The sequence below is a fragment of the Arthrobacter sp. NPDC056727 genome, assembly GCF_042790555.1.
GTDB lineage: Bacteria > Actinomycetota > Actinomycetes > Actinomycetales > Micrococcaceae > Arthrobacter.
The window spans coordinates 1-57671 of record NZ_JBHTZA010000029.1 but is presented as its reverse complement, the minus strand read 5'-3'; the positions used below and the strand labels follow the sequence as shown (position 1 = coordinate 57671).

The 57671-nt window shown below is 61.0% G+C and carries 46 protein-coding genes and 1 pseudogene (1 of these 47 running past the window's edge); 21 read left to right on the top strand and 26 right to left on the bottom strand.

Features of this window, described 5'->3' with window-relative positions; genetic code table 11:
• Positions 1-69 carry the 5' portion of a hypothetical protein gene (locus tag ACFRAH_RS21440; protein ID WP_377992923.1) on the bottom strand. It extends 1317 nt beyond the left edge of the window, so the window shows 69 of its 1386 coding nt (coding positions 1-69); the start codon lies at positions 67-69; the stop codon falls past the left edge of the window.
• 720 nt (positions 70-789) lie between these two features.
• On the bottom strand, positions 790-1074 hold the full coding sequence (locus ACFRAH_RS21435; protein WP_083706196.1) for a hypothetical protein: 285 nt from the start codon (positions 1072-1074) through the stop codon (positions 790-792).
• A gap of 196 nt (positions 1075-1270) precedes the next feature.
• On the opposite strand from ACFRAH_RS21435, the gene ACFRAH_RS21430 reads away from it, so the two are divergent.
• The 7 genes from ACFRAH_RS21430 to ACFRAH_RS21400 all read left to right on the top strand — a co-directional run bounded on the left by ACFRAH_RS21430 (position 1271) and on the right by ACFRAH_RS21400 (position 10050).
• Positions 1271-1558 (top strand): hypothetical protein, encoded by a 288-nt coding sequence (locus ACFRAH_RS21430; RefSeq protein ID WP_056345693.1) that lies wholly within the window; start codon positions 1271-1273, stop codon positions 1556-1558.
• A 12-nt stretch (positions 1559-1570) separates the two neighbouring features.
• Positions 1571-2968, top strand: a complete 1398-nt coding sequence (locus tag ACFRAH_RS21425; RefSeq protein ID WP_377992922.1) for a hypothetical protein — start codon at positions 1571-1573, stop codon at positions 2966-2968.
• Entirely contained in the window at positions 2961-4466 is a 1506-nt protein-coding gene (locus ACFRAH_RS21420) for an SCO6880 family protein (RefSeq protein WP_377992921.1), read from the top strand. Before ACFRAH_RS21425 ends, ACFRAH_RS21420 begins: the two co-directional genes overlap by 8 nt.
• Positions 4463-5917, top strand: coding sequence for an ATP-binding protein (locus tag ACFRAH_RS21415; protein WP_377992920.1), 1455 nt, complete (start codon positions 4463-4465; stop codon positions 5915-5917). Before ACFRAH_RS21420 ends, ACFRAH_RS21415 begins: the two co-directional genes overlap by 4 nt.
• A gap of 9 nt (positions 5918-5926) precedes the next feature.
• Positions 5927-7735: a type IV secretory system conjugative DNA transfer family protein gene (locus ACFRAH_RS21410; RefSeq protein ID WP_377992919.1), complete on the top strand. Its 1809-nt coding sequence runs from the start codon at positions 5927-5929 to the stop codon at positions 7733-7735.
• Between the two features lie 587 nt (positions 7736-8322).
• On the top strand, positions 8323-9480 hold the full coding sequence (locus ACFRAH_RS21405) for an ArdC-like ssDNA-binding domain-containing protein (RefSeq protein ID WP_377992918.1): 1158 nt from the start codon (positions 8323-8325) through the stop codon (positions 9478-9480).
• A 60-nt stretch (positions 9481-9540) separates the two neighbouring features.
• A complete protein-coding gene (locus tag ACFRAH_RS21400) occupies positions 9541-10050 on the top strand; it encodes a single-stranded DNA-binding protein (RefSeq protein WP_377992917.1) in 510 nt (169 codons plus the stop codon).
• A gap of 241 nt (positions 10051-10291) precedes the next feature.
• On the opposite strand, the gene ACFRAH_RS21395 is transcribed toward ACFRAH_RS21400, so the two are convergent.
• From ACFRAH_RS21395 to ACFRAH_RS21380, 4 genes are all read right to left on the bottom strand, one after another.
• Positions 10292-12088 (bottom strand): ATP-dependent endonuclease, encoded by a 1797-nt coding sequence (locus ACFRAH_RS21395; RefSeq protein ID WP_377992916.1) that lies wholly within the window; start codon positions 12086-12088, stop codon positions 10292-10294.
• Between the two features lie 3 nt (positions 12089-12091).
• Positions 12092-12433 (bottom strand): hypothetical protein, encoded by a 342-nt coding sequence (locus tag ACFRAH_RS21390; RefSeq protein ID WP_377992915.1) that lies wholly within the window; start codon positions 12431-12433, stop codon positions 12092-12094.
• An 807-nt stretch (positions 12434-13240) separates the two neighbouring features.
• Positions 13241-16804, bottom strand: a complete 3564-nt coding sequence (mobF, locus tag ACFRAH_RS21385; RefSeq protein ID WP_377992914.1) for a MobF family relaxase — start codon at positions 16802-16804, stop codon at positions 13241-13243.
• A gap of 930 nt (positions 16805-17734) precedes the next feature.
• Positions 17735-18154 carry a hypothetical protein gene (locus ACFRAH_RS21380; protein WP_377992913.1) on the bottom strand — a complete coding sequence of 140 codons (420 nt, stop codon included), beginning with the start codon at positions 18152-18154 and terminating at the stop codon, positions 17735-17737.
• 401 nt (positions 18155-18555) lie between these two features.
• Between ACFRAH_RS21380 and ACFRAH_RS21375 the strand changes: the two genes are divergently transcribed.
• Positions 18556-19122: a hypothetical protein gene (locus tag ACFRAH_RS21375; RefSeq protein ID WP_377992912.1), complete on the top strand. Its 567-nt coding sequence runs from the start codon at positions 18556-18558 to the stop codon at positions 19120-19122.
• A gap of 341 nt (positions 19123-19463) precedes the next feature.
• Here ACFRAH_RS21375 and ACFRAH_RS21370 read toward each other — a convergent pair whose 3' ends face one another.
• The 17 genes and pseudogenes from ACFRAH_RS21370 to ACFRAH_RS21290 all read right to left on the bottom strand — a co-directional run bounded on the left by ACFRAH_RS21370 (position 19464) and on the right by ACFRAH_RS21290 (position 39779).
• Positions 19464-20492 carry a DUF4192 domain-containing protein gene (locus ACFRAH_RS21370; protein WP_377992911.1) on the bottom strand — a complete coding sequence of 343 codons (1029 nt, stop codon included), beginning with the start codon at positions 20490-20492 and terminating at the stop codon, positions 19464-19466.
• Positions 20493-20776: 284 nt separating this feature from the next.
• On the bottom strand, positions 20777-21781 hold the full coding sequence (locus ACFRAH_RS21365; RefSeq protein WP_377992910.1) for a hypothetical protein: 1005 nt from the start codon (positions 21779-21781) through the stop codon (positions 20777-20779).
• Positions 21781-22263 carry a hypothetical protein gene (locus ACFRAH_RS21360; RefSeq protein WP_377992909.1) on the bottom strand — a complete coding sequence of 161 codons (483 nt, stop codon included), beginning with the start codon at positions 22261-22263 and terminating at the stop codon, positions 21781-21783. The genes ACFRAH_RS21365 and ACFRAH_RS21360 overlap by 1 nt, the downstream gene beginning before the upstream one ends.
• On the bottom strand, positions 22250-23143 hold the full coding sequence (locus ACFRAH_RS21355; RefSeq protein ID WP_377992908.1) for an oxygenase MpaB family protein: 894 nt from the start codon (positions 23141-23143) through the stop codon (positions 22250-22252). The genes ACFRAH_RS21360 and ACFRAH_RS21355 overlap by 14 nt, the downstream gene beginning before the upstream one ends.
• A gap of 102 nt (positions 23144-23245) precedes the next feature.
• The gene (locus ACFRAH_RS21350) at positions 23246-23779 is read right to left on the bottom strand and encodes an SRPBCC family protein (protein ID WP_377992907.1); all 534 of its coding nucleotides are present in this window, start codon (positions 23777-23779) and stop codon (positions 23246-23248) included.
• A 737-nt stretch (positions 23780-24516) separates the two neighbouring features.
• A pseudogene (locus ACFRAH_RS21345) lies at positions 24517-25418 on the bottom strand (IS982 family transposase).
• Between the two features lie 64 nt (positions 25419-25482).
• Positions 25483-27006 carry an FAD-binding and (Fe-S)-binding domain-containing protein gene (locus ACFRAH_RS21340; protein WP_377992927.1) on the bottom strand — a complete coding sequence of 508 codons (1524 nt, stop codon included), beginning with the start codon at positions 27004-27006 and terminating at the stop codon, positions 25483-25485.
• A 68-nt stretch (positions 27007-27074) separates the two neighbouring features.
• Positions 27075-27893: an FAD-binding oxidoreductase gene (locus tag ACFRAH_RS21335; RefSeq protein WP_377992906.1), complete on the bottom strand. Its 819-nt coding sequence runs from the start codon at positions 27891-27893 to the stop codon at positions 27075-27077.
• A 500-nt stretch (positions 27894-28393) separates the two neighbouring features.
• The gene (locus tag ACFRAH_RS21330; RefSeq protein WP_377992905.1) at positions 28394-29356 is read right to left on the bottom strand and encodes a PDR/VanB family oxidoreductase; all 963 of its coding nucleotides are present in this window, start codon (positions 29354-29356) and stop codon (positions 28394-28396) included.
• Positions 29346-30548 carry an aromatic ring-hydroxylating dioxygenase subunit alpha gene (locus tag ACFRAH_RS21325; RefSeq protein ID WP_377992904.1) on the bottom strand — a complete coding sequence of 401 codons (1203 nt, stop codon included), beginning with the start codon at positions 30546-30548 and terminating at the stop codon, positions 29346-29348. The genes ACFRAH_RS21330 and ACFRAH_RS21325 overlap by 11 nt, the downstream gene beginning before the upstream one ends.
• Before the next feature lie 118 nt (positions 30549-30666).
• Positions 30667-31413: a VOC family protein gene (locus ACFRAH_RS21320; RefSeq protein ID WP_377992903.1), complete on the bottom strand. Its 747-nt coding sequence runs from the start codon at positions 31411-31413 to the stop codon at positions 30667-30669.
• On the bottom strand, positions 31406-32560 hold the full coding sequence (locus tag ACFRAH_RS21315; RefSeq protein WP_377992902.1) for a PucR family transcriptional regulator: 1155 nt from the start codon (positions 32558-32560) through the stop codon (positions 31406-31408). The genes ACFRAH_RS21320 and ACFRAH_RS21315 overlap by 8 nt, the downstream gene beginning before the upstream one ends.
• Before the next feature lie 644 nt (positions 32561-33204).
• A complete protein-coding gene (locus ACFRAH_RS21310) occupies positions 33205-33942 on the bottom strand; it encodes an SDR family NAD(P)-dependent oxidoreductase (RefSeq protein WP_377992926.1) in 738 nt (245 codons plus the stop codon).
• A gap of 1048 nt (positions 33943-34990) precedes the next feature.
• Positions 34991-36493, bottom strand: a complete 1503-nt coding sequence (locus ACFRAH_RS21305) for an APC family permease (RefSeq protein WP_377992901.1) — start codon at positions 36491-36493, stop codon at positions 34991-34993.
• 41 nt (positions 36494-36534) lie between these two features.
• Complete coding sequence (locus tag ACFRAH_RS21300; RefSeq protein ID WP_377992900.1) at positions 36535-37863, bottom strand: flavin monoamine oxidase family protein; 1329 nt, start codon at positions 37861-37863, stop codon at positions 36535-36537.
• A gap of 16 nt (positions 37864-37879) precedes the next feature.
• Positions 37880-38227 (bottom strand): cupin domain-containing protein, encoded by a 348-nt coding sequence (locus tag ACFRAH_RS21295; protein ID WP_377992899.1) that lies wholly within the window; start codon positions 38225-38227, stop codon positions 37880-37882.
• Positions 38228-38315: 88 nt separating this feature from the next.
• Positions 38316-39779 (bottom strand): aldehyde dehydrogenase family protein, encoded by a 1464-nt coding sequence (locus ACFRAH_RS21290; protein WP_377992898.1) that lies wholly within the window; start codon positions 39777-39779, stop codon positions 38316-38318.
• Between the two features lie 361 nt (positions 39780-40140).
• Between ACFRAH_RS21290 and ACFRAH_RS21285 the strand changes: the two genes are divergently transcribed.
• The gene (locus ACFRAH_RS21285) at positions 40141-40440 is read left to right on the top strand and encodes a YciI family protein (protein WP_377992897.1); all 300 of its coding nucleotides are present in this window, start codon (positions 40141-40143) and stop codon (positions 40438-40440) included.
• Positions 40441-40568: 128 nt separating this feature from the next.
• Here the strand turns inward: ACFRAH_RS21285 and ACFRAH_RS21280 are convergent, their stop codons facing one another.
• Positions 40569-41438, bottom strand: coding sequence for a LysR family transcriptional regulator (locus ACFRAH_RS21280; RefSeq protein ID WP_377992896.1), 870 nt, complete (start codon positions 41436-41438; stop codon positions 40569-40571).
• Positions 41439-41546: 108 nt separating this feature from the next.
• On the opposite strand from ACFRAH_RS21280, the gene ACFRAH_RS21275 reads away from it, so the two are divergent.
• The 6 genes from ACFRAH_RS21275 to ACFRAH_RS21250 all read left to right on the top strand — a co-directional run bounded on the left by ACFRAH_RS21275 (position 41547) and on the right by ACFRAH_RS21250 (position 48924).
• Positions 41547-42485 carry a dihydrodipicolinate synthase family protein gene (locus ACFRAH_RS21275; protein WP_377992895.1) on the top strand — a complete coding sequence of 313 codons (939 nt, stop codon included), beginning with the start codon at positions 41547-41549 and terminating at the stop codon, positions 42483-42485.
• A complete protein-coding gene (locus ACFRAH_RS21270) occupies positions 42478-44265 on the top strand; it encodes an NAD(P)-binding protein (protein ID WP_377992894.1) in 1788 nt (595 codons plus the stop codon). The genes ACFRAH_RS21275 and ACFRAH_RS21270 overlap by 8 nt, the downstream gene beginning before the upstream one ends.
• Positions 44262-45029 (top strand): SDR family NAD(P)-dependent oxidoreductase, encoded by a 768-nt coding sequence (locus ACFRAH_RS21265; RefSeq protein WP_377992893.1) that lies wholly within the window; start codon positions 44262-44264, stop codon positions 45027-45029. Before ACFRAH_RS21270 ends, ACFRAH_RS21265 begins: the two co-directional genes overlap by 4 nt.
• Positions 45030-45268: 239 nt before the next feature.
• The gene (locus ACFRAH_RS21260; RefSeq protein ID WP_377992892.1) at positions 45269-46582 is read left to right on the top strand and encodes an MFS transporter; all 1314 of its coding nucleotides are present in this window, start codon (positions 45269-45271) and stop codon (positions 46580-46582) included.
• 195 nt (positions 46583-46777) lie between these two features.
• Entirely contained in the window at positions 46778-47023 is a 246-nt protein-coding gene (locus tag ACFRAH_RS21255; RefSeq protein WP_377992891.1) for a hypothetical protein, read from the top strand.
• Between the two features lie 260 nt (positions 47024-47283).
• Positions 47284-48924 (top strand): sigma-54-dependent Fis family transcriptional regulator, encoded by a 1641-nt coding sequence (locus ACFRAH_RS21250; protein WP_377992890.1) that lies wholly within the window; start codon positions 47284-47286, stop codon positions 48922-48924.
• Between the two features lie 889 nt (positions 48925-49813).
• Here ACFRAH_RS21250 and ACFRAH_RS21245 read toward each other — a convergent pair.
• Complete coding sequence (locus ACFRAH_RS21245; RefSeq protein ID WP_377992889.1) at positions 49814-50509, bottom strand: alpha/beta hydrolase; 696 nt, start codon at positions 50507-50509, stop codon at positions 49814-49816.
• A 400-nt stretch (positions 50510-50909) separates the two neighbouring features.
• The gene (locus ACFRAH_RS21240; protein WP_377992888.1) at positions 50910-51809 is read right to left on the bottom strand and encodes a helix-turn-helix transcriptional regulator; all 900 of its coding nucleotides are present in this window, start codon (positions 51807-51809) and stop codon (positions 50910-50912) included.
• A 242-nt stretch (positions 51810-52051) separates the two neighbouring features.
• Here ACFRAH_RS21240 and ACFRAH_RS21235 point away from each other — a divergent pair, with 242 nt between their 5' ends.
• The 6 genes from ACFRAH_RS21235 to ACFRAH_RS21210 all read left to right on the top strand — a co-directional run bounded on the left by ACFRAH_RS21235 (position 52052) and on the right by ACFRAH_RS21210 (position 57571).
• The gene (locus ACFRAH_RS21235) at positions 52052-52348 is read left to right on the top strand and encodes a hypothetical protein (RefSeq protein ID WP_377992887.1); all 297 of its coding nucleotides are present in this window, start codon (positions 52052-52054) and stop codon (positions 52346-52348) included.
• Between the two features lie 164 nt (positions 52349-52512).
• On the top strand, positions 52513-52692 hold the full coding sequence (locus ACFRAH_RS21230) for a hypothetical protein (protein ID WP_377992886.1): 180 nt from the start codon (positions 52513-52515) through the stop codon (positions 52690-52692).
• Positions 52693-52697: 5 nt separating this feature from the next.
• The gene (gene mgrA, locus ACFRAH_RS21225) at positions 52698-53744 is read left to right on the top strand and encodes an L-glyceraldehyde 3-phosphate reductase (RefSeq protein WP_377992885.1); all 1047 of its coding nucleotides are present in this window, start codon (positions 52698-52700) and stop codon (positions 53742-53744) included.
• 146 nt (positions 53745-53890) lie between these two features.
• A complete protein-coding gene (locus tag ACFRAH_RS21220) occupies positions 53891-54736 on the top strand; it encodes an aldo/keto reductase (protein WP_377992925.1) in 846 nt (281 codons plus the stop codon).
• A gap of 922 nt (positions 54737-55658) precedes the next feature.
• A complete protein-coding gene (locus tag ACFRAH_RS21215) occupies positions 55659-56531 on the top strand; it encodes an NAD-dependent epimerase/dehydratase family protein (RefSeq protein ID WP_377992884.1) in 873 nt (290 codons plus the stop codon).
• Positions 56532-56539: 8 nt separating this feature from the next.
• Positions 56540-57571, top strand: a complete 1032-nt coding sequence (locus tag ACFRAH_RS21210) for an aldo/keto reductase (RefSeq protein ID WP_377992883.1) — start codon at positions 56540-56542, stop codon at positions 57569-57571.
• The last annotated feature ends 100 nt before the right edge of the window (positions 57572-57671 follow it).

Below are 57671 nucleotides of genomic sequence, written 5' to 3'. Positions count from 1 at the left end.
AACACGATTCTCTGGAGTGGCGGCGCTCCACCAGTAACCTGCAGCTTCGGTCACATTTGCTTCGCTCATCCCCCGAGCGTATCGGGGTCGTGGCAAACGTCTGGACCGTAGGGCGTAACCGGGTGTCGTCGCTTCCTCGCTGCCATCGGGCCGGGCATTCAGCTACAAGTCATCTTGCTGTCAATGCAGGACCTGCCAGCTTAGTCGGCTGGGGTGGACTCGCCGTAGATCCGTCGCGCAGTTGCTTGCGTCGGTGCGGGAAGTCGCAGCGCTCGAGGCGCTGCGCGCAAACGCGAAGGCCGTTGAAAGCCGTTCCCTGTCCCGTGACTTCAGCGAAGACCTCTTGTCCGCTGTGATGCACTGCGGTAGGTGGCGAAGTTTTTATGGGAATCCTCGCCAGGATGCATTGGCAGTCCGCCAACCCCCTGCGGGCTACCCGTCTCGAAACGCTTGGGCTACGAGACGTCTCACTGGCGACTAGGTGCTGCCACGGCATAGGTCCGACTTCCGGGGAACCCTGCAAGTTCCATGGCGATCAGGAAATTCTCGCAACTATGTCTCGCAACTTTCAGATGAAATCGCCGTAATCATTGTTAGTTATGAGACAGGTGACGGCGGCCTGGCCAGGGGCCTATCCCGGCGACGCGACATGACCTCAGCATGGGCCCTACCATTCAAGGTGACCACGCGAGTCCCAAGTTTTGGAACAGTGTGAAATTCTTGGACGCTTTGTTCCGGACCTCGATGCGCGCCATGAAAACTAGATCGCTGACCCCCTGACGTCACACCCTAGAGTTTGCTGCTGCCCTTCCACTCTTCCGGCGTCACCCGCTTGATGCTTGATGAGTGGGCCCATCCCAGATGGTATTTGCCCGAGGGGTCAAGCCACTCGATCAGACCGTACGTGTGCGTCCAGGCCACGGCCTTACCGTAGATGCCGCTTACGTACACGAGTGGCCGGCCATACTTCGGGAAGTCCCTGATTGGGGCCGGGTCATCTATCGGCCGGCTCTTGTCGGCGTCCATGCGGGCCATCATTCGCTCGAGGTCGTCGGGGGAACCACTCTTGATCACAGAACAATCTTAGAACATATATTCGAATAGTAGGGTCGACTCTCGACTGACCAGGCCTCTAGCACCGGTGGCTGAGAAACGATTTGAATCTGAACCTGCCAAATCTACGTCTAGTCATGTTGCGCCGCTCCACCAGCTCCATGAAGTCGTGAGCCAATCTGCTCATCCCCATGGAAGTCGACAGACGGAGCACGCAATGTTTCTCGCAGCGGTTGATCCTGGCATCACCCCAAACGCTGATTTTCCCTTTCTGGAGTCGCTCAAACAGATCGGCGGCGGCATCCTGGTTGGAGCCTTCGTTGTCATCGCGATCGTAGCGATCATCGGAGCTGCAATGCTCCTCGCCGGCAAGCTGAGTCAATCCTCCCGCTTGGCGTCCGGCGGCGGCATGATCCTGCTCTGGACTGGACCCGTAGCTGCCATTTTGGGCGGAATCAACGGCTACATCCTTTGGTCCCAGACAGCGTTCCCGCTCGGGTTCTAGGCAACATCGGTCATGCCGGTTGAGTGCGATCTGAACGGTTGGTGGCCGCCCGGCTGCGGTCTCGTCTCGCAGGCGAACGACGGTGTCCAGAGTTCCCTCACGGCGTTCTTTGCGGACATTCTCGAGAACGTCGCTTCCTGGATCTGGTCGTTCATCACTGGTGCGTTCGGCGCCTCTGACATTGACGATTCCCAATGGGACTCCGTCAAGGGGCTGACGAACTGGTGGGTGGTCGTCATGATGACCCCGCTCGTCATTGCCATGATCCTCCAGCTGTTGTCCGGCCTCATCAGCCAGCAACCCCGCCGGCTGATCCGAGCCTTGGTTGGCGGTGCCGCCGCGGTTCCCATGGTGGCCGGCGCCGTTTACCTAGTCCGGGAGCTCACCAAAGTCGGGGATTCTGCTGCTACGGCGCTCTTGGACTCCTTGGCCACGGACCCCTATGTCCTGTTTATGCGGCTCTTCGGCTTTGAGAAAGCTCCGGCGGACTCGGGTAGAAAGTGGAACGTTGTCTCGTTGGCCCCTGGGACAAGTGGGGGCGCGGGGGGTGCCGTGGTCGTGACGGCGATGGCCGTTATCGTTGTTTGGATTCTGGCCTTCATCCTGATGTGTTCGATGATCTTTCGCTCCTTCGCTCTCATCCTGCTCGCGGCCGTCGCCCCCGTGGCTCTCATGCTGATGCCCTGGGAGAAGACGCAATCGTGGGCCCGGCGGTGGGGCGAGATTGTGGTGGCATTGCTCATCGCAAAGCCGCTCGCCGCGACGGTGCTTGCCGTGGCCATCAAGCTTTTCGCCGAGTCGAAGTCGTTCGCCGGCCTTGCCGCCGGCGTCGTTGGCATGGCCCTGGCCTGCGGCGCACCGCTAATGGCTCTGCGCCTCGTGAGTTTCGCTGGTGGCGAGTTGGCAGCTGCTGCGCAAACTGCTGGTGGCGGCCACGTCCTTTCCCGAAGCTCCGGTTTTGCTGCCCGGCAGATCAGCCGCCAGACAGGCGGTCGCTTCACGCTGGCTGCGTTGGCCAGCCGCTCGGCCATCACTCGGCCGGTTCAGTCGAGCCGGCCACAGTTTCCCACTCGGGCGCTGCCGCCAAGAGTGCCATTGCCGGAACAACTGCTGGGCACTACGCCGTCCCGCGCTTCCGGCGGGAAGACCACGGCTCTAATGCTCGACGGCGGTACGTCGGCTCAGGGTGCATCGTTTCGGCGAGCGCGAAGCGGCGTCAGCGAGCCGGACTGGAACCCGAGAGCGTCCGGTAATGGAACGCCGCCAGGTGCCATAAGGGAAGGGCCGCAGTCCCCGGCTTCGAAGGCACCTACCGCTGCCACTGCTTCTCCGGATGCGGCTACGCCGCCTTCCCCCATCCGTCCTCAAACCACCGCCAAACCTCCGATTGACAGTGATTCCCATGTCTGAAAACTCGCGAACTCTTGAGCCCGTCAAATTCCCGCGGTACGAACGACGCGGCTTGTTCATGGGCCTGAAATGGTACCAACTGCTCCTGCTCGCGGCCGGTGTTCTGGTGGGCAGTGTGGCTTCGGCAGTGCGCGGACCCGTAGGCCTTTTCACGTCCGGGCCACTATGGCTTGTTCTGATACTTCTGGGATTGCTGCAGTACTCACGGATTCCCTACCCAGTGTGGATCAGCCATGCCGTGCTGTTCTTCTACAGGTTGGCCGCAAAACAGACCCGCTACTTGATGCGGCCGGAGCGGCCTGTTCTTGCCGGGCGGCTGGCGCTTCCGGGCGGGTTGGGGAACCTGGAGCTGCGCCGCGCATCCCGCGGGGAGTTGTTCATATTGGACTCCCGCGGCAAAGAGGCAATAGCCGTCCTGCGCTGCAGCACCAAGTCGTTCGCACTTATGGACGGCGACGATAAAGCCTGGGCTGTGCAGGCTTGGTCCAGGGTACAGGCAGGATTGGCGCAGCGGGGCTGCGTGGCCAGGATCGCCGTCCAGGACTACACGGTCCCGTATCCCTCCTCGGCCCTTCGTGACTTCTACGAAGACACAGTCCGCCGGCAAACCGGTGACTCCGACGAACGAAGCTGGGGCGAGCGCTCGTACGAGGATTTGATCGCAGCGGCTGGTTCCGCCATGAGTCATGAGCTGTTGCTAACGATCGTTGTGGACATTGCCAAGGCCCGACGTCGGATACGGGAGGCAGGCGCGGGAGTCCTCGGCGTCGAACGGGTACTACGGCTGGAAGTTGAGGCTATGACTACCGCCTTGGGAACACACAGCGTCAGCGTCGAAGAGTGGCTGCCGGAGGCAGGCCTTCTCAACATCGTTCGGGCTGCCTTTGATCCAGCATCCGCAGCAACCACGGACAGGCAACAAGCCGGCGCTCTAACGGAACCGGAGGGTCAGAACGAGCCGGAGCCCATGGCTTCCATCGTCCTCGCTGGGCCCATGGCGGTCGAGGAACACTGGACATATGTGCGGACGGACACCGGCTTTCACCAAACGTTCTGGATAGCCGAATGGCCGCGGCAGAAGGTCTTTCCCGGCTTTCTCCACCCGCTTATCTACGTCGGTGAATTCCGCCACACGGTGACCGAGGTGATCCGGACCGTGCCGACAACTGAAGCACTCCGCGACATCCGTTCTGCCCAGGAAGCCCATGAGACCCGGCGGCGGATCAACACGCGCTTCGACAGACCACTTACCCGCGAGCAGAAGGCAGAGGAGGAAGAAGTCGCACAGCGCGAAGAAGAGATCGTGGCGGGCCACGGGGATGTGCGGCCAGCCGCGTACGTGACGATCACCGGATCGACGATCGAAGATCTCGCGCGGCACAGGCAAGAACTGGAGTCGGCCGCCGCGGGAGCCTTCGTTGAATTGCGGCTGCTGGCTGGCCAGCAGTGGGAAGCGTTCGTGGCCGGGGCGCTCCCGTTCGGGCGGGGTCTACGATGAAGCGCGCAACGCAGGCTGTTCAGTACATGCCATCGGGCGCGAAGCGGCGGCAGAGGGAACGGTGCCCACGGGACACCGACGCGAGCCAGGTCTCCGGATCCCTGATTAAGAACCTCAGCGAGAAGCTTGGCGCCCGGCTGGACAGGACGGAGCGCGGCGGCGACTGGGGGAGCCGAGAACCGAAGTCTCTTCGCGGTCCGCACCGCCTGCGCCTGGCACCACACCGCGCATCCACCATGACTTTCGCCGCGGCCTACCCGTTTATCACCGAATCCGGGCTGGGGCATGAGGGAACCTACATCGGTACAGACGTCTTCGGCTCGGGGGCGTTTTCCTACGACCCATGGATTCTCTACGACAAGGGCGTCATCAGCGGCCCCTCGATCGTTGTCATTGGCACTGTCGGGACCGGGAAATCCATGTGCGGAAAGTCCTTGGTTGCCAGGTCCATAACCCTTGGGCGGAAGGCCGCCGTCGCCTCCGATCCCAAGGGCGAATGGGTTGCAGTCGCCAACGCGGTCGGCGGCAAGGTCATTTCAGTCGGTCCAGGTCGGCCGGCCCGCGTCAACCCGCTCGATGCCGGTCCGCGCTCAAGTGCCCTGAGCGAGGCCCAGTGGCAGGCTGTGGTGCGTCAACGCCGCCGCTACCTGCTCGTGGCGCTGGTCTCTCTGATGCGGCAGGGCATGCCGTTACGGCCCGTGGAGCACACGGCCTTGGACATGGCATTGACAGAGACTGTTGCCCAGAACTCAAACCCTACGTTGCCGATGGTCCTCGACCGCCTCCTGAATCCGTCCAAAGATACAGTCGGGCTGGTTGGAAAGGACGGCGGACTGGCAGTTGCCCACTCTCTGCGGCGAACGGTATCGGGCGACCTGGAAGGAATGTTTGACGCTCCCTCCACCGTCGCCTTCGACGCCGATGCGCCCATGATGGTGATGGACACGTCAGCGCTTATCGGCGCCTCAGAGCAAGCATTGGCGCTCGCCGCAGCGTGCGGTGCCACCTGGCTTGAAGCAGCCGTCACCAATCCCGACGGTGGCAAGCGCCTGGTGGTCTACGACGAAGGCTGGCGCATGCTGGCAGACCCCTACATGCTCGCCAAGATGAGCGAACAGTGGCGGCTGGCACGCACGTACGGCATCGCGAACCTGCTCATCATGCACAAGGTGGCTGACCTCAATGAGATCGGCGACAGCACCAGCGGCCACCGACAGAAGGCCCTCGGCCTGCTGACCGAAGCAGACACCAGGATCATCTACCGGCAAAAGCACGATGCCATGCGCCTGACCAAGGAAGCACTTGGGCTGTCGGAGGCTGAGTGCGAGCACGTAGAGAACCTCCCCAAGGGGGTTGGACTCTGGAAAGTGGGGAACCGGTCCTTCATTGTGGCTAACCGGGTCACGACCGATGAGTTGAAAGTATTCGGCACCGATGCCCGGATGATCTGAGGCCATCCCATGAGTTCCCGTCGAGGTACCGATAACCCCCTCCTTACCGCCGGACTTGTTGCCGCGGCCGGCTACATCTGTCTCTGCTTCCTGGTCAAGGGCGCAGCAAATCTGGCTATGACTTGGCGCTGCGGCGGCGTTCGGCCGTTGCCGTTCAACCCCGCCGCCGTCGTCGGGCTTTTGGCTGGCCGGATCGATTGGATCATCCGTGAGCCGGACCAATGCGACGTCGGGGCCGGAGCCATCTGGTGGATCATCGGGCCAGTGCTTATCACCTTGGCCGCGCTCGCCGTTGGGTCTGTTGTGCTGTGGCGAAGGTGGAAGCAATCAGGCGCGTGGCTACGTCAGGACATCCTGAACCGCGATGGCATCGCACGGCGTGCGGAAATTCAGCAGGACTTCGGAAGCCGGGCTGTTCGGAGACGGGGAAAGGTCACAAGGCCAGGACTCGCCAGACCACGGATTCAGGACGTGGCGTGGACGCTGGGCCGTTCCCGGGGCGTCACGATCCATGTGTCCACGGAGGAGTCGATGGTCATCCAAGGTGCTCCCCGCTCAGGCAAGGGGCTCTACGTGATCATCAACGCAATCCTCGATGCGCCGGGTGCTGTGGTGACAACGTCCACACGTGCCGACAACCTGGCCGTGACCATGAAAGCCCGATCTACCGGTGGCCGGCCAGTTACTGTGTTCGACCCACAGGGTATGTCCGGGTTGCCGTCAACCCTCCGCTGGTCACCTGTCCGCGGATGCGAAAACCCCGACATCGCCACCCGCCGCGCCCTCGTCATCACCGCGGACACCGAGATGAAAGGCGAGAACGCCGCATGGCAGAAGCGCTCGCTGATCATCCTGCAGTGCCTTCTCCACGCCGCCGCCTTGTCCGGGGAAGGGGTCCGCGCGTTTCGCCGCTGGTCGTCCAGCCCTGTCCTCGCACGGGAAGCACTCGAAATCCTCAGCCGCAAGGAAGCAGCGCTGGGCTGGCAGGCAGATTTGATGGGCATCCTCGAGGACGACCCGAGGAACACCTCCAACTCGTGGATTGGTGTCTCGGCGGCGGTTGCGCCCCTGTCGTCGCCCAAAGTGCTTGCCGCCCTGGATCCCCAGGACGAATCTGAGGAATTCGAACCCAAGGAGTTCATTCGGGACCGCGGCACCCTCTATCTGATCGGCACCCGGGCGGGAGCCGCAGCGGCGGGGCCGTATCTTTCTGCCTTGATCGATGACATCGACAACGCTGCCCGCGAGATGGCGTTCGTTGCGCCGGGAGGCCGGCTGGACCCGCCTTTGTCCCTCATTCTGGATGAGATCGCCAACCTGGCTCCGTGGCCTGGGCTGCCCATCGTTCTTTCTGATGGCGGTGGCATCGGGATCTCCACTCTTGTTGTCCCGCAGTCGCTCTCCCAGGCACGGACCGGCTGGTCCGTCGATGAGGCGGCCACTATCTGGGACTCCGCCATCATCAAGGTGATTTTCGGAGGGGGCTCCGACGAACGTGACCTGCGGTCCCTCGCTGGACTGCTGGGGGAGCGGAGCATCACTCTCACCACCCGATCCTGGTCCGCGCAGGGGCGTCAGGACGGAGAACAAATCCGAGAAAGCCCGGTCCTGCCGCTCCATGAGATCCGTCGCCTACCGGCAGGCACGGCGCTCATGCTCGGCCGACGAAGCCGCCCGATCCTCTTGGATCTGCGGGAATGGCACAAGCGCAAAGATGCCGCCGAGCTTGGCCGCTCCAAACGGGAGGTCGAGCAGGCCCTGGCCGACGGTCATATCTTGCGACAGCAAGCGGCAGGTGAGGTGAACGATGATCAGTAGTGATGACGTCGAACACTTTGAGATCCCCTCAGTCGGAGGGGAAGACGACGAGCTGACCGCGGAGCTCTTTCGCTCTGCGTTGCGTCCACCTGGCCGGACCGCCGGTGTGACATATCGCTGGCGTGAATTGACCGGGGAGCAAGCCCGAAGCGTGTGGACCGCTCTGGCAGCATGGGTCCGCTGGCTGGTGTCCACCTATCAGCTGACAACGTCGGTAGTCCCGGATTGCTGGTGGCGCCACTCTGAGATCGTCGCTGAGCTCTATGCCCTGCAACGCGCGGAACTGGTCTCGTACGCCAGCGACGATTCTGGTTTCGGCCCCCTGGCCTTTCACGAAAGGCTGCCCCACGCCGTCGAACGTCTGCGGACTCATACCAGGACTGCCGGTTGTGTGGGGCTGCAGGCACATAAAGACCCAACGTCGAGAATCCTCCCGACGGAAGCACCGGAGTTTGTCGAGTGGAAGGTGGCGTCACACCAGCTTGGGTACGAATTCTGAGGTCATGTTGCTGGCGCAGGTGGCGACATGAATTGGTATCCGCAAAGAGGTTCCGGCGGATTCCCAAGGAGCAAGGAAGGCGGCTGTCGTGGCCCCTAAACCTGAAGACGCATGGAGCGCCGTTACGGCCGATGTCCCGGCTGACGTCAAGGAGTCCGGCGCGACGCGCATGACACCGGAAGAGCGCATCTCCACATTGACGGAGGGTCTCCACAGGATCCTGGAGAAGGCTGTGGAGTCGCCGTCGCACTGGCAGGTTCTGCTGGACGCCTCGTCAACTTTGTGGCGATACTCGGGCGGCAACGTCGCCCTGCTCATGATGCAGATGGCCCAACGCGGCACCGAGGAACCCACCCTTGTCGCTGGGTATAAGGAGTGGGCCCGCCACGGCCGTACGGTGACAAAGGGTGAACATGCACTCTGGGTGATCGCTCCTCGCACGGCGCGAGTCCAGCAGGTCGCGCTTCCCGACGGTAGCCGGCAGCGCATCCCTACGGATGGGCAGCTGCCACGCGGAGCCATCGACGAAGGAAAGAAGACGGTCATCACTGGTTGGCGCGGCCAGGCAGTCTTCGATGTGTCTCAGACGCAGGGTACTCCGCTGCTGGTGCCGCGGGGTCTCGGCTCCGGGGCCGGTGCCGCTGAACTATGGGGTTCTCTGGAAGCTGTAGCGAGGAGTCATGGATTCAACGTCGACGTCACGGATGCTCAGTATGGGCTGACCAGTGGCTTCACGGATTTCGCCGAACACCGGGTACAGGTTGGTGCTTGGCTCAGCTCTGAGGAGCGAACAGCGGTCCTCGCACATGAGCTCGGGCACGTGCTGCTCCATGGGCCCGATGACAGGCTGGGACGCCTCTACGGGAGCAGTGCCGACCACCGAGGACTGGCCGAGGTAGAGGCCGAATCCGTTGCGTACACGGTGCTGAAGGCCCATGGAATCGACCGAGGCCCCCAGTCGGCGACCTACCTGGCCGGCTGGGCTGACGCCGTCCTCGACGCGGAGAAGGATGCGATCTCCCAAGAAACGGGCAGCAAGCTTCCTGGATCCCGCGTGGACATCGCGAAGTCGGTACTGGGCCGAGTAACTGCCGCCAGCAAGGGAATTCTCGAAATCACGCATCCGCCGGGATTCGGCGGCAAAGTCACCGCCGTCGAGGTGGACCCTCGGCTGGACCCGACAGCGACTTACGTGGGGATGGGCGGGCTTATGCCGACCGACGGGCCGGTGATGGCTGGCCCCTGACCTCGACTGCGGTTATCTGTCCGGCGGGAGAGTCCCGCTGGCTCCTGAAAGGAGAAGTAAATGGGCACCAAGATCCCGATCAACATCGCCGGCAACCTAGTTGCCGACCCCGAGCTCACCGTTGGTGAAAGCGGGGTGGCCCACGCCAAGCTGAGGGTGGCTGTCAATCAGCGATTCCAAGGGGCGGACGGCACGTGGCAGGACGGAGAACCCGTCTTCCACAACGTGTCGGCGTTTCGAGCGCTGGCAGAGAACGCGGCGACATCGCTGAAGAAGGGCGACCCGGTCACCGTGGCTGGGGAGTTGGAGTTCCGTTCGTACGAGAAGGACGGCGAACGCCGCGAGGCCCGTAGGATCGTGGCGGACGCGATTGGGCCAGACCTTCGCTTCGGCACCGCCGCGTATCAGCGTACGTCGCATGCCGCAGCTGCGGTCCCGTCTCCGGAGGTGCAGGCCGGGCCCGAGGCGCCCACTGCGGAACCTGTGACACCCTCATACAACGTCTCGCTAAAGGGGCCGGTGTTCTTGCCCCCTTTAGGAGCAAAGCCGGGGAATGAGATCACCTTCTAGCTAGAACGACTGAACGCCCAACGGTTCGCCGGTCAAGTCCTCAGGGAACGAACAATGGCTAGTAGGTAGTCTTGAAAGCGATGGGAGTGCAGTCTTGGTCCGGGTCGGGCTGGACCTTCGGACCGGCGGGCAGCCTGATTGCCTGCCGGTCCACCATATTAGGGGATGACGACATTAGGGGATGACGACAAACGAGTAGATCGAGCCCTCGTCCCTGCCAGATCTCGTCCTCGGATGTAACCTATTGTGCTGCGCCCTGTATGGCTGCCGCAGCGTTCGCAGACTGACGCTGCTTTATCATCATCTCGACGGTGGCGATGATTCCCTGCATGACTTGGAGAGCTTCGGGCGTCAGTGACTGGTTGATGCTTATGGAAGCCCAACCCGCGAGATCCTTCTTCAAGGGATCGAGATCTTCGTCCTCCGCCAATCGGGACGTGCCACGGAACAGCTTCTTCATTCGGTCTGACCAAGTTGTACCCCTGTCGACTGGACCTGTGGGGGGAAGACTAAGGCCTGTGTGTTTGGTGTACGCTCGCTCAAGAAGATCGCGGTTGTACATGTCCTCAAGCACGCTCTGGCCGCGACCGGTAATTGAGAGTCTTCTGATCCGCCCGCGGTCAAGTGACGCGATTTTACTCAGTCTGTCAGTGACGCCCCTGCCGGCAGAGTCGTCATCCACTACGACGACAACGTCTGACATCATTTCCAAGGCAAATCGTGCACGGTTCGGGAGGTTGTCTGCACCTACTGCATCGCTAACCACCAGGCTTCCATCTGCCAGCGCGTCGGCACAAATTTGTGAGAGTTCACGAAGGCCTGCGGTTATGACTTGGCAGTCGGTTGGCCCCTCCGTTAAGACTAGAAATTCCGCAGAAGAAAGATTGTCGAAGGGTCGAACACCGAGACAGCTTCTAATCTGATGAATCCTGTGCACGTTGGTAACGGAGTTATTCTCCACTATGAGATTTTTGCTCAGTTGCATCCGATTAACTAGCACCGGGCTGTGCGTGGCAACAATGACTCGTTGCTCCGTGGCGATTTCGCGCAAGACCTGGGCCATCTTGTGCACTGCGTCAGGGTGCAGGTGTGCTTCCGGCTCATCTATGGCCAAAAGGACTTGAGACGCAGATCCCCGGTCGGCGAGATCGTGCAGCAGGGCCATAGTTAGAAGACTCTTAACTCCATCACCTTTCTCCAGTATCGACGTTGACACTCCATCATTGAGTTCAATGGCTTCAATGGCTCGCAATCCGCCCACACTGATACTGCCAGTCTGCATTTGAATTGATAAGTCGCTGCGTCCATGCATGTAGACGTCGAGTCGTTCGCCGATCGACTGCGACAATTCCCGTGCATGCTCTTGGTGCAAGGCATCCAAGCGAGCTACGAGGCCGACATACTCATCGTTTTTAGCCAAGGAGGCCAGTCGGTCGGTGATGAGTTCAGAAATGACCTCGACCGCCTGATCTGCAGTTCGAATGGCAGGTACGTATAGAAACGTAAAGTGATCTTCAATGAATGCACATATGTCACGTCCTGCTTTGCGATAAGAGCTCGAACCTCCCGGTTTCGGGAAATCCAGAAAGATCCCGTCCTCGGTGAAGGTTATTTCTACGGAAAGCGAACCATTATTTCTTGTGCGCGTCCTTTTCCAGAACTCTGCACGTTCGCGCTCGTCGAGACTGAAGTTGAACCTTAGGACCGATGCAGGTTTCACCCGGCCGTTATCTCGAAACTGAGCAGGAAAGTCCCGAAGCCAGTCGTACCTTGACCCTGCTTGGGGAGCCAATCGACTTCGCCAGAATGCTGATCGAGGGCGTGGAGAATGTGGCATCTCCGCAAGACCGGACTCAGAATTTATACGAAGTCGGCTCTGCGCCAGTGCAATAGTCTCCATGCCAAGCCGTATGGCCTGCAAAATATTGGACTTCCCTTGGTTGTTTGGTCCAATTAGGACCGTCAAGCCGCTGAGATCTACTTCAGTGGGGCCGAGGATACTGCGGAATTTGTTGATGCGCACCGACTCGAGTTCCATGCGCTACCGAGTCTCGGGTTCGAGCAGGCGGACGGCCTCGGTGGAGGCTTGGACGACATGGGTGAGGATCGTGCGCGGGTCGCCCAAGTGCCTGGTGAATGCGAACTTGGACGAATAGAAAACCCTGGGACCGGGCACCTTGTGTGCGGGAGTATCCAGCGGCATGTACGGGTCCATCTTTACCTCAGCCGCTTTTGCCAGTGCTTCCTTCGACCTCTCGAGGACGCAGTCGAGGCGGCGGCGGACGGACAACGGCAGACGCACGTAGTCGTCCAGGGTTGGTTTGGAGGTGCCACGCAGAATCTTTGCGATGCTCCACGCCAGATTGGCGCTGTTGTTGCCCACTGCTCTCACTTCCCTAGCTGCGGGCAGTGGAGCGTGCTTGCTGTCTAACCGGTCTTCTGACCTGCCGATGGTGGCGTCCCCAATGCCGTGCAGCGTTCATCAAATCACGCACGTACTTGCTATGCATTGTATGCGGGCGGATACGACATTGCTGACAGGCAGGACGCAAGAGAGTTCCTCGCTGCGGGCCCGGCAGCCCCGACGCTATATCCAGAGGGGTCGCCGGTTGGCTGGCGAGGCATGACTTGTTTTAGGAGGACGCTTTCAGAGCGTCCGCCGGCGCCCAGGCAAGGCAATGCGAGGCCTGGATTTGGTAGGCAGCGGGCCAGGGAGACCCCGGCGTAACTTGTGCCCGATCTGGTGAAATTAGTAGCACGGAGCCGGGCCAGATTGGTTCGTGCAGGGCCTCGAGCCAAGCGGGCTGCACGTGGTCAAAGCGGTTCCACTTGATGGTGATCCAAGATCCTGTGGGCTCAAGGGCATCGACGCTCAGCACGGTGACCTCCGCCGTCGTGCCGTGTCTGCGCTTCGCCTCATCGAAGTTCTTCCACCTCTCCCTTGCTGCCGCCGTCCAAGTACGCCGCCGCCGTACCCGGGCCAGCCAGATCGCACCAACGATGGGCGCAGCGAGAAGGAATGCAATAGCCGCCATCATTGATGGCCATTGAGACGGCCAGGTCGCGGCAATAGTTGCTAGAAGAGAGGCGGCACAGATCATCGTCACCACGCTGACGAGGATCAGCGCAGGTGTTGCAAGCTTGGGCTTCAGGACTGGGTTTACATCCACTGGTTACCCCCGCGCCCAGTTTAGAGCTGCCAGCCGACATTGATAAGGCTGTCTGCCTGAGTAACCGGTTCTCCAACCCAGCCGTGCCCCTGAGGCTGTCCGGCAAGCGGGAGAGCCAGCTGGCCAATGAGCTGCTCAATGCCCGCGCGCTGCTCCCGTTGCTCCCACTCGTACGCTGCTGGAACGGGTCCCAAAGGAAGCGGTGAATCTTCAATGCCCCATCTGTCCCTGAAAATCGCGACCCGGCCTACGACGTCGTGTGCGTGATCTGACCGGGTGTCCGGGTCCAAACTGTCCACAAGGTTCCGTTTCCATACCGCATCATGAGTGAGGGCGCCTCTGATGATGTGATCCATCCTGTGTCGCATCCGTTCCTGAACTTGGTTAATTAGGTTTGTCAGATCAGGGCGTGGGGACTGCACTGGGGCTAGCGGATCCTCTGCAACTGCGGGCATCTCAGTCAGGAAGCGCCGGAGCCGGGAATGGACCACGGCTGCCACCTCTTTGGCCGATTCGCTGGTTCCCAGGGCGGCCTTCACCACGCGCTGGGCGCTTGGACGGCTGACCTGAACAGAGCGGCGCCAGGCCGCAACAGTCGCGCCCCAGGCTGGAGACTGCTGCAGTTCAGCCACTGAGCCGGCGGAGTACGTCTCGAGGAATGCCGACAGGTCCTCGGCAGCGGCGATTTGCGCGAGATAATCGAACTCAGCACTGAGGCGCTGCAAGCTATCCGCTTTCGTCCTCTCCGCGTCGCGGACTTCGTGGGCCGTCCGTTCAGCGCCCTCGGCAGCAAGGACTTCGCCTAGGATTTGCTGCCATGTGGCTTGCAGGGCGGGATCCAGAGGTTCGTCCTCCAGCGGATCGCTCTCACTGACATAGGCATGGTTTCCCACGCGTCCACGGGTCATGCTCACATACAGCAGCTCTCGTGTGAGACGACCCTGCGTCACGACGGTATGTCCTGTGTCCACCGTCAGGCCCTGCGAACGGTGGGCAGTTGTCGCATATCCGAGCTCAACTGAACTCTCGACGTAGTCGCGGGTCAAGGAGATGGTTGCACCGGTGTCCCGGCGGACGGCGGTGAGGGAACCGTTACGCCGGTCTGCACGGACGACGTCGAGCATTGTTCCGTTCCGGATGAAGTCTCCGTTGCTGTCCACGATTATGCGGTCATTCTGGCGGGCGATGACGGCGTCACCGCGGCCTGCATGTGATCCATTCCCGATCGGCACGGCTTGCTCGGCATCTACGTCACCTTGGATTACCCGATCAGCCTGAGCGCGCTGATTGAGCATGCTTACCGTGTCATTCTCGGCAGCAATGAGAATGGAGGACTTGCCAGCTTTGATGTCGGCCTGCCAGTTGAGATACGCCTGATCAACCATGTCCAGGTACGAGCCGTGTCGAAGGCGTCCGTGACGGTTGTACTCAGCAACGGCGGAAAAATCTCCCGACCGGAGCATCAGCGATGCGCCTTGCTCCCAGGCTTGTTCGAACCGCCAAATGGTTGTCAGCCGGGACGTCTTGCCTTGACGGTCCAGCCAGCCAAGGATGCCGCCGGCATCAATGGCGTCCAATTGTCCCGGGTCGCCCACCAGCAGGACCTTCGCCCCGGCGTCTCGCGCCTGCTGTACCAAGGCGGCCAGCTGAAGAGTCGACACCATCGAGGCCTCGTCGACGACGATCAGCTGGTTCCGATGAAAACGCCACCTGTCCTGTTCGGCAGCGAGCCATGCAGCCTTCTGTGCCAGCCGGACGGTGTGGGGGTTCCTGTCGCCCTGGTGACGAGTAAGACGCTGCTCCACATCGAAGAACTGGGCAGCCCGATTGCCAGCTCCCTGGCCAGACGACTCGTAGAGCCATTTGGCGACATTCTCAGTGGTCATTGCAAGTTCTCGCCCCAGAACCTCGGCGCTTGCTGCTGCCGGTGCCAGGCCTACCACGGTACCGGTGCCGAATCCTGCTTCCCAAGCTGCCTTGACCGCACCGAGTGTGGTGGTCTTGCCAGTTCCAGCAGGGCCGACCATGGCGTCGAGCCGGTTGCCGCTGAGCAAGACAGTGGCTGCAGCCGCGCGTTGATCGGAGTGCAATTCCAGACGGCCATGGTGCTTGTAAATGGAGAGCGATTCCATGGTGACTTCTGCGCCCACGGCCGGACCGCCGTCGTCGTTCCTTGTGTCCATAACGGCATCCTCGGCGGCCAGCGTTCCTGCATCCGTGAACAGGCGGGAGCCCTGGAAATCGAAGACCGAATGTCCCGCGAAATGAAGATCAGAATGCGCATTGGCTGGGACTGTGTAACGGCGCTCGTTGAGCGCCACGGACTGGTTTTCCGCGGCCGTGGCCACGGCATCGATCATGGCGTTACGGTCCTCCGCGGTTTTGCAGCGAATTTCGGCGCAGACGCGTTCGGCTTCCGCGAGGAGGTTCCAGCGGTTCCAGGTGGCGCGTTTGATGGCAACGCGCCCCCGTGCCAGTGACCCGACGGCGTCGATCCATGACGGTGCGAAGTCGCAGGAGCGGAATGGGGTTCTGAGGGAGCGCCGAACGGTGGCGGCGAGAACATGGCTTGGGCTGAAGCCTTTGTTGATTGCCCGTTTCTGCCAGTGCGTTGAGAGTTCGTGGAGCGGTGCGATTGTTTCCGATTTGGCTGTCCGTGTTGAAAGGGTGGCCTGCTGTCGGAGCTTGATGATGGTTGTCGCGGATGGGGGAGTGCCGTGGCCGGCGGTCCATTCGGCAACGAGCCGGTCGGTTTCGAGATCGATGAGGCGGGAGCGGTTGGAGAACTCGCGAATCAGTACATCATTGACGCCGGTGAGCTGTTGGCTGGGATTGTGTGTGTCTGCGGCCGGCTTTCGGAAGTCGGTCTCGGTGCCGAGGTTCCGGCTAAGAGCGTCGAAGAGAAGGCCGTTGTAGTGCTCGCTGGCAGCGACTGCGGCTTTGTAGAGCGTCCGAGAGTCCACCGTAACCCAGGCGCCGTCGGTGATGCGCTGGATCCGGTTAGCAATGACCATGTGAGTGTGCAGCTGTGGATCCCCGGCACGTGACTCCCAGTGGTCGAAGGCGGCGGCAATCGCCCCGCGGGTGCCGATGTGGGCAACTCCATTGCGGCCCGCCCTCGTGTGGATGACGGACTCTTCGAGCCATTGCAGGGTGGCGCTGACTGCCTGGTGGTGGGTCTGGAGGATTTGGTCCTGGATGCTCCGCGGGCTGAGTGCCCAGAGGACCGTGACGGATTTGGGAACGCTGAAAGTCAGGTCGAATCCGACGACGGCGTGGCGCATTTCGGTTCGGCCCCCGCTCTTTTGGACGAGCGTTGGCTGGCCGTGGGGACGGCCGAGGGGCGTGCCGGTGTCCGGATGAGCGGCGTGGTCGAAGACGGCTTTGGCGTCCGTTTCCGTGACGACGTCCCCAGCGTCACGACTGATTCCTTGCAGGCCGGAACCTATCCAGCGGCCAGGCGGTGTTCCTGTCTTGATGTAGTAATTCGTGGCATCCACGGGAGTGACCCTTAGGTCGTCCATCATGGTGGTTTTGAACAGGTACTTCAGGCCGGACTGAGCCGAAAGCCGGGCGATGGACATGGTCATGGCTGTTGTCCTCTGCGGGCGGAACTGCTCCACCCGCGGCGTCGGAACAGCTCCTTGGACTTGAGGTCGAGTTCGACGCCGGTCGCCCGACTACTTGCCAGTAGCCTCCCGGCCAGGTGAACCAAGTCCTGGGCATCAGATTCTTGAGTGGCCTGGAGACGGTCTAGCTCTAGGCGAAGGCTTTGGGCCCTGGCCCGTTGCTCCGCGATCGCCGCTTCGAGGCGATCTATGTCTACGGCTTGAAGTCGGAGCTGGACGTGGAGCGAATCCACGATTCTGTTGCTGGGCCCTTGGACGCACGTCAGTCCGACTGATGCTCGGTCACGACCCGTGGACGGGGCGGGTTCGGAGCTGTTTCGTGATGCCGCGGAGGGTATCGGTCTGGACCCCGAGAGGCGGTGGCGACGTCGACGATCGCGCTGCCTGTTTGCGCAGCGCGTAGAGCAGAAGCGTTGAGAAGAGCGGCTCGGTTCGAAGCACTCCCGGCATTCGGCACAAATTCTTTTGCCCACGTTGGTTCATCAGCGGGGACCCACCTCGCGACATGACCTCGCGTGGGCCGGGGCCTCACGGCGACCGCCTTGGATGCCAGAGGTGTGAGGCAGTTTGAGGCCGCACCCGTGGGTAGGCAGACTGGACCGGTGCTTGGGGGGCCGACGACGCCTAACTGTACTGAGCCCCAGGCATTCTGCATCGTGGGTCTGATTCGTAGCCGAGAGGGTTCTTTTGCGAGGGGCGCACATCAGCCACAGAATGAAGCGTGCCAGTGGTAGCTCTGCGCCGTAGCGCTTGGCTGCTCACCTTGGAGCGCCACTCGTGTGGACTAGCGAAGTTCACTGATCCACACGAGCTGCGTGCGCAAATGATCGCACGTCGTGTCATACGCATATGTCAGACACGATCTGGGACATGTCACCGGGATTGCTAGACGGAGTACGGCCAGGTCCAACCGACGCTTTCATCGGGGGAGAAGGCCACAGTGCCTTTCGATGTCGACACATCGAGCACGACCAGGCCGTTGAGCTTTTCGCCTTTGCCTATGTAATCGGGCAGCAACGAAGTAGTGTCACTCAGACAGTTGCGGTGAATGCCAGTGTCGACCGTATTCATGCGCGTGCCGTTCGATGCATATCCTCGCCAGTAATATGGCATAAAGCTCACCATTCCCGGTGTTCCGTTCACCTCCAACGGTCCCTCGAATTCGGGTGTTGTTTCGATTTCCAAATTGATAGCTATGGCCTGTCCTTTGGGTGCCGTGGCATAAGGGGCATCGCAGGTGATGGCCTTGATTGACGTGACCTTGAACTTCATGGTCATGGTGTTACCGCTGTCCACATTCCCCATGCCCCCTGTTTCGCCAATTTTCTTGATGAGTTGGCCTCGATCATTCGTTTTGGGGGTAGGCGTGGGAGTGGGTGTTGGAGTGGCACTGGGCGTCGATGCCGGAGCTACTGAAACACTGGGTGCTGCCTGCGGCTGCGGGCTGGAACACGCCGAGAGCAATAAAGCGAGGAGTGCCGGTCCAAGGACGATCGGAGACCTATTCATTTTTCCCCATTGGTAAAGAAGTAAACGAGACGTCGTAATGATAGTGGCGGCCGCTGGCAATCCAGAATCGTGACGGGCACGTGCGCTATCCGTTTACTGGGGGTGGGCTAGAGTGAGGGCTGGATGTCAGGCGTGAACAACTAATTCGGCCCCGGGCCGTTGGCAAGTTTGTCAGCGCTCCACGCTACGATCCGTGAATGAACCCTGATGAGTATCTAGCGCTCGCACCTGTGCTGCTAACTGGTCTGTTTGCCTTTGCAGGTACTTGGGCCGGTAGCCGCTTCTCCCACGTCAACGAACACAACCAGTGGCTCAGGAACGAAAAACTGCAGGCGTGTTCTCATTTCGTCTCAAGGACTGAAGCCCAGACTGCCGCCAATCTGTGGGACGCAGATCCCTCTGACCTTCAAGCCTTTTCCAAAGAAGTGTCAGAGCTGAGCGAGGCCAAGATGAAATTGCTCTGTTCGCTTGAGGTTGTCGATGCTGCAAGCAAGCTGAAAGACGCCCTTGGCGATAAGGCAGCAGCGGCGCTCGCATTTCATGGCGCAGGCGCAGACAAGCAGGACGAATCGAAACTAAGGCTGCGTGACGTAATTGCCGTGGCAGAGCATAGGTACTCATATCTGATCCTTGAATCTAGCAATGACCTGATCAGCGGACGGTTCCATGGCCTCGGGCCATTCCGGCCAACCCTGATGCCAATGCTCAGACTTAGAAGCAAAGTAGAGGAACGTCGTCGCGGCAGTGTAACGGACGTCCGCTAGGCGCTCCATCAAATGCGAGACTGCATGATCGCTGCGACGGCTACGGAGACGGGAAACTGGACTCCGACTGATGCTGGATCGGCTACGGAAGAAGTATCAGGACCTGATTCAGCCATGGTGCATCTCTCGTAGTCCATCCGCAGCGATGCCCCGTGCCTATGAGCGGCACGGGCATCGCTGTAGTTGGTTGGCGCCTCTGTCGGCGCTCGGGCTACCGGCGGTGCTGTATTTAAATGGAACTGTTCCCCGCGTAGGCCCTGGCAGCAGTCTCACACACCCGCCGGCGCGTAGTTCACAGCGCGGTGGCTTCAGCTCATGGGTCGGAAGTGCAGAGGACCACTTCAGGCGCTCAGCCCTGGATCCCGGTACGCCGTACCCTTGTCCATGTTCCATCCAGCCACCATCCCCGAGCCGATCATAATGTCGCTGACCCTGGCAAGGTGATAGGTAGGGTCAGCCTCGAGGGCGAGTTGGAGGAACTGGTGCGCCTTGCTGCCCCTGCCCTCCCACCAATTGATGAAGGCCACCGCGGTGAGGATGGGGGCGGAGTGCTTGGTGCTGCTGTGCGTGTAGGCATGGAGGAGCAGCTGCTGCGCCCACTCGACTCGAGACCACTGCGGCTTGTCGTGGGTTTGGGCCAGGAGGATCCTGTCCATTCGTTCATCAATGCCTGGGATGTCGGCCATCAGCCTGTCGCGAATGACGGGGAACTGGAGATCTGCAATCAGGTTCACGATTTCATCCGGGTCCGGGTAGCTGTGCGACTCGAGCATGCCAGTCCAGCGCGCCCTGGCCTGCTCGAGCGCTTCCCCGACTTTCAGACCTCCGAGTGCGGCCACGCGGTCGCGGACGGCATCCGTGGTTTCTGTTTCCTTGGTCGAGGCCGGCAGGGTGATCCGATTTGTCGATTCGATGGTGCTGCCGCGGTAAACGAACTCAGCGTTGATTTGGCTGGACTGTGTGGCAGCCAGCGGGAGGGATCGACCGTCCTCGGGGCTCCCATCGTATTGACAGACCCGCTCATTCCCGACCAAGAGTCCATCGCGGATAGTCAGCCCGCGTTCGGCGAGGGCACCAGTCAGCGCGGCGATGGTTGCCGCCTGGGGCTTCACGGTCCCGGCCTGCTCGTCCTGGGAGGTGTACACGGCAAAGAGCACACTTTCGGCATTGGTGTCGTGGGCCAGGTAACCCGCGACCGTCTGCGCGTAGCTGATCTCAGTGCCTGGCTTCGGCAGATCAACGCGGAGTGTCGCGCCAACGTGCTTATCCGACAAGGTGATGCACACCAGGCTTTCGCGGGGCCAGAACCCCAGGGTGTGGCCGACGAAACTGAGAACGTCGGCTGGGGTGCGGATGGTGAGCTCTTCCATGATCCTTCTCCTTCATCGGCCGGCGGACCGCGGATGCGCCCGTCAGATTTCGGCGTCATTCTGATTGGAGAGCCACCGCTGGGCTTTGGAGTCCGGACGAAGGGACGGAGGAGCACCGAATGAACCCTTGGTTCGTGAAGGGCGCGCTGCCCCCAGGTGCCCAGAGGACCTGCCCAGCGATGATCGGAATCGGAATGACAAACAGCGAAGTTGCTTTTTCTCATTCATGGGCAGGTGCGGGCACCGCGGCATGACCCTAGAGGCCGCAGTTCGTCTGGGGAGGATTATTGGGTCAGCTGTGCGCCGGATCGCCTTTCGAGTGCATGTTCGGCGCGTTCGACGACGGACAGGTCGTGGGCGCGCAGCCGCCCGGAAGTTTCGGGATTGGCCATTTCACAGTCACGTATTTCTACGAGGCGCCTGTGAAGCTGGTTTTCGGCGTGCCGGCAGAAGAATGACAGCCTGCTGGCGCGTCTGTCCTGCAGGACTAACTCGTACTGGCCATACGCTATGCGGTTCCATATGGGCGTGGTCTCCCAGAGCAACAGCCTGGCTCGGAGCCCGAAGGTGCCATGCTTGAGATGTCGTGACAGCCGGGGGAGAAGTAGCCCGAGGCTGACGAGGAGCACGGCGCACGTTTCGCCGACCCAATAGAAGTTGGTGAGGAGAGCAGCCGCCGGGCTGGCGGTGCCTTCAACCTTGATGACCGCGCCGTAGAGCAGCCGGTCGAGCAGGACCAGAGCGAACAAGACGCAACCGACGGCGATGAGGGTGAACGCCGATCGAAACGCCGGCGTACGCATGTGAGGAATGTTGCTCCTGCATACCCGGGCTATGTCGACGCAGATCCACATGATGAAGGCCGAGCCGGCCCAGAGAAAAACTGCCATCCCGGGCTGATCACCGTACGTAAGCGGCAGGTTGGGGTCGGTGACATCTACGCGGCTGGTGAGAAATCCTGCAGCTACTGCCGTGCAGGCGGCACCCGCAGCCCATCGTCCCAAGGTGAGTTGCCGCCGTCGTATTTCTTTATCCGCGACCGCGGCCAGCAGGATGGCAGTTCGGAACTGCCAAAACCCAAGAAGTAGAGACAGGAGAGTGGCAAGCCCTACGCGGTTCTGGCCACCGAGCAGCGGATCGATGCCGTAGTAGATGGCGGGGACATACAGTGTGCAGGCAATCGCGGCCAGGATAGTCGCGCGAAATACGCTGCCGCGGTCAGGATCTCGGGCGATGGGCAGCCGTAGGACAGTAAGCACCCACAGCGCGGCTGCGGGGACGGCTTCCATCAGCCGAACACTCGGCGAAAGGCCAGAGGCTCGGGCAGGCTGGGAACCTCGCTGTTGATGATCCGCATTGCGAGCTGGTCGGCGAGGGTCTCGGCTGTGAATTCGGCGTCGTCGGTGTAGCTTCTGCGGCCGAGAGCGCGGAGAACCTCGACGCCGAGGTCCGGAAGGAATGCGGTGACCAAGTCTTCAGTCGGTTCCTCGATGTCGTGCTGAAGGATCATGTGGCTGAACTCGTGCAGGATGATCTGTTGCCGATGCCAACTGGATTTCACCGTTGCATGCAGGACTATGTCGCGGTCGGCGCAGATGAGCCAGACACCGCACAATTCTGATCCACACATGCCAGGGAGTTCGTCCACGATTATGGGCCGCCCGCGTTGCATTTCCAGTTTGTTCTGGATATACAGAAGCGTCGCGTCATCGGGCAGACCGAAGCCGTGCTCCGCTCGCCGGGCTATCTTTCGGGCTTCACGATAGTTCATTGCTTCGGGCCCCGGGGGAGTGGGGAACATTGACCGGACCGATCTGGTCCAGAGAATACCCGGTCGGGTATAGGGACGACCCGGCTTTGCCGGGCGTGAAATGCGGCTGCTCCTTCAGCGGCCGACGACGGCGGATTGCGTTGCGGACTATCAGTCCGGTTTTGAGGGCGGCTCGGGAAGCACTGGTGGAGTGGGGGAGGCCGAGCGCCGCGGTCAGACGGTCGTCGTCGAGCATTGTGCTGATGATCTTTTTGGCGAAGGTGCGCAGGGGAGCCGGCAACCGGCTTTGGAACACTTGGACCGTGGCGTCCATGAGATGCTGACCTTCGGCGGATGGCGCGACATGCGCAGCCTCGTAGGCGTCGAAGAACGCCTCGGCGCCAGCATAGGTAGTGGGCATGCCGGCGATGTTCATCCGGGAACCCAGCTCGGCGAAAAAGCGTGAAGCGGCCGCGAGCTCTGCAGCTGTGGGCTGGCGCCAGGCGTGCTTCTGGGTCCAACGGATCGGGACCACCAACAGTGTGAGGAGGACGTAGAGGAAATCGTCTTTGCTGCCGGGGACGTTGCGGTGCACGCGGTTGAGCAGGGCGATCATTTCGCGGCCGCGCTCGCTGTCCAATCCGCAAGCGATGAGCTCGTAGATGACGATGGCGGTGTCGTAGGAGCGCTTCATGGGGCGCTGCTGGATTTCAGCGTTGCTGTGCAGTGTTGACGCGATGCTTGGGATGGCGAAGTTGCGGTAATACGAGAGGAAGAAGCCGAGTTCCATGTCCGCCGCGAGGTCGAAGAGACCCATGTTCCGGAACGTGGCCTCCCAGTCCTCGGGGTGGGCGTTTTCCTGGCGGCGGAGGCTCGCGGCGAGAGTCTCATGAAGATTCATTGTGCCGCCTTCCCCGTGCCTGAAAGTCCGCGCTCGAAGGAGAGGCTCCAGCTCCCCAGCTCGGCTGACCGATTCCATGGTAGGACGGTTGGGTCAGTGTGACTAGTCGAATGCAGACGGGTCTACTTTGCGTCCGTCAGCGTCTGGTTTTGCCAGGGCTTTTACCAAGCCCTTTTCTCCCTGCCTCATCATGAGAGCGTGCGCGGCCGTGAAGGCCGGGGCGGCGATCGGCGTAAGCAGATTCATCCACCGTTGCGTCGGGTGCACCCGCCAGTCGATGTCCATGCGCGTTGCTTCGCCTTGCTTTTCGGGTGCGAGGACTACTCGGCCCGTGCCCTTCAAATGTCCGCCAGCGTTGAAGTCTATCTCCCGGGGTGAGACGACATCTGTTGGGTGGATGCTGATGGTGAGCGTGTAACCAAGGGCTGCTTTGAAGTTCAGGTGGGCCGTGGTTGCCTTCAGGATGTCTTCCTGGGAGTTGCTCAGTGGTTTGGTGCGAACCAGCGGCCCCGCGAAACTGCAGTGTGGCCACCAACTGGGCCAACTCATGTTTATATCGGCGATTATTGCCCACACCTTTTCTGGCGGCGCTGGGAGGTGCCAGGTGGAGCTGAGGTCGAAGAGGCGCGGGGGCATGTTGATATCTTGGCACGATCTCCGCGCCCGCAGACTTAGGTTCTCGTCTAACAGACGCAATCGAGGTTGAGGCGGCGGATAGCAGATGATCTGTCGAGGGCCGCGTCAGGGACTGCCCACAGGTGTCAGATTGAAAGCCAGGAGACTCTCAAGATGTTGTCAGAAAACAATGAACCGAACCCTGCTCTGACAGCCCGACTGCTATCTTGGCGACGTCAGGTTGGGGTGTAGTTCAAATCGGCTGGAGCCTCTTCCGGAGGAAGCCCGCTGGCCGGTCTTGGTGGCCACGGCTAGGCGTGTGGCTTCCTTGGCGGTCGGGTTGCCATCTCGAGCAGTTCGAGGATGTGCAGGTATTCCTTTCCCGTGGCTCGTTTCATTCCCAGTTCGCAGGTTCTGTTCGCGAAGCGTGAGCGGCAAATTCCGTGGCCCTTACAGACCTGGATTCTCGCTGGGTTGCTGATGCTGTCAGTTCCGGGTGTAGAAGGCCGCGGTCCCCTGCAAAAGCACAACACCCCCACCCATCCGGTATGACGACATTGCGGGAGATAGTTGATGCGATCAGGTTTAGCGCATCGTTAATTCCAAGTCGCGTTGATGAGCACGTGGGGTGCAGGGCGAGGGATCCCAGTCTGTCCTGAATTTTAAGCTTGGGCAGGACCTGCTCGGCGACGAATGCGACCGCGTCCACCACGGTACGTTTTTTGCGACGCGTTCTAGATGATTAAGTCCTATTGGTTTCAGTGGTCGTAGGCGATGAGTGAGCGTTTGCGGGGTGCGTTGATTCTCCAGTTGTGCCAGATGCCGGCCGCGAGGGCGAGTAGTCTGGCGCCGACCCGGGCGTAGACACCGTCGAGGGTGCGTCCGCCGTGATCTTCGAGGCCGAGCTGGCCTTTGAGGGTGTCAAAGACGGATTCGATCCATTGCCGGATGCCGCCGAGCCTGCCGAAGCGGGGTTTCTCGTCCTTGCGGTCCGGGCGGATCAGCGTCGCGCCCAAATCCTCGGTGATGAAGGTTCGAAGTCCCGCCCGGCGAAGCCCTTGTCGCCGAGGAGGACCTGTCCTTCGCGGATGAGGTGGTGGTCGTGCTCCAGGAGCGCCTGGGTGACTTCGCGTTCACCGATTTTCGGGTTCGCCAGGCCCCAGATGACAGGCATGCCGTCGGGAGTGCTGATCAGGTAAAGCCGGAACCCCCAAAAGTAGCGGGAGTGCGAGGCGCAGTAGCCGTAGCCTGCGTGCCCGGATAAGTCGGAGCGTTTGACGGTTTCCCGGGACATGCCGCACGGGACGGGGGTGGAATCAACCAGGCGCAGGAGCTCATGCCAGGACGGGGTATCCCTTGCCAGTGCGGTGATCGCTGCAGCGATCAGTGTCCCGGCGGCCCGGAGGCGTTTGTTGTAGCCGGACTGATGCGGGATCCCGGGAAACATCCCGGACAGGTGGACCCGGGCGTACCGGATCCACCTCGTCTCCGAGGAGAAGCCCAAGAGATGCTGGGCCACCGCCAGACACAACAGTTCCGCGTCGCCCAGCCGCGGTTTTCGCCCTCGCCGCCGGGTCCGGGACACGCCCAGATCCGGCAGGACATGGTCATCTAAATAGACGTACAGTGTGGTCAGGAGAGTGTTTAGTTGAGTGTTCACAAGCCCGGCTTAACACTCTCCGCCTTACTTTAAAAGCCTCCACGCCCGTTCCCGTCAATAGGACTTACTCATCTAGTCCTTCCGTGCAGGATACTGCGTCACAGACGACTGGGATCCTCCCGCCATCACTCGCTTCGGTCAGTGCAGGGATGAGCCTGTCGGCCATTGTGTTGTATCCCTGGGTTAGGCCCTTTGATTTCCACGGGGTGCCGCAGCACATGCCGTTGATTCCTTCGGGGATAGAGACTCGGACTCCGGCACGTTCGCAAAGTGCCAGAAACGCCTTGGTGACCCCTTCCGATCCTTCACCGGGTCCGAAGATGGAGCCGATGCACGCGGCGAAAAATACCGCGTCCGGTTCTGCTGCCTCCATGGGGTGGCGTGTGGATCCCCCTTTTGGAACGTCGGGATCCCACTGGGGAACGGTGTCCGCGCAAAGGACAGCGCGGCCCACTGACGTGGCGGCCGAGAGGGCAGGATTAGGGATTTTCTCGGCAATGTTCAGAGCGGCCGACCCGGCCTGCACCACTGTGGACCATTTTTTTGCAGCGTGGTTCCACGCGGTTTGCTCGACGGCTCCCCGCGATTCAGCCCTCAACCGTTTGACGAGTTCGCCGGTGTCGATGAGCACGGGGCACGCGGTTTGGCACATGCCATCTACGGCACAGGTGTCGAGGCCGTCGTACCGGTAGTCTTTTTTGAGTTCCGCCAGCAATTTGTGGTCCCCGGACGCTTCAGCGGCAGCCATTTCACGACGAAGGACAATCCTCTGTCGAGGGGTCAGCGTGAGGTCAGCGCTTGGGCAGACCGGTTCGCAGTAGCCGCATTCGACGCAGCGGTCTACTTCTTCCTCCACCGTGACCGCGGTCTTCAGATCGGCCACGTGCGAGGCGGGATCCTCGTTGAGCAGAACGCCAGGGTTGAGGAGGTTGGCAGGATCGAGGAGGGCTTTAATTTGTCTCATGACGTCGAAAAGTTCGTCACCGTACTGCCGGCGCACGAAGGGCGCCATGATGCGTCCCGTTCCGTGTTCAGCTTTAAGGGTTCCGGAGTTCCCCAGTACCAGTGTGACCATGTCTTGGGTGAATCGCTCGTAACGGTCAAGGTTTTCCGGATGCTCGAAATTCTCGTTGAGCAGGAAATGGACGTTGCCGTCTTTGGCATGGCCGAAGATGACGCTGTCCTGGTAGCCATGCCGGCCAAAGAGTCCGACGAGTTCCTCGCAGGTATCCAGCAGTGCGGGGACGGGGACGGCAATGTCTTCGAGCAGCGCAGTTGTGCCACTGGGTCGGTTGCCCGCAACGGTGGCGTACAGGCCTTTACGGATGTGCCATAGCCCCGCCCGAACCGTTGGGTCGGACGACAGACTCGCTGGTACCGCCAGGGGAAGCGTCTGAAGGAGCCGGGCGCTGTTGGTGGTGCGCTCGAGCAGCTCGTCCGGTGACATCTCCTGAAACTCCAGCAGCAGTGCCGCGTGCTTTTGCACTTCGATGGCCCGGAGCGTGGCATCGGCCCGGGCGTCGTTTTGGGCCACGGTTAGGGAGCGGGAGTCCAGCAGCTCGATGGTTGCAAAGCCTGCGTCCACCAGTTCCGGCAGGGCGCCTGCCGCGGCATTGAGGTTGTTGAACAGCAGCAGTCCGGTGGAGGCTTTGGGCTTCAGCGGGATGGTGCGGAAGTTGCCTCGGCGATAAAGGCCAATGTTCCTTCGCTGCCTACCGCCAAGTGCGCCAGAATGTCTGCGGGGGAGTCAAAGTCCAGGAAAGCGTTCAGGCCGTAGCCCATAGTGTTTTTGATCACGAAGAGCTTATTGATGATCCGCTGTGACTCGGCGTTGCCCCGTACCCGGTCGCGCAGCCTGAGCAGCCCGTCATGGATCTCGGGTTCCAGCTGCCTGAGCTTGCTGTCAGCGTCGCTGGCGCCGGTATCTAGGACGGTTCCTGACGGCAAGACGAGCACCAGGGACTCCAGGGTACTGTACGTGTTGTTTACCGTTCCGCAGGCCATGCCGGAGGAGTTGTTGGCAACGACTCCTCCAACGGTGCAGGCTGCCTCGCTGGCAGGGTCAGGCCCAAGTTTGCGTCCGTAGACGGCAAGGCGTGCATTGGCTTGTCTGACTGTCACGCCGGGTTGAACGCGCACTTTGTTCCCGTCGTCCAGGACTCCCAACTCCCGGAAATTCCGCCTGGTGTCCACGAGGATATGCCCGGTCGAGGACTGACCGCTCAGGCTGGTGCCGCCGGAACGGAAGGTTAGTGAAAGGCGGTGTGCACTGCTGGCCCGCAGCAGCGCACCAACCTGATCCGCTCCGGTCGGCGTCACTACAGCTTCGGGAGTCAGGAGATAGTGCGACGCGTCATGGGCCATTGCCAACCGGTCCGAGGCCCTGGATCTGACAGCCCCCGGGGCGGCCGATTCCAGAATGTCCAGGATCCTCCGGGGCGTCGGGCTGAGCCTGCGTCGGGACGTGGCGGGCATTGTCTCTGGACTGTTCCTTCGCAAGAATCGGAGCCTTCCGTGGTTGAACTTTTGTGGAGCCGTGCTTTCATGAGACCTTTAAAGGCGGCTAGTCTGGCTCGAGTCCGTGAGGATCTCTCTTTGCGCCCGTGTGAGCACCGAGTAAGAACTTGCCGCCTCTAAAGATTCGCCTCAGCCACAAACATAGGGAACTCTGCATCCGCGGCTGGTCCTTGGCTCGGCCAAACCGACGCCGAATAGGTAATCACTCCGCGGTCTGGCGGCCACCAAATATCGTAAGACTGCCCCCTCCGGACGACGCCGTTACAGCGTGACAAATCGGCATAGCGGTGCCAGGGGCGAAGGCAGTAGGAAGGATCGTCCCTTCCTACTGCCTTCGCCCCAGAATCCTACGGGCGTCCGGAGCGCCGTCCATGGGGTTGAGGCCGCCGGGGCCAACCAGTTGACTGGTTACGCTCGAGCTTGGCTACCGGGGGTCCTCATTTTGTCTATTCCTGGCGCTATACGTCGAGAACGAGTTCCGGGGTTTTTGCCCTTGACACGCAGGTCAACATAGTCGCTCCGGATTCGCGGTCGGCATCGCCAAGGAGGAAATCCCGGTGGTCGGGAATACCGGCGAGCACCTTGGTCTCGCACGTCCCGCAAATACCCTCCTTGCATGAGGTCGGCACATTGATGCCGATGCGCCTCAACGCATCCGTGACCGACTCGCCAACTGCTACCTTACAGGTCTTGCCACTGCGTTCCGCCACGACGGTGAACGCACTTGACTCCGCATCCGCACCCTCCGTTGGGCTTCCGGCAGCAAATCTTTCCAGATGCAGAGAGCCGGTTGGCCAAGTGCCGCAAAGTTGCTGAACGGCGTCCAGAAGTCCGGTAGGTCCGCAACAGAAGACCTTCGTATCGGGCTGGGGTTCACCTAGGAGTGCCTGAAGATCAATTGCCCCGAGTTCGTCCTGGGGGACTATCTGGACCCGTGACCCGTAATTTTGGAGTTGGTCAAGATAGGCCATCGACTCGCGAGACCGGCCACCATAAACGAGGCGCCATTCGATGCCTGACTCGTTGGCTGTCCTCATCATGGGCAGAATCGGGGTGATGCCGATTCCGCCGGCGATGAAAAGCACCCGTTCATCGCTGCCCACGGAGAAAGGAAAGTTGTTCCTGGGCCCGCGCACCGTAACTACATCGCCGACCTGAAGGTCATTGTGCATGTGTGCTGATCCCCCACGGCTTTCGGGGGCCAAGAGCACTGCGACCTCATAGGAGCCGGTTTCATTCGGGTCACTACAAAGCGAGTAGTGGCGGATCAGCCCATTGGGCAGGTCAAATTCGAGATGCGCACCCGCTTCCCACCTGGGGAGGGGAGCACGGTCGCCGCGGGCAAGGCGCAGCGACCGCACACCGGCGGCCACAAGGGAGCCCGCCGTGATCTCAAGAGAGATCTCCTGATCAGACCACATGGTCCGCGCCCAGGCTGATCTGTAGTGGCTTTTCCCAACGACCTGTCAGATAGGCCGTTGCGAGCTGGGCCTGGAAGGCCCGGACGCCGTCCTCGCGCTCATCGAAAGGCCCCGGGCGGTAACCGTCGGTGAGCATACCCTGATAGACGGACTCGCAGGCACCAAAGTCCTGCTTGTTGGTGATATCCCAGAAGTCTGCGGCGAAGGACGGGTCAAAGCCCGGACGTTCGGCGACCTCGCGCGGGAAGTACCAGCTGCATTCCACCCACGTCTCACCGGGGGAGAGGGGCACAAGCCGGTGCGTCATCACGTAGTCCGGTTGCAGCGTCAGCAGCAGGTTGGGCGCGAGCATGAAGTAGAGCGTCCAGCGGGCCTGTTCGTCGTCGATTCCGGCGATGCGGTCTCCGCCACTGCGGCCGTCGAGGCTGTTTGTGTCGGCATCGTCACGGAACTCCAGGCCGCCGCCCAGCCACATGCCCGTCTGGTGCAAGCCCATGGCAGATTCGGGAGGGGCGACGCGGCAAAGCTCGGGGTGGATTGAGGGGCAGTGGTAGCACTCAAGGTAATTCTCAATGACCGTCTTCCAGTTGGTCTTGAGAGTGTAATTGTGTGACTCGCCGACAACCATGTCCGTGGGATCCCAAGGGGTCACCACCTCGGTCAGATTACCGACCCACTCGCTGAATTCGGGCGCATCTCCGGAGGCATTGATGAAGATCCAGCCGAACCATTCGACGGAGCGGACTTCGATGAGCGGCCACTCCTCCTTATTGAAGTTCTCGGTGTCCATGAACTGGGTCGCCGACCGCAGCTCGCCGTTGAGGCCGAAAACCCAAGCGTGGTAGGGACACTGGACCAGCTTCTTGTTGGTGCACGCGCCCACGGGAAGTAGTTCGTGACCGCGGTGTCGACATGCGTTGTAGAAGGCGTGGAGGGCGCCGGAATCGTCGCGGGTTAGCAGGATGCCCTGTGTTCCAACGCGGACAGCCTTCTGGTCGCCAGCTTTTGCGACGTCGCTGCTGCGACCAACGCAGACCCAGGCTGCTTCGAGGAGGTGCTTGCGTTCCCAGTCAAGGATGTCTTGGGAAAGATAGGCGTCGGCCGGCAATGTGCGGGCATCCGAAAGCCGTTCTTCAAGCACGATTTCCAGGTCGGATTTGGTGAGGGGTGCCGGTGGCAGTGAAGTGTTCACTTCTCGTCTCCATTGTCGATGGTCAAGCTGACAATGATTAACGCTATTCAGGCGGGTTTCACGGGAACATAGGCATGCGCACCGCGAATCCCGACCTGGCTGTGCGGCCCGACATTCGCTACTTGGACTTACCGTGTTCGACGAGCAGATTGTCCGAAGCCGGTGTTTGTAGTCCAAAAGTAACGCCGAAGGGGTCCGCGAGCAGGGCGAAAGGACCTAACGCTGAATCTGTGACCGGCACTCGCACCCGAGCCCCGAGGTCACTCAGTCGCGCGACTTCGGCCTCCAGATCAAGCACCCGCCAATAGGGGATCCAATGTGGCGGAACCGCCGCAGGAAGAACATCCAGCATGTCGACCACGCCGGCAACCGGCTCGTCGCCCCAGACCAGGAAGCGGTAATCGCCCGGGGTTGGAATGGTCTCGTGAATCACCCGGCAAGACAGAGCATTCGCGTAGTAGTTCGCAGCCTTCTCTGCCAGCGGAGTATAGAGGTCGATGAACGCCACGGCTCCGAGGATCCGTGCACGTGGTCCCCGGTCAATAAGATCAGCAAGCGCGAAAAGGCCCTGATCGGGCGCCATAAAAAGTCTCAGCTCACGCCCGTCTACGTCCAAAGTGGAAATGAGGTCGGCACCGAAATCCAAGACTTGGCGGGTCAGCGCGGTTTTGTCGCTACTTCCGAAGCACGGAACCCAAGCACCCGAATCCGGTATCGCTGAGCCGACTGCGGGTACAAAAAGCACCTGTTGGTCCGAGCCTGAACCCTGCCGGCGCATCACTAGGTTAAAAAATGCTCGTGTAGCGCCAGATTCTCCACCGACAAAAAGCACGCTCTCGATTGCCACCCGGACGCCGTCAGACATCCCGTACCCTGCCTCGTTCGAACAGCGATGACAGGTTGGCGCCGGCGGCCAGGTCCAGACCTGAAGTTGCCAGCCAAAAGTGAGCGTAGTTGCTTGGCAATGACACGTCGCGACCTGTGAGTTCCTCTACTAGTCGCAGCCTGTTGCGAAGAGTGTTTCGATGTATAAAGAGCTCAGCGGCAGTCGCGCTCATATCGCCGTCTTTTCCGAGGTAGCAGCGGAGCGAATCCACTAATGACGTGTCGTTCTTCCGGTCATACTCCAAAAGTGGCGCCAGCGCTTCGGCCGACAAGTCGCGTAGCGGTGCCCCCGCCTCCACACTGGCAATCAGAAGGGCCGTAGGTAGATCCTGGCTCCGATACACTTGAACACCGTACCCCTCAGTCAGCGCGTTACGCGCTTCGAAGTAGCTAAGTCTCAACCCACTCACGCCGATGCGGGGCTTGCTGACGCCAACCCGGGCGTTCGAGCCGATGCCGGCCAAATGTTCGTGGCAGAGCCTGGCCACAAACAGACCAGCGTGTTCTGGGACAACCAGGACCAACCTGTCGTCGACGATCGTGCGCAGGTGCGGATCGTTTTGCTGAGTAAGCAGCGTATGCAGGTTCCAGGGATACGACCGCAGCCGGCGAGGCGAACCTTCAGCGGTGCCGACGACGACCTCGTGTGGCTTTGTCACGTCCAAACCATGCTCCAGGAGCCGTCGGGAACCCTCTTGCTCGCCGAGGTAACCGGCAATCACGTCTTCAAGGACTTGGCCGAGTAGCTCTCTTCGCCCGCTCAAGATGGCGTGCCGGCGTGAAAGCTCAATACCGGCCAAGGAAGCTGCGAATGACAGGAGCTCCGGCGACGCGCCTTCCCCCCGCACGGCCAGCACCGCGACGGGTTCCCCCTCCAACTCTACGGAGCGCAGGACGCAACCAGCCACCGGGCCATCCGCAGGGGGAGAAACGGCAACGAGCTCTTTCGCCATCCATTCTGCGCGTTCGGGAACGCTCACCAGAACACCACCGCGCCGATCAATGACCGCGACCGGCGCGGAGGAGATGCGGCGCAAGGCACTCACCAGGGCATGGAGTGGCCGTTCCGCAGTAAGTGCGTCGGCCAGGGCCCTGTGGTCGGCGAAATCAGAATCGGTCGCCGTCATGACTCGAATCATACCTTCTAGGGGGTTTTGGAAAGCTAATAGGGCGGCGTCCTGGACTGGCCACAGGTGTCCCAGGTCCCGAATTAGGGGGCCGCTCAGCCTACATGTTCCGTTTGTCTGGACCATCAGGCCGGGGAATCTGGCGTGTACGGTTAGATTCCAGTTCTGCCCAGGCTGGGTCGGGTCACTCCTGAACTGCGTTCGCGCACGCTGGGCAAAGCGTTTCAGCCTCTGAAATGGCAAGATGGAAAAAAATGGGCCACGTTTGGGCGGGTGTTCCGCAGACCGTAAACGTGGAACCGACTCGGCGCATGTGGGCAACTCCGAAGGGGAGCTCCAGAGGTTCGTCATGTAATGAATGCGTTTTCGGCGCCGACTCCGGCCGTCGATTAATCTGACGGAATTTCGCAGTCAGATACAGCTGTTGCGCCGAAGCGGCGGTGCTGTGCTTGCGGTGCTGCGGCATTCGGGACTCCATGCTGGTCGTCTGGTCTTGGTGCTGCAATGGCAGGCCTGAGTCCTGGTGAAATATGGTCAGGGCTGGATGCGAAAACGCAGTATCCAGGCAACATCTTCCGAGCGCTGATCCGATTCGAGCCAACATTGCTGAGCCAACGGTCTCTGTTCGATGACATGGTGGCTGGCTACAGGACTGGCTGGCGTGCCAACGTGCCGCCATCTACCGTGAGGGTTTCACCGGTCATGTATGCCGAGGCGTCCGAGATCAGGAAGTCAACAACCGTAGCGATCTCTGTGGGTAGCCCGAACCGGCGCATCGGTGCCCAGCGTGCGACCACATCATCTGACAGGCCCGCGATCCACGGTTCTGCCATCGGTGTTCGGATCAGACCAGGAGCAATGCAGTTGACTCGGATGCCCGCATCTGCGAGCTCAATCGCAGTTGTCCTGGTCAGCGATATGAGACCTGCTTTAGAAGCGTTGTAGGCAGCGAAATTCGCCTCAGGTGCCAGTCCATTGATGGAGGCGATGTTGACGATACAGCCGCTGCCCGCATCCCTCATCACCCGGGCTGCCGCGGCGGAAGTTAGCGCTGGCCCCCGTAGGTTCGTATGCATCGTTGAGTCCCAGTCATCGGCTGTGACGTCGACAAGCGAAGTTGACTCGAAAATCCCGGCGTTGTTGACGAGGGCATCGACGCCACCAAATAGCTCCACGCACCGCCCGATCATTTTGAGGCCCACTTCCGGGTCAGCAAGATCGGCTGCCATCCCTTCGACGGATCCACCGTACTGATTGAGTTCTGAAGCTACAGCTTCCGCTTCGGAAGCGCTACGAGAACATACCAGGACCCGATCGCCGGCTCGGGCAAAGAGCTCTGCGCACGCTCGCCCAATTCCTCTGGTACCTCCCGTAACTATCACTCGCCGGCTTGCATGTTTCTCCGTATCGGCCACGCGTGCTTCCTTTCGGTTGAGTTGTTAATGTCTTGAAGATCGGTTTGGGCAGACCACATGCTGTGCGGGCCTGCCGATCGCAGTTCAGAGTTTGATCGATCCAATGTCAGCGCGGTAGGTGGCGCATGATGGATGCCAGACAACACCGGCATCAGGCTTGGCAGTGATTCCCGCGGGCCTCAAAGTCTGCTGGCCACGATTGACCACACAAAATGAGTCAGGGCATCGGGTAGAGGATAATGGGGTTGAAACTTCCGCGATTCCGCTGGTTGCATCGCTGAGCGTCGATCCGTGATTCATAGCCGTCGGTGGTTTCAATAATCGATGTGTCGTGTGTGGTGTCAGACGCGAGCAAAAGATCCGGAGAGTCTTGCAATACGGCATCTGACAACCCCGAGCTAATAGATCGGTCGTTTCTGTTATCTGTACGTATGCCCTGACAAGTCGGTGCCATGGCAGACGTTTTGCTAATGCCATGCGCGGCGTCCCTTTACGCTTGTTCTACTTCTGGAGACCAGCCAAGCCCATATCCCTGGCATTGCCTCATGGCGCCTATAACAACCGGCGTCCTTGGCAATACTTGTCGGTAAGTCCGTGAATGCTCACGGATAATTCGGGCGCGGAATTCAGGTGACCGTTCATTCCGGCTACAAGGACGGTCGAGACCTCTTCGTCCGGTACTCTAGGGCGAAAAATCGTCGCCACCTTGGGGTGCACTGGCCTTGGCGGGCTCGTCCCGATACCTTCGCAGATGCGCGGCGGATCGTCTCAGATCCCGGAATCGCTTTTGGGCATCTTGTTAAACCAGTCGCAGGCCAAGTCCATTAGATGAGGCGTATGGCTTCACCACGTCCTCTGTGGAGTATTAAGGTGAAGCCGAAGAGCGGCCTGACGGTGGCAAAAAGTTGAATAGCGTGCACGCAGATGCGGTGCTTCATACAATGCCGGCCAGGCCGCCTTTCACATGACTACGGCTTAGCTCAGGTGGCGGCCAAGCCCTCCGGCCTCAAAGTCGCTAGCGTCGCCTTGCACGCTCTGCCTTCACTTGTCGCATTTCTTCCTCGAGCGCGATCGCATCTTCGCCTTCTGGCACGGCAGGGGATGGAAGACGCCAGACTATCGGCTTCTTATCCTGGACCACGCGCCGATAGATGTAGAGCACGACCGACAGCAACAAGATCGCGACGGCTACCAGCGTGTCCCGGATATCGCCATAGCCGAGGAGCTCGGGGTTGAGGACACCAACAACGGTGATGAACGTATTGAATGCCACCAGCACCACGACTACTGGGATCCAGCCACGTCCGCGGCGGATCGGACGCGGCCACTGCGGTCTGTCCTTTCGCAGCAGAAGAAAAGCTGACAGGCCGAGGATGATTGAAAGGAGGTAGCCGAGGTTGCTGGCCAACAGGATGCTCACGGGTTCTCCAACAAGCACCATGACAGTCGCGTTGAGGACCACATCCAAGGTGAGGGACCGTCCTGGTACGCCCCAACGGTTTACCCAATGGAGCTGTTTGATTGTCATACCTTCCTCGGCCAGGCCGAAGAGCGCTCTACCCCCGTCAGCCGTCGTGGAAATGATAGCGATAAGCAGAGCGGAACCGATCACGATGGTTCCAATCCAGCTGGCCCCGCCGAAGGCCTGACCGAACGCTACAGAGACATATGTAACCGGGTTGTCGCGCACTGCATCCTCGCCGAGCGTGCCAGCTAGGACGGTCGGAACCACACAGAACAGGACGATCATGAACAACGAGATGCGAGTCATGGCCTTGGAGGTGTCGCTTGACGTGTTTTTGTATTCCGGGGCGAAGGACGCGACGATCTCGCTGGCGTAAACCGCCCATGCTGTCACGTACAAGACGACGACAACTGTGCGCCAGTCACCGTTCACGTACCAGGTCATGTTGCTGGCTGACCACTTCATTGATGGGCTAACGAGGCACCCAACTGTCACAGCCGCCAGGCCTACTATGACGAACATGCCCAGCAACTTGTTCACAGCGGAGCCGAACTTGAGGCCGTAGTAGTTGAATGCCCACGCGAACGCCATGGCCCCCAGAGCGATAAGGTGCTTAAGGCCGAGGGGGTTTCCGAGGACGCTGAAGCTAATCCCGTTGTTGGCGAACCATGTGTCCTCTACCAATTCACCGAGGACGACAGAGGCCATCGAGATCGACAGCGACCAGCCAATCCAGTAACCGAACGCAGCTATTGCACCAAGCGGTGCGAAGTACCTTTTCCAGCCCTCGATCGCGTAGCGGGCTACTCCGCCCGAATCCCGAGGGAACATGGCCGCCATTTCAGCGAAAACAAAGCACTGGAGCAGGCTGATGACAGCTCCTACGCACCACACGGTGATGGCAGTCCAAGCACCAACGACACCCATGAGGTATCCGAAGGTTACGAACAGACCAGTGGGCAAGGTCATTGCAAGCGCCATCCCGTCTCGCCAAGTAAGAGTCTTGGCGAGACGTCGACGCTCGGTACCGACGACGGTGTCGATCTCGATCATTTTTATAGTCTTTCTATGGGCTGTTTCTAAGGCGGAACGCCCTAGATTTGTTGTCCGAGCAGCTGTGCGCGGATCTCACGGCCGGCGCGGATGCCGGACTCGATGGCACCGTCGATGAAGCCGTTCCAGCCGTTCGCGATATCCGACCCTGCGAAGAACACGCGGCCTTCGGCCTGTTGGAGTTCTGACAGGTGCTCAACCGTCTGACCGGGTCGGAACATTGACCAGGTGCCTTGGGAGAACTCGTCGTTGGCCCAGTTGTGCCCGACGGTTTCTACGATTTCGAGGTCGCCAAAGATCTTGCCGAGTTCCTCACGTACCATTTCCGCGTTGTCGGCGTCTGTGTTGGCCCCGTCGGGACCGAACGCGATCAGGATTTGGCCATCGTCGAAGATCTTGTCAGTGACGACATAGTTGATCAGGTGGTTGTCGGGGGCCACTGCAAAGAATGGCTTGGGCAGGTCCCCGCGGACGCGCACCCATACCTTCGACCCACGGCCGGCCTGCCGTTCGGTACTGACTGCCTGCTTGCCCTCAGAGAGTTCGGGCGTGAATTTGATGGAACCCAGGGTGTTGATCGGAACAGCCACGACGACGCCTGAAGCAGTCAGAACTTCGCCGTCGCGGGTCACGACGCGGACGCCGTCCTCGTTCTGTTCGACTGAAGCAACGGGTGTGCTGAGCCGGATATCTGCCAGCGAATCGTTGGCGATCGCCTCAATCAGGGATCGGGTGCCGTCTTTGAACTTGTACCGTCCCACTGCGTCAAACATGGTTTCGATGTTGAAATCACTCAGGGCGTACCAGCGCATCGCGGCAACGATGCCGACCTCACTGCATGGCGCTGAACCCATGGCACCCCAGAGACCGTTGGCAAGGTCCTTGTCCTCCTGGGAGATGTCCAGCGAGTCGATGCGGTCCTGGATGGACAGCTTGTCCACCTCTGCCAGGGCTTCCGGGTGCAGGAACGGCTGGAATGGCCGGTCGAACACCTCGCGGGCGCCTTCGACCACTTTCTCCATAACCGAGTTGATGGTGTCGCCCACCTCGTCAAACTTCCGGATGCTCTGCTTACCGCCAGATACGGTAGCTGCCAGTTCCGGGGCCGACACGCCAACGGTTTCGACCAGCTCGAGACCGTAGCGGGTGATTTCGGAGTACACATGTGGTTGGAACCAGTGCACCCACGTGCCGCCCAGCTCCAGGGAGTAACCCGGAAGGGCCTCATCCTTGTACCAAGTTCGTCCACCCAGACGGTCGCGACCCTCAAGCAGGGCGACCTTGTAGCCTTGCCGCCCGAGTTCGCGTGAAGCGGTGACGCCGGCAAATCCGCCGCCAATGACAATAACGTCGTAAGACTTGTTGCTCATTTTCTTTCTTCTACCTTTATCCGCTGATTACAAAGAACTTCTTGATCGGCTCGTGAACGTGAACAACGGTCTTTGTTCCCTTTGGGAAGGATGCAACGTCGCCGGCGCTCAGGGAGACCGATTCGCCACCTATGACTTCAACGGTCATGCGGCCTTCCAACATGTAGACAGATTCGTCACCGAGGAGTTCGTCTTCGACCCCGCACGGATCGCATGTGAAAATGCCGACGTAGAGCTGGCCTTCACCCTGTGTGGACTGTCGGAGCCACTGAACTTTGGCGGCGGGTGTTCCGTAGAGAACGTTTTCCAGAGGGTAGTCCTCGGCAAGAGTGAGGTCTTCTGTTGCGACCGATAGCTCAATCATCTGTGTTTCTTACCTTCCTTATCATTCTGGTTCGCTGTGCTTTGTGTTACCAGACCGTCAGGCGAAAGACGGGGTTCTCCTGGTTGGGTCAGGTGACCGAGTTCGTTCCTTTGGCGATGTGGATGACGGAGCTGTCCGTGTACTCCAGAAGTCCGTCGATCCCGAATTCAACGCCCAGGCCCGACTGTTTGCGGCCGCCGAACGGTACATCGGGCGCGACTGCGGAGTGCGTGTTCACCCACACCGTTCCACTTTCAAGTTGCCGTGCGATGGTCGTTGCGCGCGCCACGTCGCTGCCCCACACGGAGTTGCCCAAGCCGTAGTCGGTTCGATTGGCCCGTTCAATGACCTCATCAATGTTGTCGTACTTCAGGACGCTGCGTATGGGGGCAAAGGTCTCCTCGGAGACCAGCGGGCTGGTCTCGTCGATATCGCGTACTACGGTCAGTTCGACGAAGTACCCCGGCTGATCGATTACGTTCCCGCCAGCGATGATTTTTCCGTCGCGGGCAGCAATGGCCAGGGCGGCCTTGGCTGCTTGGAGTTGGCGCACGTTCTGTAGGGGCCCGAATTCATTGTCCCGGTTCATTCCCGGACCGATCTTGGCTTTCTCAGCATGCCGGGCAAGTTCGGTGCAGAACTCGTCATACTGCGAAGCATGGACATAAATCCGTTTGATGTTGATGCACACCTGGCCTGTGTTCCAGAACGCCTTCTCGAAGATGTCCTTGGCGACTGCCGGAATGTCAGCATCGTCGAGCACGACGGCAGCGTCGTTGCCGCCAAGTTCCAGGACTACTCGCTTGACGGTGTCGCCGGTGGCCATGACTTTTCGGCCTGCAGCAGTTGAGCCGGTGAACGAAACCTTTGCAATGGTGGGGTGTGCGCTTAGGAACGGCCCAATGTCTCCGCCGTCGCCCACGACGTTGACGACGCCCGCCGGGACCAGATCATGGACAATTTCAGCAACAATCATCGCGTTAAGCGGGGTGGTTGGGGCGGGTTTAAGGACGATCGTGTTGCCGGCAAGCAGTGCTGGGGCCAGCTTGTAGATGGTCTGGAAGAAGGGGAAGTTCCATGGAATGATCCCCAGTACCACACCCAACGGCTTGCGGTGTATCTCAACGCGCGATTGCTGATCTTCGCGCAGAACCTGGGGGTCCAGTCGGAGGCTGTTGAAGTGCCGTAGCCACGTTACTGCAGCGTCGACATCACCTTCAGCCTCAGCAATCGGCTTGCCGTTCTCCAGGGTGATGATCTGGGCGATCTCCTGGCGGCGTTCTTCGATCCGCACCGCGATCTGCTCCAGGATGTGGGTGCGGTCACCGTGAGTGGTTTTTTGCCACCCTACGTATGCTCGCTCGGCCGCGAGGCAGGCTTCGTTGGCCTGGGTCTCGTTTGCGACCGGCGCGACGGCGAACGCCTCACCAGTCGCCGGATCGATGACAGGCTGGCTGGAAGCGCCCTCGAGCAGCCGCCCGTCAATGAGTTGCTTGAACGTCCTGGCGGACAGATCGATCGTGGTCAGTGCGGGATCCGTCTGGAGCGTCATCTGGGCTCCCTCTCCATTGAGTGCTGATTTGTTTGGTAGCCGATCCCCGGATCGGCGATAGCGATATCGTCCAACGATTCCGGGGTGTGTAACTGTTCAGGAACCGGACATCTTGGTATCGGTCCCTGGAAACCTAGAGAAGGGTTGAGGCCCTCACGTGGGGCATAGACCGGACTTGGAAGATGCTGCCCGTGTGAATTCGGGATCTCTCGGGACTTCTGTGCCAGGATCTGCCTCCCGCCAAAACCGAATATCTTCGGTCGCATCGGGTGGTTGCAGCTGGCACCTGCCGGGCAAGTCGACAGCTTGGTCGCCGCCTGTCCCGGGGGAGTGATTGAACGGCTCTGGTACGGTCTAGCGGATGAGCAGCCTATTTGTCATTGACCTGATTTACCTCGCGGATCTCGTAGAGGTCGAGCGGCACCTGAACGAACACCGAAATTTCCTCGAGCGACAGTACGAGGCGGGAATCTTCTTGGCATCTGGCCGTAAAGAGCCTCGGACTGGCGGTGTCATTCTGGCCGCAGGGAACCTCTCTGACGTCTTGGCTGTCCTGGAAAATGACCCCTTCAGGACGCATGGCGTGGCCGAGTACTCGATCACCGAGTTTGTGCCGACGAAGACTTCGTCTGAACTTGCGCGATACCGGAATCCAGCGTGACTGGCCTGAGCACCCGAGGACTTAAAGACTTGGTCACACCCTGAACCCGGCATCAAACATCTGGCTTGTGCTGCCGGTGCCAGGTGGCGAGCCACCCAGCTCGGCAATGCTGATCGATGCTGCGCAAATCACGTCAACGATAACCTGACGGCTTCAGCGAAATCGGGGATGTTTGGATGTGGGTCACCTTTCCGCCACGCGAGGACAACAGGTACTCGTGGCGCATCCGATAGTGTGCGGAATGCGATCTGAGGATGACTGTAAAACCGTGCAGTCGACGCCGGAGTAACACCAATCCCCCGGCCAAGGGCAATTGCTTCCATCCATTCGTCGATGTTTCTTACGCGCACGATCTTCGTAGGCATGTCGGACTCATCCCACAAGTTGACGCTGGTGGTGCCCGCGAGGACATTGATCACCAGCGTCTCGCGCGAGAGCTCCTTCAAGGCGATGGTGTCTTGTCCAGCGAGTCGATGACTGGCAGGAAGCGCCGCCATCCTGACTTCCTCAGTCAGTGCAAGAGTTTCAAGCGCGGGGTTTTTCGGAGATCCGAGAAGAATAGCCAGATGGCAGCGTCCCTCTAAGAGCCTTGCCATTGGGTCGTCATAGCGGCGAATGTCCACTTCGATGCCCGGATGCATACCTTCAAACGCCTTGACGGCCGGCCCTGTAATCTCAGCGACAACTCCCGCGAAACAGATGCGCAGAACCAGGGGCGGCCCCGTGACCGCGTCCGCGCCTTCCTGAAGCGCCGAGAGCGCGAGTTGAGCGTAAGCGAGGAGGCGTGTCCCATCCGCAGTCAGGTTCACGGACTGACGGTCACGTCGCACAAGAACCGTTCCCAGAATTTGCTCAAGGCTGGCGATGGTCCGGCTCAGGGACGGCTGAGTGGTTCGCAGACGCTCCGCCGCCCGGGTGAAGTTCAAATCTTCGGCGACCGCAACCAGAGCGCGGAGGTGGCGGAACTCAATGTTGAGCACCCGATTTTCACGATTCATCCCTTATGCGTACCACGCATAAGGGATGTAAAAGCGGCATTTCACAGCAATTTGATGCAACCGTAACGTGAGTCACCTCAGAATCCATTCGATACAGAGGACACACCAATGACACGTTCATCCCTTTCGATTTCAGGCGTCATTCCGGCGCATCTGCAGCCGTTCGCCTCCGATGGCCGCCTGGACGAGGCAAACCTCAGGAAGCATCTCCGTTCACTCCTGGATGTTCCCGGGATCTCCGGCATAACAACCAACGCTCATGCGTCGGAGACGGCAACCCTCACAGATGATGAACGTGCCCGTCAGCTGGACATTGTGCTCGAAGAAACCAACGGGCGTGTGCCGGTTATCGCCGGAATCTATGAAGACGGTTCAAAGAAAGCCGCCGCCGCCGCGGTTCGGGCACATCGGGCGGGCGCTGACGGACTGTTGATCTTCCCGTCAGCTGTGTTGGACGGCGGCGGATACCAGAGGCCAGAAATGGCCCGGGGTCACTTCGCCGAAATCGCTTCGGTTACTGATCTGCCCCTGATTGCTTTCATCTACCCCCATTTCTCGGCTCTGCGCTTCACCGTCGACGGCATCACTCAGCTTTGTTCAGAAATCGACACCATAGCTGCGGTCAAGGAGTGGTCCAACGACATCGTCATTTACGAACGCACGTGGAGGGCTCTCAAATCCCTCGACAGGGAAGTGGCCGTCCTATCCAGTTTCAGCCGATCGCTGTTCAGTTCCCTGTGCGTGGGGGCTGATGGGATCCTTTCCGGCCACGGCAGCATCGTGGCCAGTCTTCACGTCCGGCTTTGGGAAGCTGTCAACAAGCTGGACCTTGCCGAAGCCCGGCAGGTATGGGACCAAATCTGGCCGCTGGCCGAGGAATGCTACAAGGAACCTCTTCTGGACGGACACAACCGGATGAAGAACATCCTGGCACTGACCGGCAGCATCGATGAAGCCCACGTACGCTCTCCGCTCCAGCCGCTTGGCGACGCTGAAAGGGAAGCCTTGCGTGTGGCGATCGCCGAGTCTGGGCTCGTCCATGCCTGACACGCAGAACGCGGCATTGTTTGCACCGATCTCCATCGGCGGCGTCGAGATCAGGAACAGGGTGGTCATGCCGCCCATGACGACTCGATACTCCACGAATGCGGGCTTTGCTACCTCTGCCACAGTCGCCTATTACCAAGCGCGCGCCCGCGGAGGCGTAGGGCTGATTACCGTCGAAATGGCAGCCCCCGAAGTTGCCGGCCGTCACCGGTTCCACGAGCTGGGCATCTACCACGACAAGTTTCTGCCGGGACTGGAAACGATCGTAAAGGCAATCCACGAAGAAGGTGCCCGCGCGTCTATCCAGTTGGGGCACGGCGGCAGCAGGGCTCGCCGCGCGGTTTCGGGTGTGCAGCCCGTCGCCCCCTCGGCCATACCAACTCCTGTCTTCGAAATCGAAAAGGAGATAGCCCACCCGGAGGCGATGACCCAGGAGCGAATCGAGGAAACAATCGAGGCGTTCGTTTCCGCCGCCGGCCGGGCCAAAAAGGCCGGTTTCGATATGGTGGAGCTTCACGGCGCGCACGGTTACCTAATCTCTCAGTTCCTCTCCCCATCGGAGAATACTCGGACGGACGAGTTCGGCGGATCGCTACGAAACCGCGCCCGGTTTGGTCTTCGAATCATCGAAGGCATTAAAGCAGCGGTTCCAGAGCTGCCCGTAATCTACAGGCTTGGCGCAGAAGACTTCTACGCTGACGGCATACACACTGAGGACGCCTACGTCGTAGCGGAGTGGGCCGTCGAATCAGGAGCCGACGCCATCAGCGTCACGGCGGGACACTACCGGTCCCAGCCCGGTGCCGAAATCATGATTCCACCCATGAAGTGGAAGGAAGGGATATTTCTGGACATGGCCGCCGCGGTCAAGTCCCGTGTCAACGTCCCCGTCATCGGCGTCGGGAGACTGGGCGACCCCGAACTGGCCAGTAGGGCAATACGTGAGGGAAAGCTGGATATGACAGCCATCGGCCGTCCCCTCCTAGCAGACGCGGAATGGGTGAACAAAGCCCAGTCCGGGAACCCTGTGCGGAGCTGCCTGTCGTGCAATCACTGTGTGAACAACATGCGAGGCGGCGATAACCTTTCCTGCGTTGTGAACCCAACTACTGGCCGGGAACTGGAGTTCGCCGCCGGCGGCCTGGCGACCGGACGGAAAATCGTCGTCATTGGGGCCGGCCCCGCTGGTCTGTCATACGCGGCATTGACTGCAGCTGGCAATACGGTCTGCGTTCTCGACAAAAGAGACCACGCGGGAGGGAATTTTCTCCTGACCGGGAAAGCGCCGATCTTCAATGACGTTGAGGCCGCCGAACCGAGTTTTGTCGCTTACATCGCCAACCTGGAAAAAGAATGCAGACGGGCCGGCGTCAGGTTTCATCTTGGTAAGCCTGCCCACGCCAGAACCGAACTTCTGCAGGAAGCAGATCTCATCGTCATCGCCGCCGGAGCCCGATACCGCGGAGGAGTTGGACCTCTGGTGGAGAAAATCCTGAACACGCGCTTCATGAAGTCAGGAGCCGTGAAGAAGGTATTCAGCAATCATAAGGTTCGCGACTTCTTTTACTACAGGTTCCGCATCGGAAGAGGCAGTTCCCTCGTCCGTTCGCTGGGCCTGACACACCTTCCGAGCGACAGACTCATGATCATCGGGGACGCCGCCCAAGCCGGCAAGGCACGCGAAGCGATCACCAGCGCCTTCGAAGCAGCACTGAACCCGGTCGCGGCCGCAAATATTGATTCTTTTCAATTCGAACGAAACATCGGAGTACAAAAATGAGTACGTCCCTTAGCGGAAAAAGTGCCATCGTCACGGGTGCCGGTCGCGGCATCGGCAAAGCAATCGCAGCCCATCTCGTCGCCCAGGGCGCAAAAATCGCCATCATTGACATCGACGCTGCGACCGCAGCCGAAACGGCCGCCGAACTTGGAGGTTTCAGCGTCGCCGCAGACCTCACGGACCCTGTATCGGTGGAAAAAGCAGTCGACGCCGCTTCGCGCCACCTGGGTGGCCTTGATGTCTTCGTGAACAACGCGGGAGTCTGCAACCCTGGAGAATTGCTCTCGGGCGACATCGGCCTCTGGGACAAACAGTTTGCCGTGAACACACGAGCGGCCTACCTATGTAGCGCCGCTGCCGCCCGAAAAATGATCGCCCAGGAAACCCGGGGATCGATCGTGGTCATCACGTCCAACTGCGCAACCAAGCCTCGCCTCGACCTCGCCGCCTACTGCGCATCCAAAGCTGCCACCCAGATGATGGCACAGTGCCTCGCCTTGGAAGTAGCAGGCCAGGGTGTCAGAGTGAACACCGTCAATCCCGGATCCACCGAAACCGACATGCAGCGCGAACAATGGGCACGGCTGGGAGTAGGACCCGAACGCCAAATCGAGGGCGACCTCAGCGTATTCCGGACAGGAATTCCGATGGGCAGACTCGCCCAGCCCCAAGATATCGCCAACGCCGTCGGTTTCCTGGCATCCGACGCGTCCAGCTTCGTAACCGGCCAGTCCTGGTACATCGACGGTGGACAAACGATCTAGTGATCGCCACGTAAGCAGGGCACAGCTAAACGGGCCGGCGGTCACGTTGGCCGCCGGCCCGCTCGGTTCAGAGTTCTCCACAGGAGCACTTGCCGCGCCAACAGGCCACCTTGGAGTACTCACTCGCTGCTCCCAGAGCGCCGTCTTGGCTTATGGCAACCCACTTGAAGCGCGACGCAGAACAGCCTTCCCGGTTCCGTGTCCACATGCATCCAAAAATCACCTAACGAAGAGGCGCAATGACGAGCCAAAAAATAACCAGGGCAACCGGCATCGAGACGGGTGCCACCGCCCGAAGAATCAACAAACGAAACGCCATGGCCCTCGGCGGCGGCATGGCCCTGGAATGGTTTGATTTCACCGTTTACGGGCTCATGGCAGCCCTCCTCGCTCCACACTTCTTTCCAGGCAGCGACCCTGTCGCCTCAACTCTGTCCGCACTGATGGTCTTCGCTGTAGGATTCGTTGCCCGGCCGTTGGCAGGGGTCTTCATCGGTCCCATCGCGGATCGGATTGGGCATAAGAAGATCCTGGTTATTTCCATCGCTGCCATTTCTGGCAGCAGTTTGCTCATGGGAGTGCTGCCCACCTATGACCAGATCGGAGTATGGGCCGCGGCCGTGCTGGTCTGCGCACGCCTCATTCAAGGCCTCTCCACCGGCATCGAACAGGCTGTGGGGAACGCGGCGGCGGTAGAGATGGCAACGCCCGGCCAGGAAGGTCGCTTTACAACCATCGTCTCGGGTTCAATCCTTCAAGCCGGAATCATGCTCGCCTCGCTTGTGTCCTTCATCGTCAGCGCCTGCGTGGGCGGCGATGCCATGGCGGAATGGGGTTGGCGGATACCCTTCCTCTTCGGTGGGCTCGCTGGTGTCTTCGTAATCTACCTCCGTCGTTCGTTGCCCGAAACCGGAGCAGGTGTCCGATCCGGGGATGCACCGCCCACCACGGCAGAAGTATGGCGCCAGGTCTGGAAGAGTCGGCTGGGATTCCTCGCTATTCTCTTCGTGGTGGCGGGGACACAGGCCGCTAACTATGCGTGGACAGTTGGCCTTCCCGGCCTTGCACGTGCCGCCTACAACGAAGACCCGACGCATATCTTCGCCGTCACAACAATGCTGGGCATCCTGATGGTTGTCGCTGGAACATACGTGGGGGCCTTGTGCGACAAGTACGGGAATCTGAAAGTGTTCACGATCGTCCGCTTCACTCTGGTTCCTGCTGTGTTCCTGATCGTCTTGTACAACCAGCGTGGCATCTTGACGTTCGCAGCTGTGATGCTCATCGGCGGAATCGCCATAGCCCTCAACCAGACGCTGTTCAACTTCATCATCTCCACTCTCATGCCGCCCGAGTGCAGAACCACAGGCATGGCCGTCGCCTACGGCTTGGGAGTTGCTGTCTTTGGCGGAACCTCCTCGTACATTCTGGTGTGGGCCCAACAACAGGACATGGTTTGGGCCTTCTCAATCTATGCGGCAGTTCTTTCCCTCATCAGCCTCTGGCTCTACAGCCTTGCCGTCAGAAAAGGGCAAGTGCACTTTGGAAGGTAACCACAAAGAACTCCTAGGTGTGAGCTCTTTTATCAAGGAGCCAGGCCTGGCCCACGGTGACCGTCTTCGGCTTCCTGGGCTCAGAAAACGCGCGCCGAGGTGTCCGGCCGCTCATTTATCAGAAACCAGGGACCGGCGAGGCTGCCAGACGGTTGCCACGCTGGACCACCCGGCAATAGACCCGAACGGAGACCGATGAGTCTTCATATTCAGCCTGACTGGCTGCCCTTAGTGGGTGAAGTCGTCGAGCTGCGCCTCCACAACGAGTTCGTTCGACAGGGAATTGTCGATGCCGTCACCGACGACAACTCGATTCTGTGGCTTGCCGTCGACGGCGTAAATACACGCACGATGGTGCAAAGGTGGGACGGCTATGAGATCTGGATCGACTACAAATGGGAAAAGACCGCAAAGTCCCCAGTAAGTCTTCCGTCACCGTAACGGACCCGCTGCGGCTCCTTGAGGCCAACCCGATGTCAGGGAGGTCGGCACTTTTGGGCAGATGGGTCGCGAAAGCGCGACTAGTAATGCGGCATGCACAGTCGTGATCACTCAAACGGTGCGCGTGCATATGTTGCTATGCCAGACGCTTGACTAGCGTTGATCTCACCATCAGTTCGCACTCAGCGGTGGCGCTCCGTGCGGAATCGTCGCCTGGAAGTTGAGCCCTAATGTTCATCCGTGACCTCGCCGGAAGTCGCATGACTGAAAAGGATACGCCCTTAGACCCGGATATCCGACAGTCGTGGCATCGATCGACGCTAGCTGGGCTAAACCCCGGCAGCGGGATCGTCATTGATCAGCTCGCTGAAATGAATCTCCAGTCGCGGCTCATGCGGGCAGCCACACCGATTCTCGAAGGTCTTGAGAATCAACTGCACGACTCGAATTTTGGGCTCTTGCTTGCCGACAACGAGGGCTACATCCTGCACCGTACATTTGGCACTACGCGTCTGGCTGCCGCGTCGGATCGCCTTGGCGTCGTGATCGGCGCCCAATTCACAGAACAAACAAGCGGCACCAATGCGATCTCAACGCCAATCGAGACCAGACGCGGTGTTTTTGTGCTCGGCGAAGAGCATTTTCTAGAATGCCTGCGCGACCAGATTTGTTTCGGCCTCCCGATTTTCCAGCTTGGCACACGGCGACTGGAAGGCGTGATCAACATAATGGGCCCGGGACGGGAAAGCCCGGCCCTCATGAAGCCCGTGCTGACCTCAGCTGTCCGGGAAATCCAGCAGAGGCTCCTAAACACCTATTCGGACGCGCAAGTTGCGCTCCTGCTCGCATTTCGCGCCGCATGTGAAGGGCACCGCCGAATGCCCGTGGTGGCGGTCGAGCCAAGCGAGACCTTCACGAACGGAGCGGCGGCCACGGAGCTAGGGAACAATGACCTCGCTTTGCTCAAGGAGTTTGCCGCGCAGCGTACTACAGTCTTCGGGGACCGAGTGCAAATGGACCTGAGCATGGGACAGCGAACGGTCCTTATAGAGCGGGTTTCGGATCAGGGCGCGGTGTTCCGCGTTCTGCGAGACGAAGAAGGTACGCCAGCCGTGCCGCGCGCTACGGTCCGCTACCGAACCGTAGGCGACGATCTTGCCGAGAAGCTCCTGCGGGCACGCAATGCCTCTGGACATGTCCTCATCTCCGGCGAACCGGGATCGGGCCGTACTGCGGCAGCTTTCAGCGTAACGGCTGACGATTCCGTCCAGGTGATTGACGCCAGCGACGCTGTAGTCGACGGCTCAAAGAAATGGGCAGCAAGTCTTCAGAGCCTGGCAGAGCAGTCTCTGACCAGCTTCGTTGTAGAGTCAGTCCACCTTCTTGATGCGCGGCTCCTCCGGGTGCTGTTAGATGCAATGGAGCAAACGAGCGCACGCGTCGTGCTGACGACTGATACCGGCATGGACTCAATCGCCCCGATCGCGACGCATTGTCGGTCAATTATCGAGCTACCAGCATTGCGGCAACGGCGACCCGAACTGGCTTCGATAGTAGCGTCACTACTGGCGGACCGTGGCGTCAAGAACGTTAGATTCACGTCCCCGGCTCTGGCCGCCTTGTTAGCTCACGACTGGCCACGTAACTACAAGGAGTTACAGAGTGTGCTGGACGAGGTACTTGCTGCCAGGTCCGTCGGCGATGTGACTCTCAGCGACATTCCGGAGCGTTACCGCACCCGTGGCCGCCGCCGGAACCTAGGACTCCTGGAGCAAGCTGAGTTCGACACAATCCGCAAGGTATTGGCGCAGGTGAGGGGCAATAAGGTTCAGGCTGCTGAACTGCTCGGGATCAGCCGCTCCACCCTGTATTCGCGGATGAAAGCACTCGGGCTCCCCTAGCTAAAAGGGGTGGAGAGGCCCCCGAGACAGGAAACTCCGCCAGATCTGTGAGCGATGTTACACAAGAACTAAGGATGGGACCGGTTCCACGTGCCGGTGAGGATCAATGTCGATTGGAGAACTGAGTTGACACGCGAAGAAGCATTTTCCCGTTGCCCGTCAGACTCCTATGTGGAGTACTACGGAAACCGGTGGGTCATAGTTCCTCTCGCCCCGGTCGAACAACCGCATTTCTTCACATGCCTGCCGGCGGCCGAAATCACAGTCGCATAGCCCTCGCAGCCTTCTGCGCGAAGGAGGCCTTCCCGCAATCTATGCCGCATCCAGACGTACGGTCATGCGTGGACTCTGGATTGGTCCACAAGGGGCAAACCATCGACCAAACGACAAAAATTGAGGAAAACCCAGAGCTCAGGATGACTGCCCCGTCGGGCAAGCATGGAGTGCTGCGACGTCGTTGATCGTGCTTGTCCCGCCGTCGCCGGCCATGATGTGATCGGCTGTCCCCGCCGACGCGACACGCCAACACATGCTGAACGCCGGTCACTCTGGCGCCCATCAACCTGTCAGATTGTTTTCTAGGGACTTCCCAGAAAAACGTCAGGACACCAGGCCGGAGAGATCGGGTTGGGGTGTACTCCAACCTGACGAACGTCCAGACTGGTGCTACGACTATCCGACCTCCAGGTTTTTCGACGGATTGGACTTGGCGCCGCCCGCCCATCACCCGCCCGATCAAGCGTCCCAGGCTCGCCTTCAGGGTCTCGCAGGCCTGGAGCCACCACCCGCTCTGAAGAACGGCCGAGCGGAGGCGAGATCGGGCTTTGCGTGGCAGCGGAAACAGACCCAAGAGCGTCAGCTGGATGAGGAAAGCGCGGCCCGGGAGGTGCTAGCCGCGGCCCGCGGCCGCCTCCTTGATCAGTGAAGTCACGGCCTGCGGCTGTGAGACGTACACGGAGTGACTGGCTGGGACCTCGGTGACGGAGGAACCGGCGCGTTCGGACATCGCGTGTTGCGCGGGCGGGGGGATCATCCGGTCATCGGTGGCGATCAGGTACCAGCTGGGCTTCTCCCGCCAGGCGGGCTTGGTGACCGCGCCCTGGAGGGCTTCGACGCCCCAGGGGACCTGTGAATCGGCCATGAATGCCGCCTGCCCGGGCGGCACGTCGGCGGCGAAGGAATCGGCGAACTTTTCACGGTCCAGGAAGAGGAACCCGTCCCGGGGCGGAAGGATCGGGGGGACCGGGGCGCCTGGCGGCGGGTCGGCGATGAGCGTGTTCACGGATTCGCCCGCGTCGGGTGCGAACGCGGCGATATAGACGAGGGAAGCGATTTTTTGGTCGGTGCCTGCTTCGGTAACGACCACGCCTCCATAGGAGTGGCCAACGAGCACGACGGGACCATCGCAGTCGGCGATCGCCCGCTTGGTCACCGCGACATCGTCGTCGAGGGACACTGTGGGGTTCTGCACGATCCGGACGTTGTAGCCGTCTGCGGTCAGCAGGTCGTACACACCCTGCCAGCCGGATCCGTCGACGAATCCGCCATGCACCAGCACGACATTCTTCACTGAGTCTTCTGGCATCGGGATTCCTCCTGGTCTCGAGATGGGATTACAACCGGATGCTAGACCCGGGGACCGCTGCGCGGCCAGAGCCAAATGCTTACGACCTGCCTGAAGGCGTGGGAAACAACCGGTTCAGCCGTTACCCACGTGTCAAATGCCGTTCCTCACGTCATTAAGGGGTTTCCTAGTAATCGCCCTTTTCCAGATCAGGGCTGATTGTCGCACTGACCAACGCCGTTGCTTGGCCGTCTGGCGGAAACGGTCCCCGTTCATGCTCGGGGCGTGTCAAAGGAGTTCGTGGAGCGTCTCGACGATCGACGCTCCTGACCGGCGGGAACACCGACCAGTGCGGATTCCACCTCGACTACTGGCACCGAAGCGGCCTGACAGAGGATGACGGGCTGGCTTGCCGCTATTTTCAGGGGGTCTGGGTGTCGGATGCTTTGTTTTGGAGCGTGCGTGCCGGTTCCCGCGTGGGGGCCTGTTCTGCGCCGTAGCTGCCCAGCAGTGTGAGGGAATCCGCCGAGGGGGAGCCCGGTTTGGCTGTGTACATCCGCAGCACCTGGTCGGGGTCATCGGGCAGGGACAGGTTTTCGACGTTCAGTTCCAGGTCTCCGACAACGGGGTGATGGAATCGCACGCTGCCTGCGGATGCGGCAGCTACTCGGTGTCCGGCCCACCAGTGGCGGAAGTGTTCGCTGTTTACTGCGAGTTCGCCGACGAGCTGGTTGGCCTGGACGTCGTTGGGGTGCCGTCCGATATCGGCGCGCAGGGTTCCGACAGCTTCGGAGGCGACCGTTTTCCAATCGCGGAAGAGTTCGCGTGCCTGCGAGTCGAGGTAGATCCAGCGGGTGAGGTTGCGTTCGGCCGCGGGCATGGCGGGGAAGTCGGCGAGCAGGAGGAAGGCCAGACGGTTTCCGGCCAGGACGTCGGTGCGGCGGCCCAGGATCAGGGCAGGCACGTTCCCGACGGCGCCCAGGAGTTGGTGGAGCGCGGGGCGCACGGTCTGGGACAGATCGGGGGAGCGCCGGGTGCTGGCGCAGTTTTCCAGGAGGGCGAGCATGTGCGCATGTTCTCCGGGGTCCAGGTTCAGTGCACTGCCCACTGAATCGAGCACGGCACGGGAGGGGTGGATGTTGCGGCCCTGTTCCAGCCGGGTGTAGTAGTCGGTGCTGACATCGGCCAGCCGGGCGATCTCTTCACGCCGCAGCCCGGGGACCCGCCGCGTTGTGGGGCTGGGCGGCAGCCCCGCCATCTCCGGCGTCATGCGTGACCGCATGGCCTTCAAAAACTTACCGAACTCTGCACTTTGACCCATGTCTACCATTCTCCATGCCCGCGCTTCCTCGTTCCATGGCCGAGGGTAGGACTGGAAGTCCTAGGAAAAGCAGGCCGTGGCGTAGCTGCTGACAGGGCGCATGGAGGCGAATAGCGTTTAGTGCGTGGCCGGCCATGTAACCCGGCGCCCCGCCGGGCCTATCGGCCGTGCGGGTTTCCCACGAGAACAGTCACGCCCCTGTAGCTGACAGACCCATGCATGTGAGATGACAAGAAGACACCATGGACTTTTCCCTTGCGATGGCGGCCTTCGCCGTCAACGCCATAAACTACGAGGCCCTCAGCGCCCTCCCGGACGCGCCTGTTGTGGCGCCGCCACCATCACGGCGGCCGCGCCGGAGCGCCGAGTCCGCACGCCGGCGGCTCGCTACGCTGCGGGGCTGGCTTGCAAGTTCTCTGCACCGGGCCGCCTGGGCACTTGAGCCTGACGCGCACGCTGTAACAAGTCGGGAATATTCGGGCGTGTCCGCCATCTGCCCGGATGACCGGCAATGTGACACCACGGCCGGCACCCGGTGACGGAGGAGGCCCCAACCACCGCGAACGCCGTTCAGGGGCAGGCTCAAAGGCCGCCGGTCGGGCGGACCGAAATCCTCAGCTCCTCGCTGTTGGTCCAGCTCCTAGTGGGCAGTTACGTAGGCCTCGTCAGCCGGGGTCAGGTTATTGCCAGGGGCTGGGCGGACATGATGGCAGCAGACGGGAATACCGCCTGGGTCCGGCTCGACGGCGGACGTGGGCGCCGGAACGTGCAGGGCGGGGAAGGGATCGGCCTCACCGTCATGGACGAAGAACTCCGGGCCGACCACATCCACACCGCGGGTACCCAAAGCCCCGGAACCGGGACAACAACCGAAGGACACTGAAATACATGAGCTATACCCCAGCGCAGGACCGCTACGATTCCCTGCCGTACCGCAGGGTCGGCCGCAGCGGACTGAAGCTTCCGGCCGTTTCGCTCGGCCTCTGGCACAACTTTGGCGATGACAAGGCCTTCGAAACGCAACGGACCATCCTCCGGCGGGCGTTCGACCTGGGCGTCACGCACTTTGACCTCGCCAACAACTACGGTCCGCCGGACGGGTCCGCGGAAACGAATTTCGGCCTGCACCTGGCGGATGACTTCAAACCGCACCGGGACGAACTCGTCATCTCCACGAAAGCGGGATACCGCATGTGGCCGGGGCTCTACGGTGAGTGGGGATCTCGGAAGTACCTGCTGGCCAGCCTGGACCAGTCACTGGAGCGCATGGGCCTGGACTACGTGGACATCTTTTACAGCCACCGCCCGGACCCGGACACACCCCTGGAGGAGACCATGGGCGCGCTGGAGACGGCGGTCCGCTCCGGCAGGGCACTGTACGCCGGGATCTCCTCCTACTCGCCCGAAAAAACCCTCGAGGCCGCGGTCATCCTCGCCGATCTGGGCACGCCCCTGCTGATCCACCAGCCGTCGTACTCCATGCTGAACCGGTGGACCGAGCACGGGGACCCCAACCTGTTCCAGGTCCTCGAACAGGTCGGGGCAGGGGCGATCGCCTTCTCACCCCTGGCCCAGGGACTGCTGACCGCCCGCTACCTGAACGGTGTCCCGGGTGACTCCCGGGCAGCGGCGGGCAAGTCCCTGGCGAACACCCACCTCTCGCCCGAGAACCTGAGCCGGATCCGCGGCCTGAACGAGATCGCCGCCGGGCGCGGGCAGACCCTGGCCCAGATGGCCGTCGCCTGGACACTGCGCCCGCAGAAGAAGGGGATACCCGTAACGTCAGCACTGATCGGCGCCAGCAGCGTGCAGCAACTCGAAGACAACCTCAGGGCAGTCTCCGGCCCGGAGTTCACCACCGATGAGCTCGACAAAATCGATGAATTCGCGGTCGAATCCGACATCAACCTCTGGGCCAGAGCGCTCCAAGCCTAGGCCCACGCACGCGCCCAGAGCATGAAGCCACCACAACCGCGCGTCAACAACCCGACGCATCAACGGGGGACGCCGTGCCGTCCCGGGCGCCCTGAATCCCCTCGCGCCCGGTTACCTCCGACACCTCACCGAAGAAAGTACAGATGATGTCCCAGACACAGGCAACAATGATCCCCACGGTCACCCTGAACAACGGCGTGAAGATCCCGCAGCTCGGCTTCGGCGTCTTCCAGGTCCCTGAAGAGGACACCCAGCGCATTGTTGAAGACGCCCTGGAAACCGGCTACCGCCACATCGACACAGCGGCCGCCTATCGGAACGAAACCGGCGTGGGCGCCGCGATCGCTGCATCAGGGATCGCTCGAGAGGAAATCTTCATCACGACCAAGCTCCGCAACGGCGAGCAGGGGCTGGTCTACGAAGCCTTCCAAAACAGCCGTAATGCATTGGGCCTGGACTACGTCGACTTGTACCTGATCCACTGGCCGGTACCGTCCCAAGGGCTCTTCACCAAGGCCTGGAACGCCATGGAAAACCTGTACGCCGACGGACTGGCACATGCCATCGGAGTGTCCAACTTCCTCGAACCGCACCTGGGCGCCCTCCGCGCGGCGTCAGGCATCACCCCGGCCGTCAACCAGATCGAAATCCACCCCACCTTCCAACAGCGCGATCTCGTCGACACGAGCCGCTCCCGGGGCATCGCCGTGGAGGCATACAGCCCCCTGGGCCAAGGCGCGGACCTGGACGCCGGCCCCGTGAAGTACCTTGCCGCCAAGCACGGAGTCACGCCCGCCCAGGTTGTCCTCGCCTGGCACCTTCACACCGGAAACATCGCCATCCCCAAAACCTCATCGCCCAAGCGCATGCGGGAAAACTTCGACGCCGCAGCGATCACCCTGACCGCGGCCGAACTGATCTCCATCAACGCACTTGAACAGGGCAACCGGATCGGCGCGGACCCCGCCACAGCAGCGTTCACCCAGTTCTAACCCACCTGGGTGGGGTGCAGGAGAAGAGGACCCCGCGACGCGGCCTGCCGCAGCACCGCGGGTCCTCGCGGCCTGACCGGCCTCGGCGGGGGCGATCAGCGTCCGGCCATACGTTTGCTGCTCTGCTTCTCACCCTCAGCAGGGCCCTCTCACTCAACATTTGGGCAGCATGTTGCCCAAATGGGTAGGCTGCCGCTGAGCTATCCGCGGTCATGGCCCACTCGGCTGGACTTGAAGATGGCGGGTTGCTTCGGGAGCGCGTGACGGCTGTACCAGGAACACCCAAGGCGGCCGGGGGAGTCCTGGTCTGTCGATCGGAGCAGGTGCCGCTTGTCCGCTCACTCCGCCGGCGGCTTCTTGCCCGCAATGAGTTGCTTGCCACCGTCCGGCCGCCGGTGGTGGCCTTCCATGGAGCACTGTCCCCAGGTCGTAGCGCTGGACAGTGCTCGTCGGGCACATGGCACGCTACAGCACGGGTGCCTGGTGACCACCCCCCACGGACCTTGCGATGCCTTGTGCCCGGCCCTAAAGGTAGGACTCAGCGTCCTAGGAAAAGCAGGGATAGGAAAACCTGCTGACAATGCCGCACGTGGTACGTAGCGTCAATGGAGTAATGAAAGACGCCTGGTGCAACGTATGCAGCTGCCGCGAGGAACAGCCGTCCGTGTGGAAAGTGCGGCTTACCGGTTCATTGGAGTTCCAGAACATGATGAGGACCCTGGATTGGCTGCTGATGGCATGCGGCCCATCAAACAACCAATCACTTGCTCCGTAGCGCTGCCGCGCCGGCTGACGAGCGTTTGGCACCGCGTCGCGTGAACAATTCCGTCCGCCGTGCCGCTGTGCCGAGACCCGATGAGAGAAAGCCGCCGAGGCCCTGGCCGCGGCACGTCGAATTAATGGATATAGCAAAGGAGTACCCATGAGAATTGCAGTGACAGGTGGCAGCGGAAAGCTGGGGCAGAATGTGGTCCGCAGGCTGGTGGCTGACGGGCATTCTGTCCTGAACCTGGACCGGACAGGCAACCGCAGTCCCGGCTTTGCCACCGTGGACCTGCGCAATTACGGGCAGGTTGTGGACGTCATCCTGGGCCTGGATGACCGGCACCAGGGGTTCGACGCGGTGGTGCATCTGGGCGCCATCCCGGCGCCGGGCCTCGTGCCGGACGCCGCCACCTTCGAAAACAACATGCTGTCCACCTACAACGTGTTCCAGGCGGCCCGCAGGGCCGGCATCAAGAAAATCGTGTACGCCTCCAGTGAGACGGTGCTGGGACTGCCGTTCGACGTCGACCCTCCCTACATCCCGGTAGACGAGGAGTATCCGGCCCGCCCGGAGAGCACCTACTCGCTGGTCAAGCATCTGGAGGAGCAGATGGCCATCCAGATGACGCGCTGGGATCCGGAGCTGAGCATCGTTGGCCTCCGGTTCTCCAACGTCATGGACCCGGAGGACTACGAGGAGTTCCCGTCCTTCGACTCGGACGCCGCCCTGCGCAAATGGAACCTCTGGGGCTACATCGACGCGCGCGACGGCGCCCAAGCGGTGGCCCGCGCTCTGGACTACCGCACGCCGGGGTTCGAGGCCTTCATCGTCGCCAACGAGGACACCGTCATGAGCCGCTCCAGTGCCAGCCTGGCCGCCGAAGTGTTTCCCGACGTCAAGATGCTCAAGGAGCTGAGCGAGCACGAGACCCTGCTGTCCATCGAGAAGGCCAGGCGGCTGCTGGGTTTCGAACCCGCACACAGCTGGCGCGACTACCACTCCAACAAGACGACACCCACCGAGAACTGAGGAGCATCATGCAGTACCGCACACTGGGCAACAGCGGCGCCGTGGTATCGAACTACGCGCTGGGAACCATGACGTTCGGGGCCGAGGCCACCGAGGAAACGTCCCACGCCATCCTGGATAACTATGTTGCCGCCGGCGGCAACTTCATCGACACCGCCGATGTTTACAGCGCCGGCCTATCGGAAGAGATCATCGGACGCTGGCTGGCGCGGCGGCCCGAAGTCAAGGACCGCGTGGTACTGGCCACGAAGGGACGCTTCCCCATGGGTGAGGCCCCGAACAGCGTAGGCACGTCCCGCCGCCACCTGACCCGGGCCTTGGATGATTCCCTCCGCCGCCTCGGGGTGGAACAGATTGACCTCTACCAAATGCACGCGTGGGACCCCATCACACCCCTTGAGGAGACCCTGCGCTTCCTGCACGACTCGGTCAGCAATGGCAAGATCGCCTATTACGGTTTCTCGAACTTCCTGGGGTGGCAGCTGACCAAGGCTGTCCACCTGGCTAAGGCCCACGGCTGGAGCGCCCCCGTAACCCTGCAGCCGCAGTACAGCCTGCTGGTCCGCGAGATCGAGTCGGAGATCGTCCCGGCCTCCCTTGATGCGAACATCGGCCTGCTTCCGTGGTCGCCCCTGGGCGGCGGCTGGCTATCCGGCAAGTACAAGCGCGACGAGCCGCCCGCCGGTGCTACCCGGCTCGGCGATAATCCGAACCGAGGCATGGAAGCGTGGCGGGCCCGCAACGACGACCCACGCACCTGGGACATCATCGGAACAGTGGAAAAAACAGCCGCCGACCATGGCGTGAGCGCCTCGCAAGTAGCCCTGGCCTGGCTGGCGGACCGGCCCGCGGTGACGTCAGTGATCCTCGGCGCCAGGAACATCGAGCAACTGGCAGACAACCTAGCCGCCGCGGACCTCGAACTGACCCCCGAGGAATCAGAGCGGCTGACCCAGGCCAGCCAACCGCGCGTCGGCGTATATCCCTACGGCCCCATGGCACAGGAACAACGCAGCCGGAAGATCGAAGGCGGCAGGTAACCCAAACCCCCAGGAGAGGCGGGGGCGGGCCGGCCGGGCGGGCCCCCGCCCCCCGACCCCCCCCACCAACCAGAAGTATACCAGCACCCCCCCGCCTGGG

Excerpts from the sequence above, each read along its gene's own strand:
- ACFRAH_RS21430 (WP_056345693.1), top strand. The coding sequence starts at position 1,271 with ATGTTTCTCGCAGCGGTTGATCCTGGCATCACCCCAAACGCTGATTTT.
- ACFRAH_RS21425 (WP_377992922.1), top strand. The coding sequence starts at position 1,571 with ATGCCGGTTGAGTGCGATCTGAACGGTTGGTGGCCGCCCGGCTGCGGT.
- ACFRAH_RS21420 (WP_377992921.1), top strand. The coding sequence starts at position 2,961 with ATGTCTGAAAACTCGCGAACTCTTGAGCCCGTCAAATTCCCGCGGTAC.
- ACFRAH_RS21415 (WP_377992920.1), top strand. The coding sequence starts at position 4,463 with ATGAAGCGCGCAACGCAGGCTGTTCAGTACATGCCATCGGGCGCGAAG.
- ACFRAH_RS21410 (WP_377992919.1), top strand. The coding sequence starts at position 5,927 with ATGAGTTCCCGTCGAGGTACCGATAACCCCCTCCTTACCGCCGGACTT.
- ACFRAH_RS21400 (WP_377992917.1), top strand. The coding sequence starts at position 9,541 with ATGGGCACCAAGATCCCGATCAACATCGCCGGCAACCTAGTTGCCGAC.
- ACFRAH_RS21395 (WP_377992916.1), bottom strand. The coding sequence starts at position 12,088 with ATGGAACTCGAGTCGGTGCGCATCAACAAATTCCGCAGTATCCTCGGC.
- mobF (WP_377992914.1), bottom strand. The coding sequence starts at position 16,804 with ATGTCCATCGCCCGGCTTTCGGCTCAGTCCGGCCTGAAGTACCTGTTC.
- ACFRAH_RS21380 (WP_377992913.1), bottom strand. The coding sequence starts at position 18,154 with ATGGGGAATGTGGACAGCGGTAACACCATGACCATGAAGTTCAAGGTC.
- ACFRAH_RS21375 (WP_377992912.1), top strand. The coding sequence starts at position 18,556 with ATGAACCCTGATGAGTATCTAGCGCTCGCACCTGTGCTGCTAACTGGT.
- ACFRAH_RS21370 (WP_377992911.1), bottom strand. The coding sequence starts at position 20,492 with ATGGAAGAGCTCACCATCCGCACCCCAGCCGACGTTCTCAGTTTCGTC.
- ACFRAH_RS21365 (WP_377992910.1), bottom strand. The coding sequence starts at position 21,781 with ATGGAAGCCGTCCCCGCAGCCGCGCTGTGGGTGCTTACTGTCCTACGG.
- ACFRAH_RS21360 (WP_377992909.1), bottom strand. The coding sequence starts at position 22,263 with ATGAACTATCGTGAAGCCCGAAAGATAGCCCGGCGAGCGGAGCACGGC.
- ACFRAH_RS21355 (WP_377992908.1), bottom strand. The coding sequence starts at position 23,143 with ATGAATCTTCATGAGACTCTCGCCGCGAGCCTCCGCCGCCAGGAAAAC.
- ACFRAH_RS21350 (WP_377992907.1), bottom strand. The coding sequence starts at position 23,779 with ATGCCCCCGCGCCTCTTCGACCTCAGCTCCACCTGGCACCTCCCAGCG.
- ACFRAH_RS21335 (WP_377992906.1), bottom strand. The coding sequence starts at position 27,893 with ATGCCCGCCACGTCCCGACGCAGGCTCAGCCCGACGCCCCGGAGGATC.
- ACFRAH_RS21330 (WP_377992905.1), bottom strand. The coding sequence starts at position 29,356 with ATGTGGTCTGATCAGGAGATCTCTCTTGAGATCACGGCGGGCTCCCTT.
- ACFRAH_RS21320 (WP_377992903.1), bottom strand. The coding sequence starts at position 31,413 with ATGTCTGACGGCGTCCGGGTGGCAATCGAGAGCGTGCTTTTTGTCGGT.
- ACFRAH_RS21315 (WP_377992902.1), bottom strand. The coding sequence starts at position 32,560 with ATGACGGCGACCGATTCTGATTTCGCCGACCACAGGGCCCTGGCCGAC.
- ACFRAH_RS21305 (WP_377992901.1), bottom strand. The coding sequence starts at position 36,493 with ATGATCGAGATCGACACCGTCGTCGGTACCGAGCGTCGACGTCTCGCC.
- ACFRAH_RS21300 (WP_377992900.1), bottom strand. The coding sequence starts at position 37,863 with ATGAGCAACAAGTCTTACGACGTTATTGTCATTGGCGGCGGATTTGCC.
- ACFRAH_RS21295 (WP_377992899.1), bottom strand. The coding sequence starts at position 38,227 with ATGATTGAGCTATCGGTCGCAACAGAAGACCTCACTCTTGCCGAGGAC.
- ACFRAH_RS21290 (WP_377992898.1), bottom strand. The coding sequence starts at position 39,779 with ATGACGCTCCAGACGGATCCCGCACTGACCACGATCGATCTGTCCGCC.
- ACFRAH_RS21285 (WP_377992897.1), top strand. The coding sequence starts at position 40,141 with ATGAGCAGCCTATTTGTCATTGACCTGATTTACCTCGCGGATCTCGTA.
- ACFRAH_RS21280 (WP_377992896.1), bottom strand. The coding sequence starts at position 41,438 with ATGAATCGTGAAAATCGGGTGCTCAACATTGAGTTCCGCCACCTCCGC.
- ACFRAH_RS21275 (WP_377992895.1), top strand. The coding sequence starts at position 41,547 with ATGACACGTTCATCCCTTTCGATTTCAGGCGTCATTCCGGCGCATCTG.
- ACFRAH_RS21270 (WP_377992894.1), top strand. The coding sequence starts at position 42,478 with ATGCCTGACACGCAGAACGCGGCATTGTTTGCACCGATCTCCATCGGC.
- ACFRAH_RS21265 (WP_377992893.1), top strand. The coding sequence starts at position 44,262 with ATGAGTACGTCCCTTAGCGGAAAAAGTGCCATCGTCACGGGTGCCGGT.
- ACFRAH_RS21260 (WP_377992892.1), top strand. The coding sequence starts at position 45,269 with ATGACGAGCCAAAAAATAACCAGGGCAACCGGCATCGAGACGGGTGCC.
- ACFRAH_RS21255 (WP_377992891.1), top strand. The coding sequence starts at position 46,778 with ATGAGTCTTCATATTCAGCCTGACTGGCTGCCCTTAGTGGGTGAAGTC.
- ACFRAH_RS21250 (WP_377992890.1), top strand. The coding sequence starts at position 47,284 with ATGACTGAAAAGGATACGCCCTTAGACCCGGATATCCGACAGTCGTGG.
- ACFRAH_RS21245 (WP_377992889.1), bottom strand. The coding sequence starts at position 50,509 with ATGCCAGAAGACTCAGTGAAGAATGTCGTGCTGGTGCATGGCGGATTC.
- ACFRAH_RS21240 (WP_377992888.1), bottom strand. The coding sequence starts at position 51,809 with ATGGGTCAAAGTGCAGAGTTCGGTAAGTTTTTGAAGGCCATGCGGTCA.
- ACFRAH_RS21235 (WP_377992887.1), top strand. The coding sequence starts at position 52,052 with ATGGACTTTTCCCTTGCGATGGCGGCCTTCGCCGTCAACGCCATAAAC.
- ACFRAH_RS21230 (WP_377992886.1), top strand. The coding sequence starts at position 52,513 with ATGATGGCAGCAGACGGGAATACCGCCTGGGTCCGGCTCGACGGCGGA.
- mgrA (WP_377992885.1), top strand. The coding sequence starts at position 52,698 with ATGAGCTATACCCCAGCGCAGGACCGCTACGATTCCCTGCCGTACCGC.
- ACFRAH_RS21220 (WP_377992925.1), top strand. The coding sequence starts at position 53,891 with ATGTCCCAGACACAGGCAACAATGATCCCCACGGTCACCCTGAACAAC.
- ACFRAH_RS21215 (WP_377992884.1), top strand. The coding sequence starts at position 55,659 with ATGAGAATTGCAGTGACAGGTGGCAGCGGAAAGCTGGGGCAGAATGTG.
- ACFRAH_RS21210 (WP_377992883.1), top strand. The coding sequence starts at position 56,540 with ATGCAGTACCGCACACTGGGCAACAGCGGCGCCGTGGTATCGAACTAC.